This window comes from Natrinema limicola JCM 13563 (assembly GCF_000337475.1).
Lineage (GTDB): Archaea > Halobacteriota > Halobacteria > Halobacteriales > Natrialbaceae > Natrinema > Natrinema limicola.
In genome coordinates, this window is record NZ_AOIT01000086.1 from 1 (window position 1) to 57671 (window position 57671).

Here is a 57671-nt window from a genome sequence, read left to right on the forward strand (position 1 = left end):
TCTTCACTCAGGTGTCGCACAATTTTCTTCTCTCGGCCAGTCACTACACTAAAGAGATACTTCTGCTCAATAACTTTCCCGAATCACTAGGCCGCTCGAGGCACACGCGCTTTCGATTCGGCGCGAGGGAACGGTCGTCCCGAGCGCCTCTGCCATGAGCGGTCCCTGGTGGCCCTGCCCTTCTGAGAGGGTGCCGACGAAATTGCCGTAAAAGAGTTCGTCAACGTCCGCAGCAGGGACACCCGCGTCCTCGAGGGCGGCGAGGCCGGCCTCTGCGAACATGTCTCTTCCCGTCCGGTCGGGATGCGATCCAAACGACGTCATACCTGTCCCCGTAAGAGCTACATCAGACATTAGCTACCATTGTTAAGGCCCTACCCTCTACATATAACAGTGTCGGATAATGGGCCGCTGATCAAAGACACTGGACACACTGGGCTGGGGAGTATGTGTTATTCTCAGCGTGTGCCTTTGACTGGGAATCGGGAAGAGATTGATAATGAGGACATCGGATATATCACCTGTCGCGTGATCCGCTGCGCGCGACATTGTCCGATCACTCCCACCCCTCAGTCTATCCGGTGCTGATCTTTGTCCTCGATTCACCGGACGTACCGCTTTTCGGTACTCGAGACACACCGTATGCAGAATGAATCGGTCGAGGTCACGCCACGAAGCACCCGATTCGTCTATCTATCGGCTTGGAATGTTCGATATCATCGTTCGAGTATCTTAACGGCAGGATTTGTACTGTCTGGTCCAGCGACTGCTTTCGCACGCTCGAGTTCACAGAACTCTCGCTGAGCCTGTCGTTCGAGCAGTTCGGCTCGCCGACAACGGTCACGAGCCACGTCGTCGACGACGTCCTCGCCACCGATCGTGAAACGCTTACCACGGTGATCGATCTGCTCGAGCATTAGTACCGATCTTCGGCTTCATCCACTGCGGCATCTCGAGCGTCCGCTTGAAGGTGCTCGTAGCGGACCTCACAGCTGTCCGAACAGAACCGACCAGAATACCCTGTCCGATCGCGAGCAGGTTCCGAACACGTCGGCATCCGACACTCGTCGCGGTCAGTCATCTGGTGATCCCTCGCTTCAGGAACTGAGTTGTTTCAGTGGCTATCGACGCGATTGCTGTCTCTCTTTGTCTCATGGGTTACTGCGGTGGGCTCCCTTCGAGCCCCCGTACCCCTTCTGGGGGATACAAACCGTCTCGAGTAACGAGGTCGATCGACGGTTAGTGGCTGAACGTGCCATCTGGCGCAGGGACAAGTCCCGTCCGGATCTCGAGGTCGACACGGCGAAGATGCTTGCAGCCATTGTCTGGCTGGCGCTGCTCGAAATTGACCTCGTAGAGCGGACCCAGTTTTGCAAAGCCGACGTCCAGCCTTTCGTTCAGTGCACGGCGTGTTCGTGGGTCGTTGATCGAGTAGTCTCCTGCCTCGAGTGCAGTCTCCAGCTGAAAATCATCACAGTGGCCGGTGAACCCGTCGCGGCGGTTGCGTTCTTGGGCGCACTTCCTGCAACAACTTCTCCAAGAGAAAATATAGTTCGCCAATCCTGGCTGGGCTGTAGGTTTAGCCGTTTAATTCTGTGCCTGTGCTGTGAGTAAGTCCTCTACCGAAAAAGCAGGTCGAGTGCCTCGGGGCTTGCCCCCGAGGCGGTTCACTACTTAGGACGTTCGTTGAATCCGCCACAGTCTGACCGCTTTCCCACGGTGTCGGCCTGACTGATGACTGCTTCGGTGGCGTCGTCGAGACCTGCCTTCGTGAGCTGACGGTCTCTCTGTTATCATCCCTCGACGGGATAATACTCGTCGTCGTTCAGCGCATCGGGGATCGCCTCGTGGTCGACAGTGATGGACATACCCTTACAGCGGGCGAGTGCGAGCATCGCCGTCGCGTCGAGAGCGACGGCTTTCTGTACTGGATCGGCGTCACGGGCGCTGGCGACATGGTCACGGTGGAACTCGAGCAGCCCCTCGATGCCGGCCAAGACATCTGATTTGGAATCAGTGAGAAGTCCTCGAACGAATCGGGTATAGGCGTCATAGCGTGCCCTGTCCCAGTCGCTCCCATGCTCGGCTACATTCTGTTCGAGCGTCTCGAGATGCTGTTCGGCGGTGTCGTTATCGAGAACGACCGAGCTTAGCGACCGCGCGAGGTCAATTCGGTGGGCGAACTCACGCTTGTCGAGTTCGTCTACGAACGGCTCTGTAGTCCGGGCGTATACCGTTTCGGTGGTGTCTTCGACGTTCTGGCGGGCTAGCAGGGCGGCGAACAGCCCATCGACGTAGTCGCTCCACGGCCCTGGTGATGCTGGGCTTCGTGGTTCCTCTTCGTACTTCGAGTCCCATTTGCTGTTTGCATAGATCGGCCACTCTTCGGTTAGCGCCCGAAACCAGTCGCTGGCACCATCGACATCGCCCAGCGCAAGCAGGCCGACGGCGACCGCCTGTGCCCGATTGGGTCGGGTGACGACGGCAGCTTCTATGCCGTCTTTGCCGTCGAGTAACTGCTCGCGCTCGTCTGTGACGAGCGTCCGAACGTTTTGTCTTGTCATGGTCTAACTCACTCCCTCGAAGATGTCCCCGATCTTGACGACTTCGACGCTATCGAGCGTCGGCTCGGCATCGTCGCTGACCCGCAGCTCGCTCGACGCCAATTCACCAGTCTGTGGTCCGTCCTGATACGCGATAAGTTCTTTCCGAATCTTCTCGGTGGTCTTGGTCTCGATGACGACGAGGTTACCGTCGTTGTCGATGGCGAAGCCGTCGAAGCCTTGCTTTCCGGCGTCGAGATCGTACGTGATGTCATCTTCAGGGATACGGCCCTCTTCGAGCGAGCCGGAGTTGTCGTCAAACTCGAAGCCACCGCGGCCGTACTTGCTAGTCGGGAGTTCTGGTTGCAGGAGGCTGAGGACCTGGTAACGTCTTCGGAGCCAGCAGACGGGGCGGTGACGCGGCGAAGGCCCGCGTCACTGGCCCCCTGGATTTCCGACACGTGGATTTACTGTTGGGGAGAGCTATACTGACCCTCGTTCGCGTTTATCCCCCAATGGGGTAGTGCTCGTCGTCGTTCAGCGCGTCGGGGATGAGTTCGTCCTTGACAGTGATGGCCATGCCCTCGCGGCGCGCGAGTGCGAGCATCGCTGTCGTGTCGAGGGCGACGGCTTTCTGAACAGGGTCGGCGTCGCGGGCGCTAGCAACATGGTCACGATGGAACTTGAGAAGTCCTTCAATGCCGGCTTCGACCTTGGAGACATCGGTACCGTTGAGTCCTCGGAGGACCCTGACGTAGGGTAGATACCGCGCGACAGCCCACGGTTTGTCCTGCTCTTTCACGGCATTTTCGAGCGCCGTCGCGTGTTCCTCGACCGTTCCGGTGTCGAGGAGATAACTGCTCAGAGCGCGGGCCAGATCGATGCGGTGGGCCAGAGACCTGTTTTCGAGGTCGTCGATGAATGCTGCCGTAGCACGCTCGTTGACTTCTTCTGCAACTTCTTCTACGGTTGATTGCCCCAAAACCGCACTATAAATCCCATCGATACACTCGTTCCAGGGGCCCATCTGGGCGGATTGTCTTGGTTCTTTTTTATACGATCCGTTCCAACGGACATCGACAGTGTGAATCCACTCATCGGTGAGTGCATCGAACCATTCTTTCGATTGACCGACATCATCCATCGCCAATAGGCCGATAGCGACAGTCTGCCCTTTGGTTGGACGAGTGATTATAGCTTCTTTAATACCGTCTTTTCCGTCGAGCAATTTTCCTCGCTCTTCATTGACGAAAGTTTGCATATCTATCATTATCTCAGCTTATCCCGCGGAATACGTTTCCTATTTTCACTGCTCTATTGAAAATGGCCGACAGCGTCGAGTTTGGTCGGTACTGGTTTGAGAGAACGAGGTCAAGAAGCCGATTATGGCAGTCGCACTCCTTGACCTCGTTGAGAAGGCACTACGCGTAGCAAAACAAGCGTTGGGGAATCATGCGGGGAAGCCCGAGTCAGGCGGGCTTCCCCGCGAAGCACACATCGTCGCTCATTGTATTCGGAAGGAAGAAGACCACACGTTCACTGAACTTGTTGATCGGCTTGGACTTATGCCGGAGGTGTGCGACCGCCTCGGCATTCATCCCAAGGCGTTGCCTGATCCAACGACGTTCTACCACTCTCTAGACCGATACGCGATGTACGTGTGGCNGACAGCACGTTCTTCGAACGTGACCAAGCCTCGCAGTACTACCTCCAACGGCAGAGTCGGACGGTCACGACAGTCAAAGCGACGACACTAACCGATACAGAGTCATTGGCGGTGCTGGACGTGCACTGTTGTATCGAGCGTGAACACGATACGAAGGCTGGCCCGCGGGTCGTCCGCCGGAACGCGGACGACCTGCGGGCCGTCGTCGCCGACAACGGCTTCCAAGACTGGCACACCGAATACGAGCTGCCCGCGTACGATCTCGATTATCGTGTTCATCATCGTGGATCGAAACCGATGGCTGTAGCACACAACGCGCTCAACCAGACGAACAGCTACACGCAACGGTGGATGGCAGAGACATCCTACTCAACGACGAAGCGAACGCAAGGCGGAGGCTTGCGTTCGCGGTTCTGGTACCGCCAGTTCCGTGAAATCGTCCTCATGTTTGCTCTCCACAACATCAAAAAGACCGCTACAAAGCTATGATCGTACCGCCGTACCGCATTTTCAATAGAGCAGTTATTTGAACTCTCAGGAAATGAGGTGTGGTGTGTTGTCTGAGGAAGGGTATGTAGTTCTCGTGTGGTGTGTTTTCTCAATAACTCAGGAAATGAGGTGTCCCCGTCTGTTTTATCGTCTTGCGAATGTTCGAGATCATCGTTCGAGTACCTCAACATCTGGATTTGTACCCATTGATCCAGCGACTACTTTCGCACGCTCGAGTTCACGGTTCTCTCGCTGACCCTGTCGTTCGAGCAGTTCAGCTCGCCGACAACGTTCATCAGCGACATCGTCGACAACGTCCTCGCCACCGATCGTGAAACGCTTGCCACGGTGATCGATTTGCTCGAGCATCAGTACCGATCCTCTGACTCGTCCATTGCGGCATCTCGAGCGTCCGCTTGGAGGTGCTCGTAGCGGACCTCACAGCTGTCCGAACAGAACCGACCAGCATATCCTGTCCGATCGCGAGCAGGTTCCGAACACGTCGGCATTCGGCACTCGTCGCGGTCAGTCATCCGGCGATCCCTCGATGTAGGGACCGAGTCGTTTCAGTGGCTGTCGACGTGATTGCTGTCTCTCTCTTTGTCTCATGGGTTACTGCGGTGGGCTCCCTTTGAGCCCCCGCACCCCTTTCGGGGGATACAAATCGTCTCGAGTGATCTCGTCACTCGACAGTCAGCGGCTGAACGAACCATCTGGCGCAGGGACAAGTCCCGTCCGGATCTCGAGGTCGACACGGCGAAGATGCTTACAGCCGTTATCCGGCTGGCGCTGCTCGAAATCAGGACAGGTACACGTCGTTGCCTCGATATCGACCTCGTAAGTAGCACCGCTCTCACTCTCGACTTCGTAGATCGGACCCACTGTCCCAAAGCGGACGTCCAACTGTTCGTTCAGTGCACGGCGTGTTCGTGGGTCGTCGATCGAGTAGCCTCCTGCCTCGAGTGCAGTCGCCGGCTGGGGGTTGTCGCAGGGGACGGTGAACTCGTCGCGATGGTTGCGTTCTTGGCCGCATTTCCTGCAGCGCCAGTAGCGTGTCCGATACTCGTAGCCATCAGTGAGATTGAGTTCGTACGGTGTTGGCTCTGTGCCTGGCAGCCACTCGTCGATCGCGACGAGTTCGTGTCCGTTCAGTCGGGCAACGTCTCCTGGATAGCTTCGGTCACGGTCGCTCGTGTACTCGTTTGTCGGTCGATCTCGATGCGAGTCGCTCTGGAGTGGTCGATTTGTACTCATTCGTGGCCTCGAGGCACACGAGTATGCGCCTCAAGCCGCTCGGGCGCAGAAAAACCGAATGCGATCTGCTATTGGGTTCCGTCGGCAGCCTCGAGCAATCGCTCTACTTCTTCTTGGCTGACCAGACCGTCATGTCGTCACAGTTCTCGTGCTGTTTGAGATTGATGGTATCTGTGATGCCTGCATGTCGGACAAAGACCGACAGCAATCGAGTTTGTAGTGGTGCTCGAGGGAGAGTCGGGCCGATTCTGTCCGAGACTACCGTCATTCTCGGACACGCTATTGGTAACGGACTTATTGTTCATCTCTATGAAAACCAATAAATTCTCCCATCATCAATTTTGAACTATGGCCTCCAAAAGTGCCTCAATTCTCATCCCCGGAGTTATGTGTATGATTATTGGGTTTTTTGTTTTAAATGTGGTTGGGGCCGGACTGGGGCTGATACTGGGCTTTGCGATGGGGGAATGCTATTATCAGCGTCATGAGTTGGAAAAGCAAATAGATGAACTGAAAGGAAGTGAACAAGATTGAGCATGACTTACTGCTGCTCGAGATCGTCCGTCCGACCCTACCGCAATTCTCGGACACAACGTTCGCGGTAACTACAGATGCGAACTGAACAGTCGGTTCCCTGAAAGCACTTATAGAGCGTGTTAGTAAGGGAGAATATGAAGCGACGAGTACTCCTTGGTGCTGTCACGACAGGAATAGCTGCAGTGGCTGGTTGTCTTTCCGATAGCGGCAGCGATAATCCTAATGACCACACAGAGAATGAGCCAACGAACGATGATGTGGAACAAGATGAGGAACAAGATGATAACTCAAACCCGTATAATCAGCCAGCAGAGTATGATGAAGTGAAGAATCTCACAGTAGAAAACAACCTGAATGAGGCGCTGAATGGGTCAGTAACGGTCATAGATAACGATGAGGACGCTACTCTATCTGAGACGAATATAACTATTCAAGCAGGAGAGAAGGTCCGTGATAGAATACCTACTGCTGATGAGAGCGGGAACTATACGGTGGAGGTAACGGTTGAAGGTCGAGGAACTGTAGCAGATGATTTCAATCTCAGAACACCAGTTGGTGAGCCTCACTTGTACATTAGCGAAAGCCGAGATGATGATGAACCATTCTCGGTGTGGGTATCTGGAGCTCCTAATGTCTGACCTACACCAACCGTGAGCAATATCGAGTCTTTTCATTCTATACCTGTTACTGGCTAGCTGTGAATGCTCTCGAGAAAACTAACGCACTCTATCGTCATACCACTGATTCACGATCTCCTGTCCGACTCTACTCTACTTATCGGACACGATATCTACAATAAGTATGGATTCAAACTAACTCACAGTTTCTCGTCAAGTAACGCTTTGGTATCCTCATGAGTCGTGTTCCAGTCCGCAACGGCGTAGTCGGTCAGACCAGCCGTGAACTCTGCTTTCTCAATCTTATCTTTTGCTCTCGCATGGTGACTCCGCACCGTCCCGATAGCGAGATCCAGCGCTTCTGCGACGCCTCGTTCACCGAGTTGACGCCCCGTTCCGTGCTCACTCGGTTCTTCCCACAGCAAGACGAACACGACGAATTGTTGTTTCGATAACGTAGAATTCTCCAGTAACCGGGCTAACTCGCGTTCGAAGTACTTCGACACGTCACGAGCGAGTTTATCACCGACTCGCTTCAATTGCATTCCCGGACCATCGAACGGTGATTCCTCAGTTACTTTGAACATAGCCTCGTTGACGTCCAGCCCGGGCTGTAGCGGCGCGGTCTTTTCCATCGCGAGAGATGTGTCGAGAACAATGTAACTCATATCGAACACCTCGTTAAAGGCGCGAAGTTCCTCGTGTCTTTGGTCGTCTGATTTCCATTCCTCGATCGCTTCTTTTTGCGCGGCGCGTTCTGCATTGTAGATGAATCCGCGAGTCCCGTGCCGGTATAGGACACCGAGCTCCTCATCGGTGAACGGTGAGTCTTCCATACTATTACGAATAGTGTAATAGCAGGGTTATAAAATTAACCCAACTGTCACGGTCAGTGCTGACTTACCGTGCAAGATACAAACTCTATGAGACAGAGGCTCTGACTAATTCTCTCGCATCCTCAAACGATCCTCTATGGTGTGCCACAAGCAAGTTCGTAACCAGGCTGTTCAACTGTCAGTCGTCCATGTCTCGGACTTCCCATCAAAAGTGACTCGTAACTCGGGAGTCGCATCGGCATCAATAACACCAACCACCCAACCCGAGATAGTCGAATCGGCGTCGATACTCGGCCGGGTCATGCCAGCAGGATACGTTTCTAACTGCTCCCCATCGACGCTGAGCTCATACCCTGTATCAACTTGCATCTCCCCTTGCCAATCTAAATCCGGGAAATATCCACCTTCACCAGAGCCATAGACCCTGATATCGTTGATATCGCCAGTATAGATAACATTCTCCTCTTTCTCGAGGGTCTCATAATGGCTTGGACTCACATGCGGCACTTCCCTTTCGGTCACATCGGTATTGTGAACCTCAACCTCGAATAACGCATAAATCCCGTTGGAGGGAGAGGTTTTCTTGTTACCGCTGATCGTGATTTGTTCAGTCGTCATTGAGTCTGTGACAGTGACGTCGATCTCGCCGAAACTAACGGTATCGCCGAGCGTAGTTTTTTGACCACTCACATTCTTTGCTACCTCTTCCACTTGAGAGCAACCTGCAATCAACGCTGAAATGGGCATCGCTGTCGCGAGATACGTGCGTCTGTTCATGCTCAAGACAGTGAACTGACGAGTCATAAATCAGCAGGCCAAGTCCGTCGGTAAATAGATCGGGATCCGACTCTGTATAAGTTCTCGGACAGAATAACAAGCATAGATCTATTTGTACAGGATCACACTTGCCCCGTTGATCTACAAGAATATTTGGAAAAAGAAAGCGGTTGCTACTAAGAAGAGACCTACCGTTCTGTCTACAATTCTGTTGATGTCACGGATAATCGGCTTCGGCATTCGATCTTTTTTAACTCCCTCGGGAGACATAGATCGGAAGTGAATCTTGTGGATGTCACTCCGGAGTGGGGACCAAGCAAGCAAACCTGCTCCAAACGAACCTGGCCAACTAGTTAAAATAGTAATGGGACGGATATTATCGCCTATTGGGAAATAATAAACAACTCCACCGATAATGAGAAAGGAGGTTATCAACCAAAATGTATGTTTGAAGATGCGTTTAAAGAATTCATTTCTAATATCTCCGTTATCGAAGTACCCACTGTTTTCTTCTAAGTGGTAGATAGCGTCTTTCCAGTCGTAAACAATGTCTGGTATCATTATATGTATATGAGCTATAGGAGTTTGTTATCTTCCCGATCTACTTTGGGCGGTTCAGCCCCACAACACTTACTGGTTTCAATCATATTATTTCCAGTATGAATCCTATTCAAGTGACCAAGGGGATCATTATTGGAATCGGAGCTTTAGGTTTCGTTGGCCTTATGATATGGTTCGTTTTGGGGGTATTGGCTCCCGCCCTAGGTTCGTAATTCTATATTCGATCGGTCAGTCCTGCCTCTGTAGGGAATGATGCTCCACAATCTTCTTGCCCAGTTCTGCACGAATTCTCGGACAGTCCTCATTGGCGTATCATGAGAAGTTCATAACCAGAACTACGGGATTTGTCGAGAACAGAGACTGCAATAGTTTTCTTGGTTGCTTCTCAGGTTATCGAATATAGGCCGACTCAATCGCTATTCGTCGTTTTCAGCGAGCCGCTGTAGTGCGTCGGCGAGGACTCTACTGTAATCAGAGACGAACGGAGTTACTTACGCGTGACGTGCTCCTTTGAGTGCCCTATGATAAATATGGGTGAAAAGACCCACTGAGAATACCATCGAGAATGCAACGAGATAGAAGGATGCTGTAGTCACACTGAATGTGGAGTCGAAGACATTGGCGGACACGATCGAGAGGCCTGCCACCATCGGAATTGTGACCAGTTGGAAAGCGGTCGTGATAATGATGGTGAACCCACCGGCAACAACTCCGTAGATAGTAATGTTCATTCGGGTTAATGAACCCGGTACAGCGACTTTCCGAAAGAATGGTTCTGTGATTTTGTCCAAGCACTTCTCTCCAATTTCTCTAATTATCGCGGGGTCCTGGGGTTCTATCCCACAGTATCCACAGATTTTATTCATTGCTTGGCAGGTAACTTGCAGAACTGCAGAGAATCTAATTCCTAATAGTAGTAGACCCCAAAAAATGGCTAGTACTTGTTTGTACATCTCAATTTGATCCATAGGCGAATGTCAACTTCCACAACTATAAAATGAAGTGGCGAAGAGCGGTGATTGGTTGGCGTACCTGTATCGAACGCTACTCCGTAGTAGTTGTATTTAACAAATTCTGGTGTCTTCGAAGTCCAACTTTAACTCTACAGAACGTGAAAGACTGAGTCGTTCGTTTAGATATTAGCCCCAATCTCGCTTGAAATGTCCTCGAGGACGGGATTCACGGACATCACCAACGGAGAATGCAAGGTTCTAATATGTCAAAAGAGAGTAGAAACAACTCTTCTATAGGAGTAGATTTGGTTACCAGTGGTCCTAGCTTGAGGAAGAATTAAGACCGGGTGAGTGTTAGATGTATCCAGGATATTCTCATGGATATTGACCTAAATCATCTTGACCCAGACACATTTGAAGACCTCTGCAACGATCTTTTGATGCAAGAGGCAGCTAATATCACTACAATTGACGGATCTGGCGGTGACGATGGTATAGACTGTTTTAGGGGGGAAATTGATGGTGAAATCACGATATTCCAGCACAAATATCATACAGGAAGGCTTGAGTATACACAAAAAAGGCAAATTTCAGATTCCCTTGACCGCGCTCAGGAAGAACATTCAGGTTTAGAAAAATGGATTCTTCTGATAGCAACAGAGTTCACACCTACTGAACATGAATGGTTTCAAGAGGAGATAGTTTCCCCTAATTCAGGAATCGATATAGAGTACTGGAACAAGCCAAAGATTGAAAATAGATTGATTCAATACGACTTTTTAATTGAGAGATATTTCAATGAATCCTTATTTGCTACTGGTAAGAAAATTGACGATGCCTTCGACTTTATGTCAGGTGACCCGGTCGATAAGGTAGTGGGAGCGGGAGATATGTTGCGTGACCTCAAAGAGAAGTATTCCCATCTTGGTGTAGAGTTTAATTACAATTCGGAAGAAGGAAAATATGAAGCGTTTTTCAACCCAGAGTTTGATATCGAAATTTCTGCTGAGATGGATATAAACGAGGAGAAGGCAGAAAAACTACAAGATGGTGAAGAAGTTGAACTCTCTAAGGATGAAGTAGAAGAATTGGATATCTCTCCAGGCATATTTGATGTAGAAAGTGACGAGATCGACAGTATTCTCATCCAGCCCTCGTACAAATCAATCGAGAAAGACCTCAGGATCGAGATTCCGTCATCTGGATTTCAGAAAGGACTGACATTTACCGTTGAGGATCTTTCAGATGATGGGATCAAAATCAGATCTAAAAACGATTTATTTGATTTGTATATAATGACACATGATGAAAGTAGCGAAGGCGAAATTGGGTATGAAACTGATCTTATTAATGAACCAATTCACCGAATCGCTGAATTCATTGAATTCTTGAACCAATTAGAGGAATCAGATAATTTCCTCATTAGGGACTCTGAGACTGATGAAATTATTTTCCGTGCTGGGGGAGAAATGATAGCCATCCCAGAAGAATTAGAACTGGTTGAGATATTCACAAACAATCTTTATGATATTGAAGCATACACTGGAAAATCATTTATCATGACTGAAGATTGGGACGAAGAGGATATTAGTAATGCAAGGATTGTCCGCGATCTTCTTGTAGATGGTGAAGCTGATGTTTCTTGGTCATCTTTTGAATTTACTGTACCTTCATCAAATGCACACCAGCTACTAGATATTTATGACAAAGAGGGAACTCTGACTGATGCACAAATAAAGATGGAGGAGTATCGCCTTCCCATTCTCGAAGAGGAGGTTGAATTTGAAATGGTCACTGTCGAACTGCCGTCATCAGATTTGAAAAACCGGGATACAATTGAAGATCAACTAGAAAAAGGAGAACCTGTCAAACTAGAATTTACTCCAGAGGATAGTGCAGTGATGAAGAACGGAAGTCAGTAGTATCTCTTGTTTACACATTAGTTATTTATATCATGTTCCGAGAGGGGCCTGATTAAATACCTTCCGGATAGGTATCTGGATCAATCAACGAAATTTCCCATGTACCAGTGTCCGTTTGCGTAATCCGGACGGGATGATCTTTCACATTCCCCTCCTCATCGACCAATCCAAGCGCCCGAAGCTCACCCTTCGGGAGTACAACACCGCCCGACGTACGACCAACTTGTGTCAACTGGTGGATCGGCATGGCTACGTTCCTAACTAGTCCTGAAACTGTTTAAACATTGGTCTCACCAGTACGAGACTATGATATTCCCGACCGCTATCACTCGCTCGAGAGTCCTAGCGAAGCATGGGGACGGACAACCCGCCACCGACTGACGAGAAGCCTATCGACGAGGTGTACCACGATCGGAATCTCCTCGCGATCGCCTTCGCGAGGGCGATGCGACTTACCTGGGGACCGGATACCGCGGGCTGGTACCGCCACGACGACTGGCCGGTCGTCTGGGTCGACACGCCAGCCGGCCAGAAATCGTGGCACGTCACGCCCGATCTCGAGGATGTCCGCGAGCGCTCACCACTCGACAACAGTGAGCCGATCGGCGGCTACGACGGCCACTCGCGGACGCTGAAGAACTGCCGACTTGCCCGCTATATTACTCGATCCTACTGATGACCGAGTGGATCGAATTCGGATCGAAAGCGGCGGCCGACCAGTTCCGCGACGAGTACACCGATCACCTCTGCAGTGACGACGACCGCCGGCTCAAGACCGTCGCGTCAGCGAGCCCGCGACTCTCGCAGGTGTTGACGTGTACCTCGTCGTCGGCGTATTTACCGTCACCGTAGACGACGTATTCACGGTCGAATGCCTCGTCTTCTTCGAGCGGTTCATACGCGCGAAAGCCATCAGTATAGACGGTCAGCGACTCCTGCTGACGGTCGGCCAGCAAGAGTCGAATCGAGCGCTCTGGCAAAGCGCTCGATGCGCCGGTGCATCGTTTTGTGTGTCACCTCGATTTCGCACTGGAGTTGCCGGAGACTCGTGTTAAACCGGAGAAACGCGTAGATCGAGAACAGCCACTGGCGGAGTGCAACCTTCTAGTGAGCGAAAATCGTGTCCGTCTTGTCGTCAAACGTGCGGTCGCAATTCTTACAGAGATACTGTTGAAACTCTCTGTCTGCCGTTTCTGACCGTTCGGTCAGAACGGCAGCGGGGACAGGTAATACCGTCACGCCAGCGAACCATTCCGACCCAAACACATCGAGTGGAATCATTCGTGTCGGGCACCGCTGACTCGGTGTCCTTGTCCTCTTTGACTCCACAGCGCCTGCTCAGCAGTATCAACAATCTCCTACGGATGAGCGTAGTTAAATTGTGTACATTCAACTATACTGTGTGTTTCGACTTGTATATTTGTAGAGACGAGAAACAGCAGCTGTCTCAAAGGTCTACCCGAGACAGTTAGTCCTGGTCGCCAGATGCTTGTTGCTGTCGATAAAGATCGTTAATGAACGCCCTCACCTGACGGTCCTTGAATTGGATGCGTCGAACATCGAAAAGGACAGCGAGCACGAAGAGGATGAGGCTGATGCTACCAAAGAGCATTGTGTCTAATCCCCTTGATTGGGGCATCTGGTTGAACAACAGGCCGATAGGAAAAACGAATACGGTCAGGCAGACAAGCAGCCCGAGTAGGAGATACCAAGGGGGAAGCGACGTGATACTCGGTGTGTTGTGGTTCTCGGACCAGCACGTAGAGTATCCAACAATACCAAGAAGGAGCAGTATAACGAGCCAAACTGCCGTCTCAACGACTGAGAACGGAGTCCAGTCGGGCAAGGTTAAAAACACGCTCATACTGTTGAGAACAAGAATCAGCCCCCATGTGAATGCGGCACTGACGCCCCAAAGGAGTGGTTGGAAAACTATGGCTCCAAAAACTGTCAATATGCCAGTAGCTATAATCGATAGTCGAATCCAGAGAGGTGCCGGCGCTAGAATATCTACGAGTCCGACTGTGAAGAACAGTATACTGAAGTACGCGGAAACTAGCCAGAGATTCCGATAAAACGTGTTGAGGATATTGTAGCGGTGGTAGAGCGTAGACGCATCGAAGAGTTCGCTGAAGCCGAACCGCTGCAGTTGCCCATACGACATCTCCGCCCACTGGATATCTGCCGTGGAGATCGCCGCTACCGACTGGGGGATGCCGTCAGTGGACTCGTTATCATCGGATTCAGTGAATGCTTCCATGACTTGCTCGTCGATCCAGTCATTGAGGCATCTTTTGTTAGATATTTCACAATCACAATCACTTTCCGGGTTGAGCCGCTTCCTAACTGAAGGTTTTTTCACGATAGCCATATCCGGTTCGAGGAGATCAGCGCTGCTACGCGTACTCTCAAGTGTAAAAACAAACTTATCGAAAGTTCGCTCACGCAACTTTTTAATTTCAATTTGACCGGTAGCTGCGTGAATACTCCGGCCGACAGGGTAACTCGTGACGACGAGCACAATGCCTGTACTGGTGATGATCGGTGGTTCAAAGAATCCGGCTAGCCAGAGAAGACTACCGAACAAACCCAACGCGACAGCACCCGGAAGGAAGTCTGCAAGGAAGTCATAGAGGGTGAGTTGTGGGATTCGCATTTATCCAGTACTCATAATACCGCCCAGATAACATTTTCCAATAGATTCTCTCAGACAACTCACCAATGAGGTTGCGACCGTTCTAACTATTCCCTTCTGGGTCAAGACCAGCAGCTTCTCGGGCCATTTCTCGGGCTGAAGGATCTTTTTCCCAATTATTCTCATCTAGAACTATTCGTGAGATCATGGCTGCGACATTTCGGGCAGTTCTCTCCTGTTCGAAAAAGAATACGTTGCCGAGAGTGTCACCTATACTATAACTGAGTTCTTCAGTAGACAGATCTTCATCCAACAAAATAGCCTCGACTTCTGCTGAGACTCGTTCCTCTAATTCCTCACGTGACTCCTCAGTAAGATGATGGCCTGCCGGAAGAAGATCATATGTCACGGAATAACCTGAGTCCTTTTCATCAATAACAAAGAAAGGTTTTCTTTCTTGTTCTGCTTCTCGATACATATCTCCGCGCCCGTTTCGTTCGTGAAAAATCGTTATTTCATCTGGTGAAAGTTCTTCAGCCATACTATAGGAAAAACAGTTTCACAAATGAATATTTTTTGTTTTTGTCTTTTCAATACGTATCACCATAGCGTGGTTGGAGACAGCACCGTGGGAAGGTTTGTACGACTCTCTCAGCTACTGTTCTAAGATTCTCTGGTTTTCGAGGTGCCGCTGGTAGAATGGTGCAATTGACATACGATTCTCTTGGAGATCTTTCAATCAACCCTCGAAACGCCTACGCCATCGGAAGAATCGGTTCAGAACCGACAATCGACCTTCCGGAAGATGAATCCGTATTGCAGATCCCGTGTCACCCCGTCAGACATAGCTCGATGCATTCCAATCTGTGATCGACGCTGAACGGGAAACACCGCATCTTGACGGCCCCGGTGCAGACCTCGTCAAAGATGCTCTCAACGACATCTGGGAAGAGATGATGCCTGGCGATGAGACGTGGGAAAAGAGCATTGAAGAAACACGGCTCCGGGCAGAACGTCTCATCGCGGCGTGGCAGAAGGCATACTCTGGAGACCACGACGTGATCTTTCTGCCAATCGGCGTTACTTACCGTCTCAAAGGCTTCCTCGTAACCTGTGAAACCAGAGCAGACAACGACGAAGACCCATTCACACTGCCAGACGAGTTTGTTGACGCGGTCACACTGCTTCAGACACTCCAAACGGCAGAAGAGGAGAAAGAACCGATCTTCGTCCATCAGAAACAACTCCCGAACTAAATCAACAGATGCGGTGAGGGCCTGGACGGGAAACACTGCTGGCACGACACCGCGCTGGAAGCAGTTTGCGGAGTTTTCGGTGATGTCTCCCTCTATTAGAAATCAAAGAAAGTCGTCTGATCCTTGAAATCGTACGGCTCAGTCAAAACTTCTCGGAATGGATCATAATTCCTGCGTGCATCATGATTCTCTTCAATCGCACGATCCACAAACCACGCACGGAACCGCTCGTACTCTTCCCATGGCTGTAGATAGTCATCAATATCAATCGTCTGCAGTTCGCCGAACCGGGCGAAATAGACACCGACAGTCGTGATATCTGGGTACGGCGTATCTGCACCGGAATTGTCCACCTCTTCCACGACGAGCTCTCGATGGATGTCGTTGAGAATGTAGTACGCAAGAAGCTGCCGCCAGTACCCGAGTTTGAACGATGGGTCTTCCGTAGCCTTCACATCAACTAAGGTCTGGTCGACGATGAAATCACCGTGTCCCTCAAGGATGAACGACCGTTCCCCGAAATCCGGACTAAGAATCACTGAGTCCCCGAGAAGAGCGTCTTGTTCCCGGAATAGATGAAACAGTTCCTGTAACTCCGTCACTACATCATCTTCGAAAGAGTTCGCCGTGATCGTCCCGTCCTCGAATCCGACATTGAGATCAAGCCCAGAATACACGAGGGCGGCATCAATTGCGTCGTTCGCGTTCATTCCGGTTTTCCGAAACTGTTCACGTTTCTTCTCTGCCCGTTCGAGCGCAGCGTTTCGTGTCTCTTGTTCTTCAGAAGCGGATTCAGATGGTTGTTCCCAGTCAGGTGTGAAGCGGGATCGCGTGTATCCGAGAGCGTGTGTCCAGTCGCGGTCCAACCGGTCCGTGTGCGGGTCGTGAACCTCGTCGTGCTGGCTCTCTAGCCAGAACCGGATCAAATAGTCGAATGCCTGCCCGACAAGCGAGTGTTCATATGAGACGTGTTCAACCTGCAGCTCGGCGTCTACATCACTACCTGGATTCGGATACTTTGTAGAGATCTTGTCCCGTACCGCAGACTTGGAGATGAACTTTGTAACCCCGATACCCATAATGGGCGGCTTCTCACGCACATCAGAAATAAATTTCCTGAAGATAATATTGGTGGCATGGAGGTGGTGATCACCGCGGGACCGAACAAGCGAAAATACCGATCGATACTATCTTCTGAATAAGTAATTCTGTTTCGCGTTAATCACTGGTTTCCTATAATGATAGACTTCTTCATGAAAACTGTTCATACCCGGTTGTCTGACGCATGTCATTAGAGGAACGTCTGGTTTTATATGTTGGTTCCTGGCAACGGTGATTGTGCAGACTACTCAATCACTTAGTCTGAAGATTGTAGAGAAAATCGCCAAACGTGAAGGAGTTCAACCGGAAGAACTCAAACCACCAATTCACTACGCGATTGACACGGACGCACTTGACTCGCTCTATCAATCGAGTGACTCTGAGAAGGGTCCGTCCAAAGTTGAATTCCGATACAAAGGCTATACAGTAACAGTCGATAGGGTAGGTGATGTGGATGTCGAGAAACACGCAGCGGCCTTGGAACCTAATAAAACCGTAGCGTGAGTCGCTCTGCGTCTTAGGACTGAATTTTGATCTATTACTAGTCGATATCAACGACTGCCTCAGTGGTAATCTTGAGAGTCATTACTCGCGTCGATAGCGTCTCGACGATCTCCCGACACTGTTCAAGCATTGAGGTCGTCGCGCTCGAGAATCTAGCGAGACGACGGTTCTGGTACAACGCGTATCTGAGGGCGACTAAACAGCTTACAGAACGAATCGACGAAGTATCGGGGATCAGGGAAGCGCGAGCGCGGCTGCCGTCGAGAAAAACTACCCAGCGAAGACCGCCGCCGTGACGCCATACGAGAGATCGACTAGCGTCCAGCCTGGGAGTGTCGCCAAGGCGACAGCGCCAAAAAATTACAGCGCCCCACCCCCACCTCCACACGCAGAACTCCAGTTGAAGCACATGAAACAGAGGTTGGTCTCGTTCGTTTCCCTTTCTTGTATCTACGCTACATCATAATCCGATCTCGTAGAAGTGGCTCCGGTGTTCCTTTAGAAACCATCTCCTCCAGATCATCGTCCCAAATATCAACTATCTGTGGGTTACGAAGATTTCTAAGATTTGCTAATGCCCCCGTTTGCTTCCTTTGGCCCCGAGAAAACCCACTCATACTAACGAAATAAGAAATTTCACATTGTGGCAATTCTGACGCTTTGTCATGGAAGTTCGATATTTCTCCCTTTTGAATGGGGTCTTTTTCCCACTTGTTTTCCACTAGCGTATGTGATCCGACAAGACGATACAGCCAATCATCGGAATCAAGGCAAATTAGATGCAAGTCAACTTCACCGGTATTCCCGTGTTCTTTCACTCGTACCTCTACCTCGTTCAATTGCTGAAAGAGGATACCAATGAAATAATCAAACTCTCTTCCCCTACTCTGAGGATTGTCCATGTTTTTGAGTCTCTCTAAACCATCTATAAAGAATCCAGGAGGAAGGTCACGATCGTCTTCAAACACCCGCTTCACATCTAAACTATAATTTTGAAAAAAATCGCCGGGATCTTCGGCAATTTCATAGATCACCTCCCAGTTTGACTCAGAATTCATTTGAAAGTCGTTTTCACAGCTAAAGCACCGCTTAGTTCGATCTGGAACAGCACCTTGTCTGCTATAGACTCCATGTTGGGTATTACAATAGGGACAGCGAACCTGTAGCTTTGCTACTAGAACCCCTTCACTCGTTAGATCAGATAATATCACTTGCACAGTGGCCTCATCGAGGCCACTCTTTCTGGCAGCTTGCCGTCTTCTTATATGGATTTTATTACCCGAGTGGACTTCACTGAGGTACGTCTGAAACGCCTGAGATTTGTCCTTGGGTATATCTTCCAGTTTTTCTGAGTACATTGTGAACTATGTCTGTAACCGAATTTAGGTTCTCCTCTTTCTCTGACTTCATGAAGGAGATTTTGCTATTCTCGCGGTTCATCCGGAATCGGAACCCGTCTTCCACTTCCACATAACCCATTGTAATCTCACCACCTCTTTCACTAAGTTCCTTCTCCACACGTTCATCTTCTCGAGCATCCTGTCTATTCCCCTGTTCATCTTCTTTTGAAGTGAACGAAATTGTATCTAGCGAGGAATCTTCCTGATCATCTACCCGGACCTTGAGATTGAAGTAGGTGTCGACAAGGTTATTGAATTTCTCTTGAAATCTCGCTCCGAAGCTCGGTCGGTCTTTAACACTTGTTTTGTATTTCCCAAGTGATTTGCAAAACTCATCTCTTATATTCTCAACCATATCTACGTCGGACCCCCGTATTTCCACTAGGTCCCTATCTTCATGGATTACAACTACTGTTCGCTTCGTAATGGGAATCCCTTGTTTAGTCCCAGTTACCGGATGTTCACTGCCTGCATATACATAGTATGAGATTGGCAAATAGAGACGAGAATTGATTACGTCACTTGCAGCGAGAAATGGCTCCTTCGTAACTGGTGGATTACTTATATCATCCTGCTCAGGGAATCTATTAGCTACATTTTCCTTTATCTCATCAAAATTATAATCGCTTATTCCTGTGATAATGAAATAATTTATTGTCTGCCTACCAGCATATTTATACTGGTTGATAAGGTCAATGAAGGTTCCTTCTGAGATTTTCTCAACGACCTTCATTTCGAAGTTTTCATCTTTATCTGGAACTCGTTTATTCCTGCTTTTCAGAAAGCGCTCAATCGCTGCCATGGGCAAGTCAAGCCTTTGAATAGCCTGTAACCGTTCGTCTGTTGTATCGTATGACTCTAAATTCTGTGTTGACATCTTTTATACGCTGTTAGTATACACATATGATAAGTACTCTGGTCTGAACTGATCCCTATCGAAGGAAAATACTAACCAAACTTCTTACCTATTTTTGCTCCTGTGTAGATCCACCTGACCTTCTCTCCCTGGGGTTGCACGTCGTCAGAACCCGATTCCCGAATATGCACACGAGTCGCGACTTGTCATGTGCACGTCGTCCATTTGGGGATTCCGAAGTAAACGACCTGTCTGTGTCTATTTAGACGATCTGCCTATGTATCGATGTCGACCTCACTTGAAAAAGCTGGGTTCGTGTGTACGAATTGTCTCAGAGCTACTGCTGAGGGTGAGCAATCTCAGTACCGAACATATCAATGTCCGATCGGCGACTAGGGGAGCGCGACGAGTCACCGGTTTCAGATAAACCCGTTGTGGGGTTGAAGCGCACGCCCGAACGCAACGGCACGCTGGCGGCGCGACTTTCGGAGTGATGTCGATATTTCTGGTGTGGTTCGAGACACCTCTTTCGTCGAGTGCTGATGTTTCGCCGCATACGAACGCAAACAGAATCTCTGCCCTTCACCTTGCGGCCGCGGCCTGTTGAACGACTCCCCGCACCACTCACACTCGGGTCCTCACGTAACCAGTACTACTCATCGCTCACCTTGCGAGGGTCCTCGACGAGTTCGTAGATGCCTGTTTCGTACAGGTCGCGAATGTGATCATGTTCGGCCAGTCGAGTAAATCGGCTCGAGACCCACTGCCTCGAGGTGTCGATATCTTCCGCGCGCATGAACAGCGTCGGCGAGGCACGCCCCTCTGTAGCGAGGTACTCGACGATTTGCTTGTCGAGGTCGTTCAGGTCGTCGGGTGTGAGTGGCATACCACTCTGGTTTCTCACCGCCATTTACAAGTGCAACGTTCCACGCCCCGGCGGGAAAGCATTTCGATAGTCTATCTACATCCGCTATTGACAATAGCAACCTTTACAAGCGCAAGTGTATTATTATAGAGTAGAGACGCAGGATGGCTGGGAAAACCGATTCTCGGCCGGGTGCTGGCACACCCGACCTGTGTCCCAGAGATTAGGACAATGAGTGTTCAACCGCGAACCCACGAAACGGTTTCGGAAGCACAGACTACCGACCCACGTGCCGACTACATCTCCGTCGGTATCGACAACGAGGGCGCACACCATGTCTACCGGACGACCGACGAGTCCGTTCACGTTATCGAGAACGGCGAGCGCACCGTCCGCTACGACCTCGAGACTGTCGGCAAAACGATCGACGACTGGATCGACTACATCGCCGACCGTCGCGGCGGCTTCGAAGTGCAGTACCTGTTCAAGACGATGGCTGACGCGATCGTCGGCGCTGTCGAGGTGGGCGACAGATGACGATCGTCAACGATCACGAGGCTGTCGCAAAGCGTGCCGAGCAACTCGAACGCGAAGGGGCTCGCGAGATGCGCCTGCGAGCGGAGGCCCGCGCCGTCGCCGGCTACGAACCGGGCGACATTGAAGCGACCGACGGCTCGGAGATCATTATCGCTGACGACGATGTCCGAGTCCAGACTCTCGAGACCGAGGACGGAATTCTACTCGTCGATGCCGATGACGACCCACGTATCGCAACCGACGGCGGCTGTGACCAGTCCACCGAACCGACCGTCGAATTCGTGTTCGAGTACACGTCGATCAACGGCCGTCGCCGCCGGGTGATGGTTGTCCCCGATACCGGTGGCGAAGCCTGGCGGATCGAACACGAACGTCGCAACAGCGATTGGAGAGAAACTGGTCGCGAACCGATTACCGAGGTTGACCTTCACGTACAGGGACGTCCCAGCGAGCGCGATTCCAGTGAACTCGAGCACCATAGACAGTCTGCCGTGCCCGATGGCGGCCACATGAACCGTGAGACGTTCCTCACGGACCAGAGACATTACTGCGATATCTGCGAGTGTCCATTCGACTCGCTTGCCGAGCTGGCAAGCCATGACTGCGGACTCCAACCCGAGGGTGGCTAGCTGATCCAGTACACCACCTCGGGATTGCGTTGATTTATCCAGCGCAGTAGACCGCCGCACCCCGCTACTCGAGACGGAGCCACTTCGATTCCTCGAGACGGCTCTCGAGTCAGTAGTCTACTGCTCCACCAGCGTTCCCGATATCGACCAGCAACGCGAGTCGAATCGTCCACCAATGCCACCGAATCCAGAACCCAATGAGCGCGAACACAGACTGTCCCGAACCTGACGCACAGACACTCCAAACACTCGTCGACGAACTCGAGCGCCTTCACGAACGCGTCACAACTCTCGAGGATGAACTCACCCGAAAGGACGACCGCATCGGTCATCTCGAGGCCGAACTCGAGGAGGCCCACACCGAAACCAAGGATCTCGAAGCACGGCTCGAGGACCTGGAACAATCACAGTCACCGATCGAAGCCCGATTAGACGCCCACGAGAAGAAACTCAATGCCAACAAGGATCGCGTCGGTGAGCTCCAAGCACGAGAACTCGAGAAAGGCGCACACCTCCTTGAGGAACACATTGATAATGGGGAGATCGACGTTGTGGATGGCCGCCTCGAGCGCATCCACAAAGACGACGGTGAGAGCTACTTCCGATTGCCTGAGAGTGACGACCCACTCGAACGTGGTGGCGATGTCTCCCTCTCGTATGGGGATCTGCTTCCACTCCAGCAGCTCGCGAAGATGGACGAGGATATGCTCCGTGCAACGACATCATCGCTTCCGTCACGGCTCGCTGCAAAACTCTGGAAGGCACGTACCGATCCCGCAGTTGGAGACAACCCTTGGAAGAAGGGGAGTACAAGCGTTCGAGAGTACGTCACTGCCGGCGATATGAAACACTGGATCCGACGGCAGGAGAAGGGCATCAGTAACGACTACGCGAAGAAATTGGTCTCGCGAACGATCGATGCGTTGCTCGATCTCTCGAAGAGCAGGCTGGCAGTCAAAAAGCGGACACAGCGCAAGAACGGCCTCGAGTACACGGAACGACGTGTCTTGTTGATGGTCGACGTTGACATCCCCGGTGAGATGGTCGGTTCCGGAGACACCTGACGTCGACAGTTGCGGGTGTCTCCCGACTACCCACAACCCTTGAGAAGGGTATCACTCTATCCGCCCACCTAATATCCAGCACAAGAGCGGTTGTATGCAGTGTACTATTAGTCTGTAATACGTCATTTGATCGGTCGTTGTCGGTCTTACCCGAACGACTCTCCTGTGGGTGTCCCTGAAGACGCCAGCTGTCACCGGAATCCTCTCGAGAGCACTGTGGAGATTCTCGGATCGACGTTAATACTGTGCGCTGACTTGACTGGGCCAGTCGGCTGTTGCAAGATAGCGAAGCCACTTATATATCAATCAGCTATTATGCAACAGTATGCTCACTGATGGCGAGCTCCACACCCTCACTGCTCTTCACGGTGAGCAGACGCTCTCCGAGTTCGATGTCAAGTGAGGCCATCACACCACGGTGATACCTATGAACGATACCACGCCGCCGCTGCACCCGATGGAGCGCGAACAGCTTCGGGCCGAATCAACCCTCGTCGTGACTGTCAAGTCGTCCAGTGAGTTCCACGATGATGTCACCGACGGCATTGAGGAACTCGAGCGGGGCGACGCGGTGGATTCCCCGCCGACGCTCTCGTTCACCAGCCACGACGACCTCATGGAGACGCTGACGCCGCGCGTCCTCGATTTCATCGAAGCCATCCGCCAGGAAGAGCCATCCAGCATTAACGAGATTGCACAGGTTGTTGACCGGGATGTGAAGAACGTCCACGAAGAACTCAGTCGACTCGCCCAGTTGGGAATCATCTTCTTCGAGGAAGACGACCAGAGCAAGCGCCCGGTCGTCTGGTTCAACGAACTCGTCATCAGTCTCTCGTTCGATCCAGCGACTGATGACACGGTAGCCGCCGCACCGTGAAGGCGACGTCTCAGGCTACACACTCCTCGTCGATCTTACACATATGCTCCGTCCACACCTGTTGTTTTTCCTACCCGCATACGTACTCTCGAGTAATGGTCGAGTGTCGCTACTGCGAGCAAACCTTTGAGGAGGAATCTGCGATCCGTGAGCATCTCTACGAGGACCACGAACGTGACGAACTCAGTCGGATTGATCAGAAGCGTGTCGAGCAATACGTCGACGAACACGGATTAGGTGAGAGTGGCAACGAAGAGGCCCAAGAAGCAAGTCAACCCGCTCACCGTGAGCAACGAACAGCCGACACATCAAATGGGACCCACCCTGCTGATGCGTGGGAACTCAGCGACGTCGAAGCCCTCTCGACGGACGAAATTGTCGAAAAACTCGCCGATCACGGCATCGAAACGAGCGAGACGATGTTTCGGAGTCGGATTGAAAATTTCAATTCGGCGACGACACTCTCCGAGCAGTGGGAAGCTGAATACGAGGTTGATGTCACGGGCTATGATCAGGACTTTATCTGGATGGCGGCAGAAGTACTCTGGGAGCGCTGGGCACCCGACACCCCGAACAAAGAACGGATCTACGACTTCGTTCAGGAGGGACGCGATCTCCGCGAGAAAGGAAACCGCGCTGAGGCTTGCGATCGGTGGCTAACTGCCTGGGAGTACATCGTCGCCGTAACACCCGACGAAATCACGTCTATCGATGAGGCAGACCGAGAATTACCGTCGTTTCTCTCACTCGAGGCTTTCATTCGATCAGCGGATAGCGACCTTGCCACCGTAGCGGAAGATGATCCAGCGTATCACGAGTACCGACTCGAGTTCTGTCAGGAGGTCTGCGAGCAGTTCCCGGATGCATCTGACGAGTTCCTACTCGACTTTCGTCACTTCATCGCCGACACACTCACAGAACTGGACAGAACCGCCGACAGCAGGGCGGAATTCGAGTCACTCATCGAGGAGTATCCTGAGGATCCCTGGGCATACAAGAAACTCGCAGATAGCTACTGGCTCGAGGACCCAGACGAACTAACGAGAGAGGAGATGGAACGCACTGCAGAACTGTACCGAGCGGCACTGGACACCGATGGTCCTCTCGAGGGAGCGTCGATAGTAGCCGAGCGCTGTGAGGAAGTAGAAAGCCGACTAGCTGATACAGAAACGTCCAACCCAGAGTGAGCGCTTGAGCACGAGAACTTACTTATTCGATGACGCACTATCTGCTTGTAGAGGAGCACACTCCCGTACACCATGGAATTCGAAGAACAACTTCGGTCGCTGGAAGAACGGTATGACATCTCCGAGAGCGAGCGTGCTCGGGAACTCGGACGGACCGTTGCCCAGCTGCGGGACTAACGCGTACGTCTTACTCGCTAGCTTCCAGATACTCGAGGAACTCCTGTTTGTCGACCCCATTCTCAAAACGCAGATGCGACGCTCCGGCTCGCGTCACTGACTCAATCATGAACTCGGTACAGAGTTCGGTATGATGAGTCGCATACGTCGACAGGGCTTCTGACTGTGGCAGCTCGAGGTCGTACTCCGAGAGCTCGATTTCAATCCCACCTTTTCGCAACACGATCTCACAGCCCCACTCATCGAGCAACCTGAACGGGGTTGTGTTTCGCCGTACGGTGAGAAGTCGCTTCGAGTCGGCGATATACGTGTCGACCCATTCTTGCCAGTCGTAGCTCTCGGTCGCCAACTTCGGGAGCGAAAACGACGGCTCGGCACTCTCGAGGTACCACTCGGCGAATGCGATAGAGGTTCGATGGTTGGCGTTTGGAAGCGGGTGAGCCAAAATGAGTGACGACATCAACTGCCCTGCGACCTCGACTACCGATTTTGACCAATCGACGTGCTCGAGTGCAGCTGGAATTCGACCAACGTCGATCTGCTTGTAAATCTCGAGTTTTTCTCCCTCCTCGAGTTCTGTGGCTTCAAGGACACCTTCGAACGTCTGGAGAATTCGCACTGTCACGAGCCGGTCTGATTCGTCCATTTCGTCCAGTATCGCTTCAAAATCCTCGGTGATGTCGTCGACCGTTCCACTCGCACCGGAGTTGGTGTAGAGGACGTGTACTGTTTCCTCGAGTTGGTAGGTTTCGACTTTCCCATCGTCGGGTTCGATCTCGTCGTGATCGAGCGTAACGTACGCGAGTGAATATTGCTCGTCGTCGGGGTGGTGGTAGTGGACGAGACCGGTCATTAAACTCGGGAACGTACCGGAGGAACATAGTAACTATCGCCGATAATGTGCGTGTGGAAGTATCGCCGCTCACACTCGAGGAGTTATACGAAATAACGACGCCCGTGGTCGGTGAACATACCCACTCCGAAAAAATACAAAATATATAAAACGGCTAACATTATCTCGGGCCTTTATCTTAATCTTCCAATCTCAAGTGCTGCAACTGCGGCTTCAGGATCAACGCCGTATTCGACGGGTACTGTTAAGCGGATGACTGTCGAAACAACCAGACAGAACTGCAATGGCTCGCGTCACAGATCCACGGCCACCACTTCCGGAGTGGATTCTCGAGTGCTACGACCGGCTGTGTACGCAGGCATGTCAGCCAGACCAGCGAGAAGACAGTGTTCCACTGATCGACTACGACGATGCCACCGACATCCTGATCGCCGATGCAGAGTTAGCACTCGAGCAACGGGACGTCGAGCACGCACTTACTCGCCTCCTCGAACGAGGCTACTTCTACGAAGTCGAGGATGAACTTCGGATCACATCCCCAGAAGAGCAGTGTTAGCTATTCGTCAAGGAGCTGTCTTGCACGTCGGTAGATCGGCGCACCAAGCCAGTCTCGGGTCTTGGAAATCTGCTCGAGTCGATTCTGAGCGTTCTTTGGTTCAAGTACGCCCCGCTTGACGAGCGCCCGGAGTACAATTGGCGAGAGTGCGACCTTGGCAGTTGTGAGGTTCTGAATCTCTGGGAGTGCTCGGAGGTCGTCGGTCAGAAGAAATGCAGGTTCTAGCTGCTCTTCCAACCGAATACAACTTGCCTCCCCCTGATCGATCGTTGATGACTCAAATTGTTCTCCGTCAACGGTGTGAACAGAGAATTGCGCCTGCTGCTCGAGCACATTCTGAGCTGCCTGTCCATGTGGATCGTCGTACTCAGCTGTCTCTTCGAGTTCTTGCATAATCACACTCGTCGTGTGAACCTCGAACTCAGCGAAGACAAGGTCAACTACCTCGGCTGTGGCTAACGAAATAAGTGCACTCGTATCGGCAACAATCATTGCCAGCTACAGCCCCGCAAGCTCGTCGGCGAGATCCTCACCTTGGTCAAGAACGGCTTTTGAGGTGCGAACCGCTTCGGCGTCTTGGCGACCAATAAACGTTTTGAGGACATCAAACCCGATCTCGTCTTCAAGATATAGCTCGACGATCTCTTCGTTGAACGCGTCCTCGTCTTCGATTTCGTCTAGATAGGATCGAAGTGCCTCCGTCACAATCTCCGTCCTATTCTTGTGAGTAATCTTCGCTGCGACATCGGCCTTCTCGACTAATTCATCTGGAATACGGAAGTTTACTCGAGTCGTTCCCATAGTTGTTCTCTGTACATACAGTGTACCCACAGCTAAATAAAATTGCCCCTCAAGACGACCTCGGTTGTTGTTGATCACTCGAATCTCAGTGTGGCCTCATATTTCTTGAACATGGACTGAAACCCCTCGTCGACGACCTGCTGGACAAGTTTCGCGAACGAACTCCGATTATCTGGCTCCTCAACGAGCGACCGATACGTACTCTCGAAGTGATGTCCGTGCGAGGGACGATCACGACTCGAGGTTTCGTGAGCCGCTTCGTGTAACACCACGAGATACAGGTCGTGCATCCAGACGGCACGCTGGCGGCTCGTCACGGCCGAGTCGGTGATCACGATGTACGTCCTGCCGTCGGTCCAGGCATCAGTACTCGCCTCGCCGTAGTACACGTCTCGCTCAATCCCAAGCTCTCGTGGGAGTACTTGCGCAAAGCGAAGGTACCGCTGCTGATCAGGTTTCAGTTGTGATTCGTCCTCAACCTGCTGATAGCCCGTCCAGATACCTTCTGACTCTGCTTGCTCGCCAACATCGAACGTCTCTGGTACCGCTATCGATGTGTCCTCGTCAGTGGAGTGGTCGCGAAGCCGCTGGGTTGCCGAATCAAACGGCCTAGATTGTGAGGCTGCGACGATCTGGGCGAAACAGAAGGGAGTGGAGCGAAGAAACGCCGCCGCGTACGCTTCCGCTGCCTTATAGGTAAGTGTCCATGAAGGCGTTCCAGTGGCCTCGAGCGGTCGCGGTTGCTCCCTGTAGCGTCGGAATTACGCCCCACGTGACACCCTGTCGGAGGGTGCTTGCGGTTCGGAAGCTAGAGCCGAAATCGGACTGAAGCTCTCGAAGGTGGTCTGCAGAGCTGGTCGCTTCGACGACGAGGAGATCAGAACCCCTGTCGACGGTCAGTTTGATCCCGTCGAGCTGGGTCGCGAACCGATCTTCGATCTGGTCGACGGTCTCCGCGGCGGCCTCGACGGGGGCGTCACCGTCGTAGGCGATGATGAGGCGGGCACTGGGATCGTCCGGGTAAACGCCGATGGCAGCTGCGCCGATGTCGTTCGTGAGTTCTGCAAGGTCGACGTCATCGGGGAGGACGGACGCGGTCGTGAGCGCCCCCTCAACGTGTTCTGGGACGAGAGACCCGGACTCTGCGGCGAAGTCCCACTCGACGCCCGCAATCCCAGCCGCGCCAGAGAGTTCTGTGAGAACGTCGGCGGCGTACTCGCTCTGGGGACCGAACCGATCGGCCTCGCCCGCGTAGGCATCGATGAGAAGGTCGACGGCCTCATCGGGATCGGTGTCGAGCTCGCGGATGCCACCGGCAAGCGCTCGCCCGTCGGACACGGCGACGACGACATCACTGTCCAGACGGTCGTCGCTGACTGCGTAGCGATCGTACTCGTCGCCCCCGTCGGCGGCGAGGTCCGTGACCGTTTCGAGGCCGTCGGTGACGGCCGCGGTGTCGAAGGAACCCTCGAGGACGATACCGCCGACGGCGTCCGCGTCGTCAAACTGTCCGGCCCCGATGGCGACGACACGATCGATGTCGTCAACTTCGATGCCGCTTACGTCAATAGCTGTCCAGGCGTCTTCGACCGGCAGGTCGATTTCCGCGTCGACATCGTCGATGACGCGATCCAGAGACGTGCTTCCGTCGCTAGTCCAGGACTCTCGCACGTCGTCAGCGTCGAGTTCGAGAAGGTCGTCGTGCTCGCGGAGGGCAGCAACGTCGACGTCAACGAACCCAGTCGCGTCCTCAACATCGACCTGCGCGGGGTCGAACAGCCATGACCCGGACGCGTTGCCGGCAGCGGCGACCGACGAGAGTGTCACAGCGCCGAGTCCGGCGCCGACGGCCGTGCTTGCGAGGGAATTATTCGCCGAATCATCTCTGTCATCTTTGGATGGCATATGACCACGGTTCACTGAATAGATATTAATATCTTTGGGAGAAAGATAATAATTAGGACAAAACAACTCGCATAAAATGGATGGCTGTATAATATCTAATCTATTTCTCATCCCAGTGTACAGCTCCTATTTGTTGGCTCATTATCAAATACGGTAAAGACCATCGATTATTATCTATGATTGAAATTTCTTCTACGCTAACTTTTATGTCGACACATGAGTTTTCTGAGGGTACATGTCAGATGAAAAACGACGCGAGGTCGATAGGCGCGGGTTCCTCACGATCAGCGGTGCAGTGATCGGCGGCATCGCCGCAGGGACGTCGGTCACTGTCGCGGAGTCGACGGAGCGATTCCTCGTCGATACCGGTAATATCGACCGATCCGAACTCGAGTCCGCGGTCGACGAGATCATCCACGACATCGAGGCTATCGACATTGCGGTCGTACGCGGAGCCGAAAGCGACCTTGAGGGCGTCACCGAAGAGTTCGAACCGGACACAGTATACGAACTCGACCTCCCCGCCCAGCGGACCGAGGCCCCCGAGGTCGGCGACGCTGACGTGTCGTCGACCAGTATTGACGCCCTGTTCGGACCGGCACAATGGGATAAGCAGGTCCAGGACATCCCGGAAGCGCACGAAATAACGAAGGGCGAAGGCGCTCGTGTGACGATTCTCGATACGGGTATCGGGACGTTCTTCGGTGATGATGTCTTCCACCCGGATCTGAGCGTCAACACCGATCTCTCGAAGAACTTCACCGAGGACGGCGGCGACGCCGGCGATGCCGGTTTCCACGGGACGGCCGTCGCGGGGACCGTCGCGGCCCAAGGCGTCGGCGTCCTCGGCACCGCACCAGAGGCCGAACTCGTCTCGTGTCGCGTGTTCAGCGGGATGGGCGGCGCCGCCTTCGGCGACATAGTTGCCGCAATGAACTACAGCGTCGACATCGACGCCGACGTCGCGAACATGAGTCTTGGTGCCTATCCCGTCCCGCGGGAGGGGATCGGAAAGTTCTACGGCGGTGTTCTCAACCGCACGACTGCCCGGGCAAACAGCAACGGGACGCTGCTCGTCGTCTCGGCGGGCAATGACAGCGCGGACCTCCAGGACGACGGGAGTATTGTCAGCCTCCCGAACCAAGCCGCCAATACAGTAAGCGTCAGCGCGACGTCGCCGGCAGGATTCGATCCGCTGTTTGGTACCCCACCGGAGGAGCCCGCAGAGACGCCGGCGAGTTACACGAACTACGGCACCAACGTTATTAATGTCAGCGCGCCCGGCGGAGATGTCCGTGAGGACGGTAGTCTCTTCGATCTGGTGCTGACCACCGCGCCGCCGCTGAATATCCTACTGCCGTACATCTACATTTCGGGTACCAGTTTCTCGGCGCCGCAGGTCGCTGGCGCCGCGGCGCTGGTCAGGAGCGTCGATCCCGACGCCTCGACGAAACAGGTCCGAGCGATCTTGGAGCGCAACGCCGTCAACGCCAACGAGCTCTCCGGCGACAATTCGTTCCACGGCCGCGGGTTCCTCGACCCCGTCCCGTCGGTCAAAGACGCGAGCAACGCCAACTGAACATTGTGCCAGTTTCATCAGGCCGGCCCGGGACGTCATGATTTCGGTCGCCGATCGGCGTCCCAAACGGAGAGAACACGGTGACCGAGTGAGACACGAGTGACCCACCCGAATGGCTACACGGATGCAAACGCGGTCGTGAACGGAAACAGAGATACAGATACAGGCACGAACAGGAACGCGTTTGCGGAGGATCAGTCCTCGAGTCCTGCTGTCCGGCGACCGCCCGGGGCGCTTCCGCGGGTCATCGCCCATCGCGGGTTCGCTGATGACTACCCTGAGAACACGACGGCGGCGTTTCGCCGGGCCGCGCGGTATGCCGACGCCGTCGAGATAGACGTCCGCCGGTGTGGATCGGGAGAACTCGTAGCATTCCATGACGCCACCCTCGATCGAGTCACGGACGCTTCTGGGAGGGTCGACGAGACACCGCTGTCTACGCTCCGGAATGTGGACGTACTTGGCACCGGGCAAGGCATCCCGACCCTTCGCGAGGCGATCGCGGCTATCCCCTCGGAAACGGACGTGACCGTCGAACTGAAAGAGCCTGTCGTCGAAGATGCCCTCGAGGTCCTCGACGTTGACAATGAGGTCGTTGTCTCCTCACTGGACCAGTCGATCCTCGAGCGGGTGCGGGCCCGGGGCGGGCCGCCGACCGCCCTGGTGCCGCTGCCCGGAACCGGCGGCATCCAGATGGCAGCCGAGGCCGGCTGTTCGGCGGTCCACCCTCGGCGAGCGACAGTGTTTCTCCGGCCTGGCTACGTTGAGCGCGCTAACCGGGCCGGACTGGCTGTCAACGTCTGGCCCGTGCGGGATGCCGTCGACGCCGCCCGACTCGCGGCGATCGGCGTCGACGGAATCGCAGCCGACAGCGCCGGTCTCGTCCACCGAGACGGCGCCTTTCTTTCCCGGATGGACGGAAAACGGTAGTCCATTTTTTGGACAACCTCCTCGAGTACGATGTCGAACCACGCGAAGCCATCGACGCACTCGAGAGTGAATCGTAGGAAACTGTCACAGAACGAGTCAGACAGGGTATCGCCCCCAGTATTAGAACAGTTCGTCGAGCGGGCGATCTGCGTCGTCCTCGGTGGTGGCGTCCGGGTCTGGTTTCACCGGGGGAGCGTCGAAGAGTCGGCCGCCACCACGCTCCCGGGCAGCCAGCACATCGTCAAGTTCGGCTTGCATTTCATCGTCGAGAGTGGGCGCGGTGAAAGCGTTGGCAACGTCATCAGGCAGGGCGGGACGAGGTGCGTTTCGGTGCCGCTCGATTTTCTCAGTTAGATAGAGGTTGTCCTGAAGGGCGCGCAGCACAGGCACGTACCGGAGGTAGTCGTATTCATCGAGTAGAGTGATGCCGTAGCTAGTGAACCGCCAGAACTCGCGTGGATCATTCTGCTCAGCGTCATCACCGTCATAGACCTGTTTTGTCGCGAGTTCTTTCTCCGCGAGGCGATCGAGATGCTCAAGGATGGTCGACCGATTCTTGGGTACCAGATATTCCAATTCGTCCAGTGTGACGAGATGGTCTGGATGCCCGAGGATTGCCTGGATAATGTAGTAGCGAGTTTCCTGCGTAATAAACCGGTGTGCGCGTCGCTGTTTCTCGAACGGCAGAACGTCTTCCCCACCGAAAGGATCGGTTGGCCTTTCGGGCGGGCCGCGGTGGGCGTCCGCGCTGTTGCTCATATGCGTCTTTTCCAGCCGAAGTTATGTAACTGTTCGGATTGACCAGGTTGGGATTAGAGCAGTTAGCCAACTTGCGTATGAACATTTAAGCCAAACACTTCTGTAGGGAGGAACATGAGTGGCCCACGGGTTCCCCAGAACGCAAACGCCATCTACCAAGCTGTCAACCGAATATTCGAGGGAATAGAAGCGCCACAGAGAGACTGGCAGGAAGTCATTCGATACATGAACGAGGAACTGCCACGATTCGAGCAAGCAGACACCAGTTACCTCGTTCTCGGTAGCTACCGGGGCCAGTACGGGCACCGGCTGCGCGAGTTCGCTAACTGCTTGAACATGCCAACCAACTCCGAGTCGATCGTGCTTGGAGACACGCTCGATCTTGATACGGCGGTTATCCCTGAATTCGATATCAAAATCAATCTCCTCGGCGAATTCGCTGACTCTATTGCGGGTGTCTATGAAAAAGAAGACGGCGGAGAGAGTCCTGAATTAGGCGTGTATAGATCATTGTTCGCGAGGAAGACGTTTGTGTTCCCTCGAGATTACACAGGTCTTACCCGTGACAACCTCGAGACGCGAGAGGACGCTATCCAAGCAGCACTCAGCATTTACTACACGGATTTCGACAACATCGATGATAAGGACCGAGAGCAAGAAAAGAAGAAACGAGAGTTAGCGTCGCTCATCACAGCCGCACAGCGCGAGGGAATCAACATCACTGAGCGCGAGTTAACCGACATTATCAAAGAGAGAACTGCCAGTGTCGACGAGGAACCGGCAGTGTACAGCTGGGTGCATCTGAGTTTCTTCAAGCGCTGGGAAGCGATGGGGCAGTGCTACCCGTGGACAACGCTTGAAGAACTGCGTGATCTTGCTGACGAGATGCCAGGACCGGTGCGCCCACGCTGGGAAACTGAATTTGACGTCGACACTTTCCTTGACGACTAGAACTTTTCATCAGTTTGGGTGTGTTATGTAACGATCTCTAATTTCTCTGAGCGTGAGTTCTAGCTCGCTACCAATACACTCGAAGTCAGCCTGTCGTGATGTCGCGCTACGTCCGCGACCCTCCACAAGTTCGGATAGGACCAACAGTTTGGTCAGCCGCGTAATGCTTCAACGGGCCGATCATTGGCTGCCTTCCACGCAGGGTAGAGCCCACTCACCACGCTCGCCCCGATCGCAAACAGAAAGCCGTACACCAGATACCTAGCGCTCTCCCACTCAAAGACAATCACCGCGTCACCAGCAAGCACTTGGAATAGTGCGAGTCCAATGACGATCGAAATGAGCACTCCGGCGAGACCGCCGATCGCGCCGAGAAACGCTGCTTCAATAAGGATCATCCGAAGCACCTCGCCGCGACGGATACCAACCGCCCGGAGGACGCCAATCTCACCGCGACGCTCGATTGTACTCATCAGCATAACGTTAAGGATGGCCACGCTCGCAACAACCAGCGAGATCGATCCGATCCCGAGTAACGCGAGGCGAAGCGTGTTCATGAATGAATTAATGTTCTCTTGAACATCACTGTAATCGGTGATACTCAGCTCTTCGTCGACTTCTCCGTTGTGAGTCTCCTCATTAAAGTGGTCCCGGAGGATCGCCGCAATCTCGGTGGCTGCATCACCATCTTCGGTTACAATGGTCACCGAATCGTAGTTGTCCCGATCAGAAAGTGCTGACTCTGGCACAACGAGTTGTCCTCGGCCTCCTCCTCCAAATCCTTGATCGGATTCAATGAGTCCACGAACACGGTACATTTGCCCGTTATACTCGATGGGATCACCAATCTCAATTCCGAGTTGATTGGCTGTGCTATCGGTAAGTAATACACCGGACTGGAGTCGTTCGGGAGACTCACCGGCCGACACGTCATACAACACGTTCGCCTGTGTCAAGGCGATCACACTGACGTTCTCTTCTTGTCCATTCCGCGAGCTAATAGTAGTTGCGTCGGAATACTGTGGGACGACGTCGACATTGCCGGCGACGTTTCGGACTTCGTCGACCTGGTCAGCGGTCACGCCAGCAGTTGTGCTGTCCTCACCGGACGTGATTGTCACCTCGTTCGTGAGACTACCGAGGTCGGATGTCGCTTGCTGTTGGATCGCCACGCCTGTAATACCGAGCGATGCGATGGAGATCACACCAATCACGATCCCGAGCGACGCCAACGCTGTTCGGATTCGATTCCGACCGAGGTTCCGCCAAGCCATCTGAGCGCTAGGGAACCGCCACAGTAGTTCCGTGATTCCCATTACTGAATCTCCCCGTCGATAAGCTGAACAACGCGATCCGCGTACCCGACCATCTGCTCGTCGTGGGTTACCGAAACGATGGCGATATTTTCGTCCTCCTTGAGTCGAGTGAGTTCCTCGAGGATTGTCCGGCCGGTGTCTTGATCCAAGTTCCCCGTCGGTTCGTCCGCGAGCAGGATATCTGGCTCGTTGATCAACGCACGTGCGATGGCGACGCGCTGACGTTGGCCCCCCGAAAGTTGGTCTGGCCTATGATCGAGACGATCGCCAAGTCCAACGCGGTGAAGGAGGTCCACTGCGCGGTCGTGACGGTCAACCGATGTATCCCACATCGTTGGAAGTTCAACGTTCTCCGTCGCCGTGAGCATCGGTAGGAGGTGGAAGTCCTGAAATACGAAGCCAATCTCCGACCGGCGTTCCTCCGTGAGTTCGTCCTCCGTGAAGTCGGTCACGTCGCGGCCGTCAAGCCGAATATGGCCCTCCGTTGGCGTGTCGAGTAACCCAATCATATTGAGCAACGTACTCTTCCCAGACCCCGAGGGACCGGTTATCGTGACCATCTCTCCACGCTCGGCACGGAAATCAACATCTTTCAGTGCTTCGACCGTCTCGTGACCGGTCTGATACCGTTTCACCACGTCGTTAAGCGCGATGACGCTCATGGGTTACGCCACCGGTAGATGCCGAACCCAACGATGCTGACAACAAGTACTGCTAGGACTGTACTAATCGATGTCAAAGGGAGGCCCGACTCGCCAGATGACTCCTGTCCGGTTGCGGTGTCGGTCGTCTGACTGCTGCGGACTGCAGATGAACTTCCCGGAGAGACATCGACCAGTTGTGTTGTCGTCACTCGATCGTTATCGACGATGTACCTGATCTCAACGGGAACTGACGACGTCGCTCCCTCAACCTCCGCCGTCAATTCGAAGGTGGAGAACTCGCCAGCCTCAACCGTTCCAATGTAGTAGTCACCCAACGGAGACGTGGGACTCACGTTGTCGGTGTCCTCAACGCTAACGAGGACTGACTCAGCGTCGGTGTTCCCAATGTTCGCCGAATCACCTTGGATCGTCACTCCGGAGCCACTCTGTGTCGTTTCGATACTCGTGAGTCGCATTTCGCCCGCCAACGGATAGTCAACGACGTGAGTGGTGGTAGTCGTATAGGTCTCTTCCTGAGCTGTGTAGGTGGCAGTGACCGTCACTTCCTCCCCGTTCAGTCCCCCCGTATCGAAGGCCACAGAGCGGCTGGTGTCAGGCTCGGTCTCAAACAGGTACTTCTGAGCGATCGTCTCCTCGTCAGCGGTTGCAGTCAGTTCAATGTCGCTCACGTTCACGTTCCCGTAGTTGGTGAACTCGACTGCAGTCGATTTGTTGTCATCAGTGGTCACCGACAGATCAGCGTTGACGTTTAATTCAGACACCTCTATCGAGACGGGATATTCGTAAGCTTCGGTGTCCCCGTTCTCTCCTTGGACAAGCACGTAGACGGTCAGCGACTTCATACCGGGATTGTCGAAGCTGACTGTCATCGGAACGCTTACCGAACCCCCCGGAGCGAGCGAACCAATGTCTTCAACGCGTCTGTATGTCTTCGCGCTGTTTGACTTCCGCACTTGCACTCTCTTAATGTCGATAGTCTCGTTACTGGTCTCGAGGTTCGACACTTCGGCAGTGACCGTGACGGTTTCGCCGGTTACCGGTTCATCGTTTGAAATCGAGACACCTGAGATATGTACTTTTGGTTGGTCCGCCGATACGCTCATTGCCGTTGCTCCCACGCTACTGACAACTACGATAGCGGTGACTGCCAAGATTACCCACCGCAGTCGGCTCATTTACCAATCCTCCTCGTCATCTCCCCGACTGTGACCACGCTCTGCAGATGGGTGCAAAAAGAACAGTTAACGGACAAGATCAAACGTGATCGACTTCTCATATACTGTAAATAGCAGCAAGTAAGTAAAATACTTGGCCGAACTAAGTGGGCTTACTTGCCCTCTTCGAGGGCGACGACGATCGATGGCTGGCTCTTGTTGTCGAGGTCCCCTTCGACTGTACCAGTCTCGAGTCGATTTATCCCTCGTCAATACTGCCGGACCAGATACACGACCGTCGCGAGCCAGAAGGTGCCTGCAAAGGCGTAGATCGCGTCACCGAAAGGATTCTCCGAACCGAACTGTAGCGCTGTCAGAATGTATGTCAGTGCGGCACAAGCGAGTGGACTGCCGACATACGGTAACCAGCTCATCGTTGAATTCGTATCTGACTCGGCATTCGCTCGTGCGTCGCGAATGAGGACAACTGGCGTGATTATCGACGTGATGAGCAGAAACATAACCAGTACGAACCCGATGGCAAAGACGAGGCCGCTTTCCGGCTCTCCTGCTATACCAGTCCAGAAAAGATACGCGAACGTGATTGGAACCGTCGCAGCGTATCCGATGAGGACCATCCACCAAGCAACGGAGCCGTCTGTTTTTGCCTCGAGCCACCCAATGAAATCCGGTGTGAGTGGATACGACCAGGCGCTGCCGAATATTGCCTTGCCCATGGCGATCAGACCGAATGCGACGTTAAGCAGCACCCCAAACGTGAACACGAAGAAGCTTGCTGCAAACACGACGATAGACCCCTGTCCAATCTGTTGGAAGATCGTGTTGCCTGGGGCCCACGAGTTGATCGCCAGTCCAATAGCGAATATCCCGAGCAGGGCGGCGAACGTTCCGGTGAACCGCCTCGGGGTCACGCTCCGAAGCACTCGCCTTGCTCATCTGTAGAATACGTCAGCGACGAGCAGCGGAAATACTGGCGTGAGCTTTGGACGAACTGGATACTAGTCGTGTCAGCTTACGCTACCTCTCGTTTCCGGCGGATGATTGCCATACCAAGAAGTACGATACTCAGCGCGACGAAGACGAACGGCACACCCATCTCAATACTCTGGGTCGTTGATCCAACGAAGTCAACTACTACTCCGCCATTCAACGGACCGATGTACCACAGGACGAGATAGAGAATTTCGAACAATGTGGAAGATCGAGTCCAGATTCCTGCTGCGATAGCGAGCGACGGTGCGAAGAGTACCCCACTTGCGAAGCCAATGAGCGTTCCGATTTGCCCGGTTGCGAGGAACAGGATGAGGACGCCACTACTAAGCGAAATGGCTACGAGGACACCGGCGATCCATTCAGCGATGAGTTGTCGAATTGGATACTTCGACGCTAGAACCAACGCAGTCAGCCGGTGCGTCACCGTTCGAGCGCCCATGGCCGACCAGACGAATATTGGCCAGACAAACGTGAGTGGAAGCACGACCCGTCGGAACGGTGTGAGCGAATTCTCAGCAGGGCCAGTAGTGACAAGCGTGACGACCGGCGCACCGGCGAGCATGACTGCAATGACGTACCACCACCAAGGTTGGCCGCGTAGTGCGAGGCGCACTTCTGCAGCTACGAGTCGGCCGAAACCACCCGCCTTGCGGTCAGTGACCGGAGTCAGCGACATGGATTCAAGCGCGGTCTGTTCGGTTGTGGGTTTCGAGTCCTCCGACTTGCCACGTATCGTCGGCAGCACGGATGTCAGTCGCGAAACCCACCCGGATTTCTCCGACGATTCGGTCGACGTGAATCGGTCGAAGGGGACGGTTGCAAGTGCATCCGTCTTTAGTTAGGCGCAAAACCGCACGACAGCGGCGGCTTATCGGAGTTACTTTTCGGAAGGAATGAGGAGGCGGAAGATGTGCNTGCATCCGTCTTTAGTTAGGCGCAAAACCGCACGACAGCGGCGGCTTATCGGAGTTACTTTTCGGAAGGAATGAGGAGGCGGAAGATGTGCACTCTAACCCCTCCTCACAGGAAGTGGAACGCCATCTCACTAACTTCCTTCCATCTGAAGCGCTCGAAGACCACGCCGATGCCGTCGGCGTGGTCGAGCGCGATCGGAAGCTGCAGATTCCACCACTCGTCTGGTCATTTACGTTCGGCTTCGCCGGCGGCGCAAGCCGAACGCTCGCCAGCTTCAGACGGAGCTACAACTCGACTGCAGACAGGACATTGTCCTCAGGAGGCTTCTATCAGCGGTTGACGCCGACTCTCGCAGAGTACCTCCGCGACCTCGTCGAGTACGGGCTCGACGAGGGCGCTGTCCCTCACACCGTCTCAGAGGAGTTCAACCGATTCAGAGACGTGATGATCGCAGATGGAACGGTTCTCCGGCTCCATGAGTTGCTTTCTGAGGAGTACGAAGGTCGCCGTGAGGAGCAGGCTGGAGCACGGCTCCACCTGCTCCACAACGTCACTGAGCAGACGATCGACCGGTTCAGCGTCACAGATGAGAAAAGACACGACAGCACGCAGTTCGAGACAGGATCGTGGCTCGAAGGTCGGCTAGCGATCTTCGATCTGGCCTATTTCAAGTACCGGCGGTTCGCGTTGATCGACGAGAACGACGGCTACTTCGTGAGTCGACTGAAACGCAGCTCTAACCCGGTTGTAACCGACGAATTACGGGAATGGCGCGGCCGCGCCATTCCCTTGGAAGGGAAGAAAATCTTCGATATCGTGGACAATCTCTGTCGCAAGTACATCGACGTCGAAGTTGAGATCGAGTTTGACCGGAGAGAGTACGCGGGCACGCAGTCACGTGATACGAAACGGTTCCGCGTTGTCGGCGTCCGCAACGAGGACGCCGACGACTACCACTTGTACATCACGAATCTCTCGCGCGAAGAGTTCCTGCCGAAGGATCTAGCGACGATCTACCGGTGCCGGTGGGAAGTAGAACTTCTGTTTCGGGAGCTGAAGACGCAGTACAGACTGGATGAGTTCGATACGACGAAGAAGCACGTCGTAGAGATTCTGCTGTACGCGGCGCTGTTGTCCTTGGTCGTGAGTCGTGAGTTGCTCAGTCTGGTCGTTGAGCATGCAGATGATGGCCTCGTGTTTCCGCCGGAACGCTGGGCGGCGACCTTCCGGTCGCACGCCCAGCTCATTCTCTACCGGTTGCGTGGCTACCTCGGGTATTCTCCACCGCCACTGCTCGATCGGCTGATCGCTGACGCGCAGAAGATCCACAAGCAACGGCCGATTCTCCAGGAACAACTCGCTACCGCCATCAAACCGGCAACTGAGGCCTAACTAAAGACCAATGGNCAGAAGATCCACAAGCAACGGCCGATTCTCCAGGAACAACTCGCTACCGCCATCAAACCGGCAACTGAGGCCTAACTAAAGACCAATGGGCACGCGGCATTCTGAGCAATTCCGGCGCAGTCAACGCCGCCTCGTCGGCCACATGGTCAATAGCGTGGTATGATCATTGATTGTCTACTAACGGATTAACTACCTGAATGGGCGGTTATACCAAATAAAGCTAGACATTCTGTATGAATTACGGTATATATTTTAAAATACATTATGTACTTGACCATCCTCAGTTTAACTGTGATGAAACGCCAGGTGCACTTGTTAGGTCGGCAGCGATCCAGAAGTATATCTATGACTTCACTACCAGCACTTCAGACGAGTATAGACGGTACGACGGCCTATGATCGTTCCCGAACGAGTGCGCCGCTGGGGGGATTGCATGTCTAGTGAACAAACACCTCACGTCGCTGACCGCGAAGCCCACGTTGTTGGCGGTGGCATCGCCGGCCTGGCAGCCGCGGCATTTCTGATTCGCGATGGAAACATGCCTGGCGAGAACGTTCATTTCTACGAGAAACTTGACGTCGTTGGCGGGGCAATGGACGGTGCAGGCAACCCCGACGAAGGGTACGTTATCCGCGGTGGGCGCATGTTCAACTTCCCCGCCTACGAATGTACCTGGGACCTCTTCCGGACGATCCCTTCGCTCGAGGACCCCAGTATCTCGGTCAAAGAAGAGATGAACGAGTTCAACGAGATCCACGAGTCATATGCGGAGACGCGGCTGGTCGAGGATGGCACCCGTCTCGATGCCTCGCAGTTCGAACTGAAGATGCACCACCGGCTCTCGCTGGTTCGACTTCTGCTTACACCAGAGGAACGACTTGGAGACACCCGGGTCGAAGAGTGGTTCGACGACGACTTCTTCGAGACGAACTTCTGGTACTTGTGGGCGACGATTTTCGCCTTCCAGCCGTGGCACAGCGTCGCTGAGGTCCGCCGGTATATGTACCGTTTCTTGCACGTCTTCCCCGGTCTACACACGTTAGAAGACATCGACCGGACCAAGTACGACCAGTATCATTCGATGATCCTGCCGCTTCGGCGCTGGCTCGAAACTCGTGGCGTCGACTTCCAGCAGGACTGTCGCGTGATCGATATGGACATCGTGACTTCTCGAGTAGGGCGGACTGTCGAGCGGCTCCACTACGAAACCGGAGACGGCACTGAGAGCGTCGAGGTCGATTCCACGGACCTAGTCTTTTTCACCAACGGTTCGATGACCGATGGCTCGGACCTCGGGGCATGGGACGAAGCACCCGAAACGAACGAGACCGGCGCGTCCTGGGAGCTGTGGCGGTCGATCGCCGAGGACAACACCGGATTCGGCGACCCCGAGGTCTTTGCGGGCAATGTCCAGGAGACCAAGTGGGAGTCCTTTACCGTCACGTTACACAACACCGATCTGTTCGATCACATCGTCGAATTCACCGACGAGGAGCCGGGCAACGGGCTGGTAACATACGTCGACTCGTCCTGGCTTCTGTCCACTGTCGTCGCAGCCCAGCCGCACTTCCCGAACCAGCCTGACGACGTGAAAGTCTTCTGGGGATACGCCCTGTTCACAGATCAAGAGGGCGACTACGTCGAAAAGAAGATGTCCGAATGTACAGGACGAGAGATCCTCGAAGAGCTCTGTTATCACCTGCAGTGTGAGGATCGCCTGCCGGAAATCCTGGAGGACGTAGACTGCGTGCCGTGTATGATGCCGTTCATCACGGCTCACTTCCAGCCCCGGACGCCCGGCGACCGGCCGCTGGTCGTCCCCGATAGCTCGAACAATCTCGCATTCCTCGGGCAGTACGCCGAACTCCAACGTGACGTCGTGTTCACCGTCGAGTACTCGGTGCGGACGGCGATGACCGCCGTCTATGACCTGCTTGATCTCGATGAGGAGATTCCACCCGTGAGCAAGCACTACCGCGAACCGGGCGTGCTCGCAGATGCAGTGAGCGCCTCGTTCGATTGACTGGCAACGGCTGTGCTGTTTCCCGTCATGCTATCTTGCCGTTTGATAGGGGCTTTGTGGTCTTACGTCCTCTTCACCAGAGCTGGTGAGAACGAGATTGCATCTTAAATAGGTCGCCGCCGATGTTTTCACTGATGCCGGAATTGACCTTCCACGGAGTAAACAGCCTCGGGCACGGTGGCCCGAGGCTTTTGTAATTTCCTCAGCCGTGCGCTAGCACTCCCTGCTCGGCAAGCGAGCGGGATGANGTAAACAGCCTCGGGCACGGTGGCCCGAGGCTTTTGTAATTTCCTCAGCCGTGCGCTAGCACTCCCTGCTCGGCAAGCGAGCGGGATGAGGTTGGGCGGCTTACGCGCCCCGACCCGGACAGACGCACCAACTGAACTTGCGGCTGGGGTTTGTGAGTCCGGTAATTCGTGTTGTTGCCGTTAAGTTTCACCTTCTCGCGCCACGCGATGTTCACCGACGCATTCCGGTCGGCGTGGTCTTGCACCACATCACACTCATCGTTCGTACAGCAGAACCGTCGTCCCTGCCGATACCCACGCTCACCACAGCACGAACACGTCTTCGAGTTGTAGTAGGTGTCCACCGTATCAGTGGGAATCTCCCGCCACGTCGCCTTGTACGAGACAAACTTCTCGAACTTGTGGAACGGGAGTTTGTGCAACCGGCGGTTCATATACGTCCCGTATTGAATTTCGTCGCGGATACCGCTCATATCCTCGAACACGATGACCGGGTTTGAGAACTGCTCTGCGAACTCCACGACAGCACGGGAGAGCCGATGGAGTACCCATTCGGTGAATCGTTCTTCCTTGTCACCGAGTTTCCGATGGATACTCGTCTTGCCGTGTTCCTGACACCGAGTGGTGATGGTGTGGTAGCGTTGGCGTTCCTGCTTGACTTGTCCGTAGTCGAGGACGAGCGTGCCTTTCGTCCGCATCGTCTCGNGGGTTCGGGCACGTCGAACTCGCGTGTGACCGTGACGTGTAGGTAGTACACGCCATCGCGGTACAGGAGTTCGGCCTGCCCCACATCCACCTTATTCGACGCGAGAGCGTCTCGAAGTTCGTCCATTGCGTCCGGCTCGCCGCGCAGGTGGCCTTTCACCTTCTTGTAGGGTTTCGGGCTGATGCGGAATTGGATGCGGCTCGTGTCGTTGTCCACGGTGAGGCGATAGCCTTCCGTGTGCGCCATCACGAGCGGGTACGCGCCTGATTTGTCCGTACTCGGCGGCGTCGGCTTGCCGCCATCGGGGTCGTCTTGGTTTTCCCACCACTCTTTGAGCGAGTGGTAGGAGTCCCACGTTTGGAGGGCTTTGCCGACGACCGCGCACTTGTTGTTCCGCAAGAAGTCGTCGCGGTCAACCTCCTTCTGTATCTCGGTGCGAGTGTACCCGTGTTGTTTGAGGCGGATGGTTTGGTTGAATATCTCGCGTGAGGCGAGGCGGGCGTCGTGAAGCCACGACCGCTCACCAGACGCTATGTGAAGGCGCGTCTGAATGGTTTTCGTGGCTTCTTCACCCATACTTTGACAATCGTTCTATACTATCATAAATGTAGGGATTAGGGATGGAAGAGTACCGCAGTCATGCACATTCGGTTAGTTCCTGCAAGTATCACTNCGTTCTATACTATCATAAATGTAGGGATTAGGGATGGAAGAGTACCGCAGTCATGCACATTCGGTTAGTTCCTGCAAGTATCACTTCGTTTGGTTCCTCAAGTACCGCCACCCGGTTCTCAACGTGGTTGAAGAAGATGTGCGGGTGTTGTTTAGTGAGACTGCTGACCACTTCGGGCACGAGATTCTGGCGTTGGAGATTGCAGACGACCACGTACACCTGTTCGTGCAAACAGNGTTGTTTAGTGAGACTGCTGACCACTTCGGGCACGAGATTCTGGCGTTGGAGATTGCAGACGACCACGTACACCTGTTCGTGCAAACAGACCCGAAACACAGTCCGGCGAACATCGCTGGGCAATTCAAGTCGTACTCTGGTAAGCACTTGCTGGAACAGTATCCCGAGATTCGGGAGTCGTATTTCTGGGGCGGCGGATTCTGGAAAGTCGGGTACTACGTGGGGACGACAGGGGCAGTATCGGAGGAAGTGGTTGAACGATATATCGAGGAGACGGAACACTAGGCCGAGTGTCGGGCTTCNCCCCCGACCCCGGTGGGTCGGGGAACTCGCCCTCGTAGGTTGTTTAGAATTAAGCGGATTTTCATGGAGTCACGCTCTTTGTGGGTAAGAGACCCTTGTAGGCGAGTGGATGTCACTATCAGTCGGAGAGCGCTGAAATCCCTACGCAGTATCGTACTCAATGAACCGAACGTCGACCCGTACGTCGTCTCCCGTTTCGTCGGTAATTCGTTCGTCCAGTTCCGAGACAAGTTCCGGATGGTCGTCATCGCCCGGCTGCTCGACCGTGATTACAATACGTTCGGGTCCCTCGAATAGGGACCCTTCTTCGATTCGTACTACGGGCTCGAACGGGATTTCTTCCTCAAGAAATAGTTCGACTTCGACGAGGTAGGTGTCCTGATACGCTGACGAGTCGAGGACGGCCTCCGCTTCCGTCGTGACGTCGTTCTCAAGCGATGCGCGTTCGTACGACGCCCACGTGACACCGATCAGGAATATCGACAGTACTAGGATGACGAACGTCAACACGATGAGGCGACGACGGACTAACTGCCGTGCGATCCCTTCCTCACTCTGAATTTGGGGGCGGTATCCCATCGCCCAGAGGGTGAGGAGGCCCGTGATATTGACGCCCAGCAGATTGACGAAGACGAGGACGAGCGAGCCGACTGCGGCGTTCGGTATCCACCATGCGATAGCGATGCCGGCCGCTGCGGCGGGCGGGATCAGTGCAGCAGTAATCATCACGCCAACCAGTGTGACAGAGGTACCCGTCGAAAGGCACAACACGCCGGCAATTCCCGCGCCGAAGGCGACGACCAGCGAGAGGAGGTGAGGTAGGACCCGTTCGCTGACTTCGTTGATTTCGAGGACCTCAATCCCAGGCGGTACGAGAAACAGCGACTTCGAGAGCCAGGCGAACGCCGCGGAACCGGCAATCGCTACGCTGACGCCCAGCACTTGATACATAACCCCGGTCCAGAGCAAGTCGCGTTCGTTGAGAACGGTCCCGGCGCTGGCTGCGAGCGTCGGTCCGATCAAGGGTGCGATCACCATCGACCCGACCACGACGGCGGCCGAATCGAGTAACAGCCCGGCCGTCGCAACGATCGCACTGACCAGCGTCAGCGTCACGTATATCGGAATCGTCAATATGAGTCCTTCCGATTCGGCGTACAGTTCGTAGCGAGCGAGGCGCTGATCGTCCAGCACCTCTCCCGTGAACCGATCTTTGAGAACTCCGAACTTTTGGGAGATGACCATGTCTGCCGTAACGATCACCGTGTGATCGTCCTCGCCGAGTCCGACCCTCTCTAACTCGTCTAAGATGACTTCGACGGCACTTTTCGGGAGGGTGAATGATACGAGGGATTCGTACTCGCTGCTGTCGTCGGTCGGAACGACTGTGTAGTCAATCCGTTCCGAGTCAAGTACCTCTAAGACTGGTTCGCGCGTCTCCGGTCGGAGCGAAATCTCGACGTGGCGCATGGGATACTGATCACTGGAGACGGACAGACATCAACCATTGCGCGCGTCTCGGCAACTCGGACCCGAAGACGGTCATGGGCAACCGAGGTCTTTCGCTTCAACTCTATCGGTTGAGCGAACTATCTTTCTACAAGGAAAGTCCCCTGCCGTTTACGATCTGTTGAGATGTCTCGAGCCAAAGTGCAACCACCGAGCGAAAGTAGGCGAGGTTGACACCATCTCCGCGCTTTAGAGGGTCGAAGATATCAATCGGATATCTTGACAACCTGTTTTCCGATATTGTCTCCGGAGAACAATCCGAGGAATGCGTCGGGTGCGTTTTCGAGTCCGGAGACGACGGTCTCGCGATGATCGATGTCGCCGGTCGCAACCCACTCGCCAAGTTGTTCGCTAGCTTCCTCGAATCGAGTGGCATAGTCAGCGACGAGTAGTCCCTGCACTTTTGCTCGCGTTGCGATGAGCTGTGTAAGCTTCCGTGGCCCCGTCGCCACTTCCTCGTCGTTATAGTGGGCAATTTGCCCGCAGACGGCGATGCGGGCGTCAAGGTTCAGTTTTGTAAACACCGCATCCGTGATCGGACCTCCGACGTTGTCGAAGTAGACATCAATGCCACCTGGTGCAGCATCATCCAGTGCTGCCTCGTAATCATCAACTTCTTTGTAGTTGATCGCAGTATCGAAGCCGAGTTCCTCGGTAAGCCACTCGACTTTCGCCTCGGAGCCAGCAAACCCAACAACGCGACAGCCACTCATCTTCGCAATCTGCCCGACAACGGAGCCGACTGCGCCGGCCGCTCCAGAGACCACAACTGTATCTCCTGGATTAGGGTCACCAACTTCAAGCAGTCCAAAGTACGCTGTTCGGCCCGGCATTCCGAGCACGCCGAGGTACGCAGGTAGGTCAGCCACATTGGGGTCAACGGGCATGACGCTATCGGCATCAAGGAGACTGTAGTCCGCCCAGGTTCCGTTTCCTGTCACAAGATCGCCAGCGTCGTAGGCGTCGCTCTTACTTTCGACGACCTCACCAACAACGGCGCCGTGCATTATGTCGCCAACCTCCCACGGCTCCGCGTACGATTCGGTGTCCCGCATCCGTCCTCGCATATACGGATCAACTGAGAGGTAGCGAACGCGGACAAGAAGTTGCCCGAATTTCGGGTCCGGAATGTCGCGCTCGCGGAGTTCGAAACTGTCCATGTCCGGTTCGCCCTCGGGACGTTCAGCGAATATCCACTCGCGGTTTGAATTTCGCACACCTGCCATTCGGTACACAGATAGAGTCAATTTCGATCCCAGCAACACCTACCGGAACGGCAGATTCACCCAGGTAAAGTATGTGAATATAGTCACGCAGTCGACACTCATCAGTTGAAAGCTAGAAGTTACTACGAACCGGTAGTAGTTGTCGAATCAACTTCTGGCGGCACTTGAGGTGTATTCGACGGTACTCACGGCGATAGAGCAGCGTCTCAAGGCACTCGAGTCCCAGCCACTAACTTACGACTGGCGATAACCAGGGTAGCCGGATAATATTGCTATGTGTTGTATTTTCTCGAAATGAGTGTGTGTCAGTAGCTCCGTGATAATTAATCGTATAACTCGGGTAAGGGTGCTTGTGAGTGGATTTCAGGAACTGTGTTGGCTACGAGAGTAATGTAGCGGCAATACACAATAGTACCCGGTGGCTTTTCCGTTCCAGACCTCTACACGACATCGATGCCATCTGCTCTGTTTGTTATCAGTGAAGAAGGCTATTGGGGCGAAGAATGCGCGAATCCACTTGACGAACTCAGAAACAAGGACTTTGATATTGACATCGCGACTCCATCGGGATCGAAACCAGTCATCGATGAGACCTCACTGAATCCCGACAATGCTTTCGTCACCGAGGAGGCAGCAGAACTCGCTCAAGACCTCCACGAGAGTTACGAAGGAATTCAGAATCCCGAGCCAATCGCCAGCGTCGACTCAACGAACTACGATGTAGTGGTGTTCCCGGGTGGACACGGGACAATGTGGGATATCAACACCGACAGTCACGCTCGCGCGCTCCTGCGCGATGCAGTCGAGGGTGACGACGGCAAGGCATTAGTTGTCTGTCACGCTGCTGGACTAATGGCGTTCACGCGAACCAGTGACGGTGACTATCTAGTCGCAGACCGAGATGTGACCGGATTCCCTAATGCCTGGGAGGAAGACCTCGTTGACGAGAATGACCGCTTGCCAGATGGGCGTAAGCTCCCCTACTGGGTTGAAGATGAAGTGCGGGCTGCTGGTGCCAATTGGGATGCTGATCCTGACGCCGAGGAGAACGTTATCGTTGACGGCGACTTGATTACTGCCCGCGGTCCCCTGTCTTCCAGTGCTGCAGCTGACACGCTTTTGTCGGAACTCGGAGACGGAACATCTATCGATAATTAACATCCTCTCCGCCCTGCGTGCACCCATTCGGGTTCGCTGAGGATGGGGATTCCCGACCGCAGGTGGGTGATTACGGTTCGCGGTTCGTGACCTGTTCTCGTGGGGATAAATTGCCCTCGCTACGGTTGAACAGGCGAACCGCTGGCTGTGTCGTTCGAAAGGCACAATAGTGATTCAGTAAACTCTGGGTAAACTCAATTGAAGATACACAGCAAGAATACCAGTCTCGAGTAAATACGCTACACCATGTACCCAATTCTTCTGTGAACTACTAAGCGCCTTTCGTGATGACGAGAGATCTTCGGTCTCTCGAACCACCAACCAGCCGTTATCTCTATCCTGTGAAAGATTCGGGAGTATGTCGTACACTCTATACCTATTGCAATATGTATGATTACTTAGGATTTCAACAGAGTCCGATGCAACCAAACTATTATCCACAGAGGGCAGTAAGGTAACTCCGTAATGAGAGCAGCAGTTTATTATGGACAGGAAGACGTTCGTGTCGAAGATATTGAAGAGCCAGAAGGACCTGCTGCAAATGAAGTCCGTGTTGCCGTGGAAGCATGTGGGATCTGCGGTTCGGATCTTCACGAGTATACGGCAGGTCCGATTTTCATCCCTGATGAAGGAGAGCCAAACCCGGTAACGGGTGAAGAGCTTCCGATTCCGATGGGTCACGAGTTTGCGGGCGAAGTGACGGAAGTGGGCGAAGAAGTGAGCAATATCTCTGTTGGCGATCACGTAGCAGTGAACCCGATCATTTACTGTGATGAGTGCCAGCACTGTGAAGCAGGGAATTATCACCTCTGCGAGTCGGGTGGATTCATTGGTCTTTCTGGTGGTGGCGGTGGGCTCTCTGAGGAAGTTGTTGTTCCTGAAGAGAAAGCAATCACGCTTCCAGACTCAGTCCCTACAGAATACGGCGCTCTTGTTGAGCCGTTCAGTGTTGGATTTCATGCAGTCCAGACCAGTGATTTCTCTGCTGGTGATTCAGTTGCTGTCTATGGAACAGGTCCAATTGGCCTGACGGTGATTCAGGTACTGCAGGCAGCTGGCGCGGGGACGATCTACGGTGTTGAACCGCAGGATTCACGGCGTCACCTCGCATCTGAAGTTGGAGCAGATAAGACAATTAACCCGATTGAGACTGACGCAGCTGAATACATTACTGAGCAGACTGATGGTGGCGTTGATGTGGCGTTTGAAGCCGCAGGGATTGAGCAGACAGTTCAGGATGCAATCGCGTCGACCGCTCCTAGTGGGAACATCACGATCGTCAGCATCTTCGAAGAGACCGTAGAACTAAATCCGAATGAATTCGTTATGGGTGAGCGGACACTCAGTGGGACGCTCGCTTATGAAGGAGGTCCACAGTCAGACGAGGAATTCGGTGCGGTCATCGGTATGTTCGAATCGGAGGACCTTGATCCAGAAGCACTGATCAGCAGTCGAATTAAACTAGAGAATGTTGTTGAAGATGGGTTTGAGGCGCTTCTTAGTCCGGAGCGAGAAGCAGTGAAGATTCTCGTCGAACTGTAATCGGTCAGTGTTGTAGCTTCACCGGCCTTGTTGAAACCCTCATTCGGTGATAGGTTTTGGCGACCTTGCCGGATACAGAGCGCAAAGCGCGAATGCGGCACAGGCTGAGAGCCGATCTGGGAAGGGGAGTGATCGGTAAGTATAGGTCAAGAAGATAGCAGAGAGACAATCAAAATATACGATAATTACCATAAACTACGTGCTAAATAACGAACCTATATTCCCATACTTACCTAATGCAATTTAAACACAGGACACAGCCGATACTTTTTCCTTGTATTCGAAGATACAGAGGGTTAAAATAGAAGCTGAATGAATATTTCGTCACGTAGTGGTCCCATAGAGATCAGCACCTATTTCGCATTTAAATGCTTATTCTCCATATAAGCATGATCACTTCGGAACACTCTCCCACGATAGAGAATGTTGTCGCTTCAACTGGAGTGGATCGGGAACTCAACCTCGAGGCGGTCGCCGAAGACCTCGACGGAACGGACTACGACCAAGAGAGGTTCCCCGGGGCAGTTTACCGGACCCAGAACCCGAAATCCGCCGCACTGATTTTCCGGTCGGGCAAGATCGTTTGCACGGGTGCGAAAAGCACCGACGACGTCTACGAAAGTCTCAACATTGTATTCGATGAACTCCGTGGCCTAGGTATCGACGTTCCATCTAATCCAGAAATCACTATCCAAAATATCGTTTCGAGTGGCGACCTCGGATCTGCAGTCAATCTAAACGCCATCGCCATCGGCTTCGGTCTCGAAAACATCGAATACGAACCCGAGCAATTCCCGGGTCTGGTCTATCGCATGGACGACCCCAACGTGGTCACCCTTATCTTCGGTAGCGGCAAAGTCGTCGTCACAGGAGCAAAAGAACCGGCGGATGCTGGCCGCGCACTCGACGTTATCTCGTCACGTCTCGATGAACTTGGCCTGTTAGACTGACTGATCTCGATCCACGTCCGTTCGTCAGTTGCCGCAGTTGTTTAGATAACGACACTTGGATTTGTACGTTGAGGAAGCCATAATTTGAGTGATCAAAAATGGAAAAGAAGTACCGTTAGACAGGTATTCCAGAGCTAGTTAAATATCACTTCACTTCACTGGAGTACCACCGACAGGAAAACGCAGTTGCTGACCATGATAACTAAGTCTACGGACTGTACTGAGTAATTCATCATAGATCTACCAATATAACCGGAATCTGATAGAAGTATCAGCGTTAGATTCGCACCTGTAGTGAGTGGATAGTTCGCTGGTTCCGGTGTGAAACAAACGAGATCGTACTGCTGCACTCATCCTCTGTATTCAACGCGCTCTTCTTATTACCTGTTGAGGGTTTCAACAGAGCTGTTTCACCACCTTTTCATCTTTTCTAGCAGAGATACAGAATTATATCTCCCATGGCTGGATGTATCGCAGGTCCTTGACTTCCACCCCACGTGAAACGTGGATGAAGACGTCAATGACTCCAGGCCCGCTTGCGATATGATCGAAAGCGTTTTGGTCAAATAATTTTAATAATAGCGCATGCTCGTACGGGTGCCTGCGCCGGATTCTCTGTTCGCTCAGGCGCAAACAGATGGTCGGGAAGGAACCAGGGAAAGGTCCGACCGGTTCCCGCCGCTATAATGCCGGCGACATCGCCGAGTGTTCGCTCTGCCGTCGCCGAACAGTATCTGACCGATGTCGCAGGGTTATTTCCGCATACAGGAGGTCCAACGGCGTTGGAAGCCGTGACCACTTGTCCGGTTTGCCGTGTCGAATCAACATGTCTAGTTGGTTCGGGAAGGTGGAGCCGCCGTATAGGTGTCGACCAGGCCTCCGTTGCAATCAAGACCACTTATACTCCTGAGAATGGCTATCCTGTCGACGGAGTAAAATCATCAATTGTCCATGACTAGCATCGGAAACCGGATTGACGAGACGATTTCACTGCTTACCGAACTCATCGTCTCCCGACCTCGAGCAGTCGTTATCGTGTTTCTCCTCGGGACTGCGCTTTTCGCCGCCGGCATACCGTTGGTTGAGACGGAAACAGACCTGGGCGACAGGTATTCAGAGGGACTCGAAGTCAAAGAAGCACAAGATGCTGTCGACGAGGAGTTCGGAGGACCGTTCACAACCGATAGCGAGACAACACAGTTGATACACGACGGGAGCGATGTCCTCACTCAGGAAGCACTTCTCCACGTGCTCCACCTGCTCGAGCGGATCAACGATCGGCCGGATCTCAGGATGGAGTCCGCACACGGGCCTGCGACGATGGTCGCACAGGCGCTTGATCCTGCCGCCGAAACGCCGGCCGAACAGCGCCGAGCAGTCGACCGAGCAACAGATACGGAGATTCGACAGGCGGTCAAAGAGGTAAGCGCGAGTCGTGAGTTCTCGATGCTGGTGTCAGAGGATTTCAACCGCAACCAGGCATCGGCATCGGCGTCCATAACGGTTATCAAACACGATGTCCCGTCCGGGTTCGATGACGAGGATATGGATGGCATTCTGACGACGATCAACACGCTGGCAGAGGATGAACCGGCAGACCTCCGGGCGTTCGGGAGCGGACTTGTCGACTCCGAACTCGAGGACGTCATCAGCGATTCGTTCGTGATGGTTATGCCCGTCGTCGTGGCGCTGCTTTTAGGATTCCTCGCCATTGCCTACCGAGATCCGTTTGATTTGGCGCTTGGCTTGATCGCGCTATTAATGACGATCGTCTGGACGTTCGGATTCCTCGGCTATGCCGGGATCCCGTTCGGGCAGGAGATGATTATCGTTCCAGTCCTGTTGTTGGCTGTCGGAGTCGACTTCGGGATACACATCATCAACCGCTATCGGGAGGAAAAGGTTTCAGGCTGCGATCCGGTCCCCGCAATGCGTACTTCGATAAACCAACTCTCGATCGCTTTTTCCATCGTCACCGCTACCGCAATGTTTGGCTTTGGCGCGAACCTCTTTTCTGACCTCGAGCCGATGCGGGAGATGGGACTCACAGCAGCTGTCGGGATTGTCTTCGCGTTCGTTATTTTTGCTGGGTTTTTACCTGCGGTGAAGCTTCGGGCCGATCGCCTCCGGACTCGATATGGCGTTCCGGAGTTCAACTCGACACCGATCGCCTCCGAGGAGTCCTCGCTTGGTCGTCTCTTGGCTGTGTCAGCGACTGTCGGAAAGCGTGCTCCGGTGATCTTGGTCATTATTCTCTTGATATTCGGGGCTGGAATGGGTGCATACGGCACCGGCGTCGAAACGACGTTTGAACAGGAGGACTTCCTGCCACCTGAAGACGAGGCGTGGTACGGTGAACACGTGCCGGAACCGTTTGCCCCTGGTGAGTACACCGCTACTGAGACGCTCAACTTACTCGAAGACCGGTTTGTGACTGATCAGGATCAGTCTGTCACAATATATGTCGAAGGGCCGTTCGAAGAGGATCACGCGCTCGAGGCGCTGGCCAGACCAGACAATGATCCGCCGAGTACGTTCGCTGTCGGGTCGGACGAACAGGTGGAATCGCAGAGTATCGTCACGGTCATTCGATCTCATGCCGCACAGGACCCTGAGTTCGCTGCTCTCATCGACCGCAACGACCGGAATGACAATGGAATTCCAGACCGCAATCTCGACTTGATCTACGACGAACTGTTCGCTTCGTCAGCAGGTCCAGAGGCACGACAGTACTTGGCTGACGATCGCCGAGCAGCACAGATCGAGTACACTATCGAAGCAGGGACCACGGTGGACGAAATCGCGGCGGACGGAGCCGATCACGCTGATTCCTTCCGCTATGCTGCAACTGCTACAGGAACGCCCCTGATTTATAATGCGATCACTGACATTCTCTTCGTGTCGTCGATTCAGGGCATGGTACTTGCTCTTATTCTCTCAACAGTATTCCTCGTGATCATTTATGCCGTCCTCGAGCAGAGACCGGGGATTGGGCTGATCAACGTGTTTCCGATAGGGATCGCTATTGCATCCCTGCTTGGCACGATGCGGCTACTCGATATGCCGTTGAATGCCGTAACGGGGCTACTTCTCTCGTTCGCTATCGGACTTGGGATCGATTATTCAGTTCACTTTACCCATCGGTTTGTAGATGAATACAATGATCAACCGGAGACGCTATCGGCGGTTACAACGACGTTGTCGAGGACTGGTGGTGCGCTCACCGGGAGTATGCTCACGACGTCGATTGGAACCGGGGCGCTTACGCTCGCGATTACGCCCGTACTTGGTGACTTCGGAATCTTGATCGCGTTGAGCGTGTTTTATTCATTTGCGGCATCTGTCGTTGCGCTTCCGCCTGCGTTATTCCTGTGGGACCGAGTCGTGGCGTCTGACGCAACCGGAATCGAACGAGTGACAGCACTACTTCATCGATAAACCAATAAATATTCTAACCCGGCGGAACCATGGAACCCCACCGTTTACCATAGCTGGTAGTTACGGATGTTGCACCCAGTCGGGGGGTTCCAGAGTCGTGGACACGTTGTAAATCGTGTAGACAACGAATCCGACGATGTATCCGGCAACAAGAACCGTCGTCATGCTATTCCTTCCGACAAGGACGACGAAAAGAATCAGAAGCGGCCCAAGCATGAGATAGAGATTGTAGACTGGATCATCCGGACCCGAGTTTAGTACCCAGGTAAGGAGTCGACTTCGGTAGTGACGCCGACTCATTCGTAGATGCCACCTCGCCAGAAGAGTGCTCGAAGTGTGACAAGGATCGGGATAATCTCGAGTCGGCCGATCCACATATTCAGGATGAATGCAAGCTTGCCGGCCGTCGGTAACGACTCGGGGCCAGTGATCCCGGCCGAAAGGCCGATGTTCCCTTGTGCACTTGCGATTTCGAAGAGGATCATTTCCAGGGGATAGGTCTCGCTCGGGAGAGTCATCAGGAGAACGAACAGGCTCGTTGCAAGGAACACAAACCAGAGGAGAGCAATGATCGCTGCTTCTCCGAATTCCCGGGGACCTTCTTCTTGGTCGAGGACCCGGCCGTCAATCCAAAGTCGGTGGACAGTACTGTCGGGATAGAAAACATAGGAGACGCGAAATCGGATCCCTTTCACCAGCATTATCAGCCGAATGAGTTTGATTCCGCCGGCGGTGGAACCGGCTGCTGCGCCAACGACCATCGCGAACACCAGCGTGAGCAGGGCACTTGTGGGCCAGACAGCCAGCGAGAGGGGTGCCGGTTCAGTCGCCGTCTGGAATCCTGTGGCAGTCAGTGCTGAAACGAACTGGAAGACGCCGTATCGGAACGCTTCCATGACCGAATCGTACGCCGGCGAAACCAACAGCCAGAGAAACACCGACCCAACCACGAGAACTGCGGCCAACCATCGCGTCTGAAGATCCGTATAGAGTCCTCGTAAGTCCCCCTGAAGTACGAGATAGTGGACCGGAAATGCAATGCCGCCCGCAATCATAATCGGGAGCAAGACGGCCTCGATGACAACGCTATCGTATGCACCGATCGACCCGTCGATAACCGAGAATCCGCCGGTTGAAATAGCGGTCATACCGTGATTGATTGCCTGCCACGGTGGCAGCCCGGCCAGCCAGAGCAACAGAATCGAGAGTGACGTAAACAGAAGAAAGATCCACCAGATCGTTTGTACAGTCGAGACGATACTGGGATGAATCTTCCGCGACCGCGCCTCGCTTTTATACAGTGTCAACGACCCGCTTCCGGGACGAGCAAGGATTGCCGTCGTAAGCACGATCACACCAACACCGCCGACCCACTGGATCAGACTCCGCCACCACTGTAGCGTCCGTGGGAGCGTACTCTCGTCTTCGGCCATCGTTAATCCTGTTCCAGTGAATCCACTCATACTCTCGAAGAGCGCGTTCAGTGGGTTCGTGAAGACGGTGAGACTCTCCGTCGGGGATGGTGTCGCAAGTCCGAGTCCACCTGGTGTAAGTGTCGCAATCCAGGCAATCGTGAGAAACGGCAGCGAACCGAACACTGCGATAGCGAACCAACCCGTAGCGGCGATCATCATTCCATGGAGTTTGTCTGGACTGTCGGCATCAGCGAACGCTGTTGAGAGCCCCCATCCAATCGCTACCGGTACCAGCCCTGAGATCACAAGTCCTGGGACGGCGTAGTATTCCCCCCAGACGAGCGGGACGACGACCGATACCAAAATCAGTCCACCAAGAACCCGAAGCATCCAGCCAAGATCCCGTCCGAGAGGCGCGACCGTGTCACTTCTCATCGATAATCATCAAAGAATCCGAAGATATCCGTCACTGCTGGATCAGTTCCACGTTCGGAGTAGACGGTTAGCCGGTCACCGGGTTCGATCGCTGTTGTCGGGCGAGCGATCTGTGGCGCGTTGCCGTCCTCGCGGACGACAGCGACGACAAGCACATCATCAGGAATCACCTCGTCTGATCGAGCCTTCTTGAGAGTCTGCCCCGCGATCGGTGCCTGTTCTGTGACGTCGATTTCGAACACTTCTGCATCGCCTTCAACCGGCATGTAGTCGATAATCGCAGGCTGTCGTGCCGTCCGATACAGTGATTCAGCGGCGAGTTGGTGAGGACTTTTGACCGCATTGACACCCATCTTGCGGAACAGCTCTCGGTGTTCAGGCTGATGTAGCACAGAAACAACAGTTGGAATCCCGAGTTCGGTCGCGAGCAGACAGACAAATAGGTTCGTCGCGTCCAACTCGAGTGTCGAGATGAGGGCGTCAGCTCGGTCAGCGCCTGCTTCCTCGAGTATTTCTTCTTTCGTAGCGTCGTCGTTGAGTACCAGACAATCGTATTTGTTGGCAATCTCGTTCGCTCTCGTCGTGTCGTTCTCGATGACTACCACGTCGTTTCGAGTTCGTGATGCGATATCTACCAATAGAGTGCCGACGCTCCCTGCTCCGACGACAATGAAGTGCATCACTGTAACGTTTCAATCTAAATCTCATAAGTCGCCCTATCCGGCTAGCAATCCGTTTCCGAAGAACGCTCTGTATTTATAGCTGCAACTGACTACACCAATCCTGAACGCGGAACCGCTTTCCCACGAACTCGGTGCATCACCACGGAAATTCCCTCCGTTGTGACACTCAAGTTGTTTTTTGGCACTGGGTGACGAGGACGGCCGCCTGATTCGAACATGTCTCACGGACCATCGGAAGATACAATCGCGTCGAACGACAGTCGCACAGCGAACGAACAGACAGCGAGAGACGGCCCGTCTCCAACCGTCCCCGCTGGGAAAAGCGTCACAGAACTCACGATCAAGGCAGTCCTGATCGGTCTTGCGCTCAACGTGGTGCTGTTGACCGCGAACATGTATCTCGGGATGCGGTCGGGAATGACTATCAGCGCCTCGATCCCAGCTGCGGTCATCAGCATGGGCGTGTTTTACGCACTTCGCAACGCCGGTATCGGCGGGACGATCCTCGAGAACAATATCGTCCAGACGATGACGTCCGCGGGCGAGGCGCTGGCAGCCGGCGTGATCTTTACGATCGCTGGCGTCACGTTCCTTGATCAACCCATCGACATTGCCGGAACCGCAGCGGTCGCAGTTCTGGGCGGACTGCTTGGGATTCTCTTTATGATCCCGATGCGTCGATATCTCATTGTCGACAAACACGAGGAACTCCCCTATCCGGAGGGGACTGCGTGTGCAGACGTTCTCGAAGCTGGCTCACAGGGCGAGGGGGGCGTAAAGCTCATCTCGCTTGGCTTTTTCGTGAGTTTCGTCTATATGTGGCTGGCTAGCGGGATGGCTGCGTTCAAGACGACCATTCAGACGGCCTTTTCGGCGGGTCAGACTCGTGGATTCGCCATCGGTGGCGATTTCACTCCCGCACTGATCGGCGTGGGATACATCATCGGTCCAAAGATTGCTGGCTACGTGTTCGGCGGCGGGTTGATCGCCTGGATGATGTTAATCCCGCTGCTCATTACGGGCGGCTTCGTTCCGGAGGCGGCCGCCGACGCGACGCTTATGACGCAGGCGAACGCA

At 53.8% G+C, this 57671-nt stretch carries 56 protein-coding genes and 5 pseudogenes (1 of these 61 running past the window's edge); 25 read left to right on the top strand and 36 right to left on the bottom strand.

What is annotated here, in order from left to right:
- Positions 1-72: 72 nt before the first annotated feature.
- The 5 genes and pseudogenes from C476_RS16835 to C476_RS16850 all read right to left on the bottom strand — a co-directional run.
- Positions 73-354 (bottom strand): annotated as a pseudogene (locus tag C476_RS16835) (thiolase family protein); the annotation flags it as partial.
- A 362-nt stretch (positions 355-716) separates the two neighbouring features.
- On the bottom strand, positions 717-917 hold the full coding sequence (locus tag C476_RS19585) for a hypothetical protein (protein ID WP_008015202.1): 201 nt from the start codon (positions 915-917) through the stop codon (positions 717-719).
- On the bottom strand, positions 917-1081 hold the full coding sequence (locus tag C476_RS19075; protein ID WP_008015145.1) for a hypothetical protein: 165 nt from the start codon (positions 1079-1081) through the stop codon (positions 917-919). Before C476_RS19075 ends, C476_RS19585 begins: the two co-directional genes overlap by 1 nt.
- Positions 1082-1239: 158 nt before the next feature.
- Positions 1240-1539: pseudogene (locus tag C476_RS19590) on the bottom strand (hypothetical protein); the annotation flags it as partial.
- A gap of 254 nt (positions 1540-1793) precedes the next feature.
- Positions 1794-2564, bottom strand: a complete 771-nt coding sequence (locus tag C476_RS16850; RefSeq protein WP_008015205.1) for an Imm49 family immunity protein — start codon at positions 2562-2564, stop codon at positions 1794-1796.
- Here C476_RS16850 and C476_RS18570 point away from each other — a divergent pair.
- The gene (locus C476_RS18570; protein ID WP_152418250.1) at positions 2553-3035 is read left to right on the top strand and encodes a hypothetical protein; all 483 of its coding nucleotides are present in this window, start codon (positions 2553-2555) and stop codon (positions 3033-3035) included. The genes C476_RS16850 and C476_RS18570 overlap by 12 nt on opposite strands.
- A gap of 13 nt (positions 3036-3048) precedes the next feature.
- Here C476_RS18570 and C476_RS16860 read toward each other — a convergent pair whose 3' ends face one another.
- Positions 3049-3804 (bottom strand): Imm49 family immunity protein, encoded by a 756-nt coding sequence (locus C476_RS16860; protein WP_160162913.1) that lies wholly within the window; start codon positions 3802-3804, stop codon positions 3049-3051.
- A 124-nt stretch (positions 3805-3928) separates the two neighbouring features.
- Between C476_RS16860 and C476_RS16865 the strand changes: the two are divergent.
- Positions 3929-4698: pseudogene (locus C476_RS16865) on the top strand (transposase).
- A gap of 168 nt (positions 4699-4866) precedes the next feature.
- Here the strand turns inward: C476_RS16865 and C476_RS19595 are convergent.
- The 3 genes from C476_RS19595 to C476_RS16875 form a co-directional block, all read right to left on the bottom strand.
- Positions 4867-5067: a hypothetical protein gene (locus C476_RS19595; RefSeq protein WP_008015210.1), complete on the bottom strand. Its 201-nt coding sequence runs from the start codon at positions 5065-5067 to the stop codon at positions 4867-4869.
- Positions 5067-5231, bottom strand: coding sequence for a hypothetical protein (locus C476_RS19080; RefSeq protein WP_008015212.1), 165 nt, complete (start codon positions 5229-5231; stop codon positions 5067-5069). Before C476_RS19080 ends, C476_RS19595 begins: the two co-directional genes overlap by 1 nt.
- Positions 5232-5391: 160 nt before the next feature.
- On the bottom strand, positions 5392-5952 hold the full coding sequence (locus C476_RS16875; protein WP_008015214.1) for a hypothetical protein: 561 nt from the start codon (positions 5950-5952) through the stop codon (positions 5392-5394).
- Between the two features lie 348 nt (positions 5953-6300).
- Here C476_RS16875 and C476_RS18115 point away from each other — a divergent pair, with 348 nt between their 5' ends.
- Positions 6301-6486 (top strand): hypothetical protein, encoded by a 186-nt coding sequence (locus C476_RS18115; protein ID WP_008015217.1) that lies wholly within the window; start codon positions 6301-6303, stop codon positions 6484-6486.
- A gap of 137 nt (positions 6487-6623) precedes the next feature.
- Complete coding sequence (locus C476_RS18575; RefSeq protein ID WP_152418251.1) at positions 6624-7127, top strand: hypothetical protein; 504 nt, start codon at positions 6624-6626, stop codon at positions 7125-7127.
- A 179-nt stretch (positions 7128-7306) separates the two neighbouring features.
- Here C476_RS18575 and C476_RS16880 read toward each other — a convergent pair whose 3' ends face one another.
- The 3 genes from C476_RS16880 to C476_RS18580 form a co-directional block, all read right to left on the bottom strand.
- Entirely contained in the window at positions 7307-7942 is a 636-nt protein-coding gene (locus tag C476_RS16880; protein ID WP_008015219.1) for a hypothetical protein, read from the bottom strand.
- Between the two features lie 171 nt (positions 7943-8113).
- Positions 8114-8719 carry a hypothetical protein gene (locus tag C476_RS16885; protein ID WP_049912068.1) on the bottom strand — a complete coding sequence of 202 codons (606 nt, stop codon included), beginning with the start codon at positions 8717-8719 and terminating at the stop codon, positions 8114-8116.
- A 1052-nt stretch (positions 8720-9771) separates the two neighbouring features.
- Positions 9772-10248: a hypothetical protein gene (locus C476_RS18580; protein WP_152418252.1), complete on the bottom strand. Its 477-nt coding sequence runs from the start codon at positions 10246-10248 to the stop codon at positions 9772-9774.
- Positions 10249-10673: 425 nt separating this feature from the next.
- Here C476_RS18580 and C476_RS16900 point away from each other — a divergent pair, with 425 nt between their 5' ends.
- The gene (locus C476_RS16900; protein ID WP_160162914.1) at positions 10674-12155 is read left to right on the top strand and encodes a hypothetical protein; all 1482 of its coding nucleotides are present in this window, start codon (positions 10674-10676) and stop codon (positions 12153-12155) included.
- Between the two features lie 352 nt (positions 12156-12507).
- Positions 12508-12831 (top strand): hypothetical protein, encoded by a 324-nt coding sequence (locus C476_RS16905; RefSeq protein ID WP_008015224.1) that lies wholly within the window; start codon positions 12508-12510, stop codon positions 12829-12831.
- Positions 12832-12952: 121 nt separating this feature from the next.
- Here C476_RS16905 and C476_RS18125 read toward each other — a convergent pair.
- From C476_RS18125 to C476_RS18130, 3 genes and pseudogenes are all read right to left on the bottom strand, one after another.
- A pseudogene (locus C476_RS18125) lies at positions 12953-13436 on the bottom strand (transposase-like zinc-binding domain-containing protein); the annotation flags it as partial.
- 187 nt (positions 13437-13623) lie between these two features.
- Positions 13624-14811 carry a hypothetical protein gene (locus C476_RS16915; RefSeq protein WP_008015226.1) on the bottom strand — a complete coding sequence of 396 codons (1188 nt, stop codon included), beginning with the start codon at positions 14809-14811 and terminating at the stop codon, positions 13624-13626.
- A gap of 82 nt (positions 14812-14893) precedes the next feature.
- Entirely contained in the window at positions 14894-15331 is a 438-nt protein-coding gene (locus C476_RS18130; RefSeq protein ID WP_193788173.1) for a hypothetical protein, read from the bottom strand.
- Between the two features lie 325 nt (positions 15332-15656).
- On the opposite strand from C476_RS18130, the gene C476_RS16920 reads away from it, so the two are divergent.
- Entirely contained in the window at positions 15657-16046 is a 390-nt protein-coding gene (locus C476_RS16920; RefSeq protein ID WP_008015227.1) for a hypothetical protein, read from the top strand.
- A gap of 95 nt (positions 16047-16141) precedes the next feature.
- Here C476_RS16920 and C476_RS16925 read toward each other — a convergent pair whose 3' ends face one another.
- Complete coding sequence (locus tag C476_RS16925) at positions 16142-17146, bottom strand: hypothetical protein (RefSeq protein ID WP_049912056.1); 1005 nt, start codon at positions 17144-17146, stop codon at positions 16142-16144.
- Positions 17147-17384: 238 nt separating this feature from the next.
- Between C476_RS16925 and C476_RS19880 the strand changes: the two genes are divergently transcribed.
- Positions 17385-17651, top strand: a complete 267-nt coding sequence (locus C476_RS19880; protein ID WP_160162915.1) for a HalOD1 output domain-containing protein — start codon at positions 17385-17387, stop codon at positions 17649-17651.
- Positions 17652-18106: 455 nt separating this feature from the next.
- Here the strand turns inward: C476_RS19880 and C476_RS16935 are convergent, their stop codons facing one another.
- From C476_RS16935 to C476_RS16945, 3 genes are all read right to left on the bottom strand, one after another.
- The gene (locus tag C476_RS16935) at positions 18107-18709 is read right to left on the bottom strand and encodes a restriction endonuclease (RefSeq protein WP_008015229.1); all 603 of its coding nucleotides are present in this window, start codon (positions 18707-18709) and stop codon (positions 18107-18109) included.
- Between the two features lie 232 nt (positions 18710-18941).
- Positions 18942-19853, bottom strand: coding sequence for a hypothetical protein (locus C476_RS16940; protein WP_152418253.1), 912 nt, complete (start codon positions 19851-19853; stop codon positions 18942-18944).
- 706 nt (positions 19854-20559) lie between these two features.
- Positions 20560-20793: a hypothetical protein gene (locus C476_RS16945; protein WP_149782432.1), complete on the bottom strand. Its 234-nt coding sequence runs from the start codon at positions 20791-20793 to the stop codon at positions 20560-20562.
- Between the two features lie 210 nt (positions 20794-21003).
- Between C476_RS16945 and C476_RS16950 the strand changes: the two genes are divergently transcribed.
- From C476_RS16950 to C476_RS16970, 5 genes are all read left to right on the top strand, one after another.
- A complete protein-coding gene (locus C476_RS16950) occupies positions 21004-21309 on the top strand; it encodes a hypothetical protein (protein WP_008015232.1) in 306 nt (101 codons plus the stop codon).
- Positions 21306-21938: a hypothetical protein gene (locus C476_RS16955; protein ID WP_008015233.1), complete on the top strand. Its 633-nt coding sequence runs from the start codon at positions 21306-21308 to the stop codon at positions 21936-21938. The genes C476_RS16950 and C476_RS16955 overlap by 4 nt, the downstream gene beginning before the upstream one ends.
- A 197-nt stretch (positions 21939-22135) precedes the next feature.
- Positions 22136-23002, top strand: coding sequence for a hypothetical protein (locus C476_RS16960; RefSeq protein WP_008015234.1), 867 nt, complete (start codon positions 22136-22138; stop codon positions 23000-23002).
- 427 nt (positions 23003-23429) lie between these two features.
- The gene (locus C476_RS16965) at positions 23430-23879 is read left to right on the top strand and encodes an HVO_A0114 family putative DNA-binding protein (protein ID WP_193788174.1); all 450 of its coding nucleotides are present in this window, start codon (positions 23430-23432) and stop codon (positions 23877-23879) included.
- A 95-nt stretch (positions 23880-23974) separates the two neighbouring features.
- A complete protein-coding gene (locus C476_RS16970) occupies positions 23975-25066 on the top strand; it encodes a hypothetical protein (RefSeq protein WP_008015237.1) in 1092 nt (363 codons plus the stop codon).
- 187 nt (positions 25067-25253) lie between these two features.
- Here the strand turns inward: C476_RS16970 and C476_RS16975 are convergent, their stop codons facing one another.
- Entirely contained in the window at positions 25254-26096 is an 843-nt protein-coding gene (locus tag C476_RS16975; protein ID WP_008015248.1) for a hypothetical protein, read from the bottom strand.
- Positions 26097-26379: 283 nt separating this feature from the next.
- On the opposite strand from C476_RS16975, the gene C476_RS16980 reads away from it, so the two are divergent.
- Entirely contained in the window at positions 26380-26652 is a 273-nt protein-coding gene (locus C476_RS16980; protein WP_008015251.1) for a hypothetical protein, read from the top strand.
- Here the strand turns inward: C476_RS16980 and C476_RS16985 are convergent, their stop codons facing one another.
- From C476_RS16985 to C476_RS17000, 4 genes are all read right to left on the bottom strand, one after another.
- Positions 26653-27144, bottom strand: coding sequence for a hypothetical protein (locus tag C476_RS16985; protein ID WP_008015252.1), 492 nt, complete (start codon positions 27142-27144; stop codon positions 26653-26655).
- 6 nt (positions 27145-27150) lie between these two features.
- A complete protein-coding gene (locus C476_RS16990; protein WP_008015253.1) occupies positions 27151-27453 on the bottom strand; it encodes a ribbon-helix-helix protein, CopG family in 303 nt (100 codons plus the stop codon).
- Between the two features lie 74 nt (positions 27454-27527).
- Positions 27528-27842 carry a hypothetical protein gene (locus C476_RS16995; RefSeq protein WP_008015254.1) on the bottom strand — a complete coding sequence of 105 codons (315 nt, stop codon included), beginning with the start codon at positions 27840-27842 and terminating at the stop codon, positions 27528-27530.
- 301 nt (positions 27843-28143) lie between these two features.
- A complete protein-coding gene (locus C476_RS17000; RefSeq protein ID WP_008015255.1) occupies positions 28144-29358 on the bottom strand; it encodes a hypothetical protein in 1215 nt (404 codons plus the stop codon).
- A gap of 235 nt (positions 29359-29593) precedes the next feature.
- On the opposite strand from C476_RS17000, the gene C476_RS17005 reads away from it, so the two are divergent.
- Together C476_RS17005 and C476_RS17010 are read left to right on the top strand one after the other, a co-directional pair.
- Positions 29594-30937 carry a S8 family peptidase gene (locus tag C476_RS17005; protein ID WP_008015256.1) on the top strand — a complete coding sequence of 448 codons (1344 nt, stop codon included), beginning with the start codon at positions 29594-29596 and terminating at the stop codon, positions 30935-30937.
- Between the two features lie 99 nt (positions 30938-31036).
- Positions 31037-31867 (top strand): glycerophosphodiester phosphodiesterase, encoded by an 831-nt coding sequence (locus tag C476_RS17010; RefSeq protein ID WP_008015257.1) that lies wholly within the window; start codon positions 31037-31039, stop codon positions 31865-31867.
- A gap of 120 nt (positions 31868-31987) precedes the next feature.
- On the opposite strand, the gene C476_RS17015 is transcribed toward C476_RS17010, so the two are convergent.
- Positions 31988-32626 carry a hypothetical protein gene (locus tag C476_RS17015; RefSeq protein WP_008015258.1) on the bottom strand — a complete coding sequence of 213 codons (639 nt, stop codon included), beginning with the start codon at positions 32624-32626 and terminating at the stop codon, positions 31988-31990.
- A gap of 114 nt (positions 32627-32740) precedes the next feature.
- On the opposite strand from C476_RS17015, the gene C476_RS17020 reads away from it, so the two are divergent.
- Positions 32741-33577, top strand: a complete 837-nt coding sequence (locus tag C476_RS17020) for a hypothetical protein (protein WP_049912060.1) — start codon at positions 32741-32743, stop codon at positions 33575-33577.
- A 152-nt stretch (positions 33578-33729) separates the two neighbouring features.
- On the opposite strand, the gene C476_RS17025 is transcribed toward C476_RS17020, so the two are convergent.
- The 5 genes from C476_RS17025 to C476_RS17045 form a co-directional block, all read right to left on the bottom strand.
- Positions 33730-34893, bottom strand: a complete 1164-nt coding sequence (locus C476_RS17025; RefSeq protein ID WP_008015260.1) for an ABC transporter permease — start codon at positions 34891-34893, stop codon at positions 33730-33732.
- A complete protein-coding gene (locus tag C476_RS17030; RefSeq protein ID WP_008015261.1) occupies positions 34893-35555 on the bottom strand; it encodes an ABC transporter ATP-binding protein in 663 nt (220 codons plus the stop codon). The genes C476_RS17025 and C476_RS17030 overlap by 1 nt, the downstream gene beginning before the upstream one ends.
- Positions 35552-36733, bottom strand: coding sequence for a hypothetical protein (locus tag C476_RS17035; RefSeq protein ID WP_152418254.1), 1182 nt, complete (start codon positions 36731-36733; stop codon positions 35552-35554). Before C476_RS17035 ends, C476_RS17030 begins: the two co-directional genes overlap by 4 nt.
- A gap of 248 nt (positions 36734-36981) precedes the next feature.
- Entirely contained in the window at positions 36982-37644 is a 663-nt protein-coding gene (locus C476_RS17040) for a hypothetical protein (protein ID WP_083857104.1), read from the bottom strand.
- A gap of 101 nt (positions 37645-37745) precedes the next feature.
- Entirely contained in the window at positions 37746-38471 is a 726-nt protein-coding gene (locus C476_RS17045) for a hypothetical protein (RefSeq protein WP_152418255.1), read from the bottom strand.
- A 257-nt stretch (positions 38472-38728) separates the two neighbouring features.
- Here C476_RS17045 and C476_RS17050 point away from each other — a divergent pair, with 257 nt between their 5' ends.
- Complete coding sequence (locus C476_RS17050; protein ID WP_083857105.1) at positions 38729-40033, top strand: IS4 family transposase; 1305 nt, start codon at positions 38729-38731, stop codon at positions 40031-40033.
- A gap of 448 nt (positions 40034-40481) precedes the next feature.
- Entirely contained in the window at positions 40482-42071 is a 1590-nt protein-coding gene (locus C476_RS17055; RefSeq protein ID WP_008015267.1) for an oleate hydratase, read from the top strand.
- A 292-nt stretch (positions 42072-42363) separates the two neighbouring features.
- Here the strand turns inward: C476_RS17055 and C476_RS19885 are convergent.
- Positions 42364-43601: pseudogene (locus C476_RS19885) on the bottom strand (zinc ribbon domain-containing protein).
- A 130-nt stretch (positions 43602-43731) separates the two neighbouring features.
- Here C476_RS19885 and tnpA point away from each other — a divergent pair.
- The gene (tnpA, locus tag C476_RS17065; protein WP_008015269.1) at positions 43732-44220 is read left to right on the top strand and encodes an IS200/IS605 family transposase; all 489 of its coding nucleotides are present in this window, start codon (positions 43732-43734) and stop codon (positions 44218-44220) included.
- Between the two features lie 159 nt (positions 44221-44379).
- Here tnpA and C476_RS17070 read toward each other — a convergent pair whose 3' ends face one another.
- Both C476_RS17070 and C476_RS17075 read right to left on the bottom strand, forming a co-directional pair.
- Entirely contained in the window at positions 44380-45708 is a 1329-nt protein-coding gene (locus C476_RS17070) for a TIGR00341 family protein (RefSeq protein ID WP_008015270.1), read from the bottom strand.
- 245 nt (positions 45709-45953) lie between these two features.
- Positions 45954-46964 (bottom strand): zinc-binding dehydrogenase, encoded by a 1011-nt coding sequence (locus C476_RS17075; protein ID WP_049912070.1) that lies wholly within the window; start codon positions 46962-46964, stop codon positions 45954-45956.
- 462 nt (positions 46965-47426) lie between these two features.
- Here C476_RS17075 and C476_RS17080 point away from each other — a divergent pair, with 462 nt between their 5' ends.
- The 4 genes from C476_RS17080 (at position 47427) to C476_RS17095 (ending at position 54061) form a co-directional block, all read left to right on the top strand.
- Positions 47427-48131, top strand: a complete 705-nt coding sequence (locus C476_RS17080; protein WP_008015274.1) for a type 1 glutamine amidotransferase domain-containing protein — start codon at positions 47427-47429, stop codon at positions 48129-48131.
- A 465-nt stretch (positions 48132-48596) separates the two neighbouring features.
- Complete coding sequence (locus C476_RS17085) at positions 48597-49673, top strand: 2,3-butanediol dehydrogenase (RefSeq protein ID WP_083857106.1); 1077 nt, start codon at positions 48597-48599, stop codon at positions 49671-49673.
- 389 nt (positions 49674-50062) lie between these two features.
- The gene (locus C476_RS17090) at positions 50063-50623 is read left to right on the top strand and encodes a TATA-box-binding protein (protein WP_006183532.1); all 561 of its coding nucleotides are present in this window, start codon (positions 50063-50065) and stop codon (positions 50621-50623) included.
- A 951-nt stretch (positions 50624-51574) separates the two neighbouring features.
- A complete protein-coding gene (locus C476_RS17095) occupies positions 51575-54061 on the top strand; it encodes an efflux RND transporter permease subunit (RefSeq protein WP_008015280.1) in 2487 nt (828 codons plus the stop codon).
- A 60-nt stretch (positions 54062-54121) separates the two neighbouring features.
- On the opposite strand, the gene C476_RS17100 is transcribed toward C476_RS17095, so the two are convergent.
- Genes C476_RS17100 through C476_RS17110 form a run of 3 tightly spaced genes read right to left on the bottom strand, consistent with a single transcriptional unit; the run spans position 54122 to position 56591 of the window.
- Positions 54122-54361, bottom strand: coding sequence for a DUF2177 family protein (locus C476_RS17100; protein WP_049912062.1), 240 nt, complete (start codon positions 54359-54361; stop codon positions 54122-54124).
- Positions 54358-55911, bottom strand: a complete 1554-nt coding sequence (locus tag C476_RS17105) for a TrkH family potassium uptake protein (RefSeq protein ID WP_049912064.1) — start codon at positions 55909-55911, stop codon at positions 54358-54360. The genes C476_RS17100 and C476_RS17105 overlap by 4 nt, the downstream gene beginning before the upstream one ends.
- The gene (locus C476_RS17110) at positions 55908-56591 is read right to left on the bottom strand and encodes a potassium channel family protein (RefSeq protein WP_008015283.1); all 684 of its coding nucleotides are present in this window, start codon (positions 56589-56591) and stop codon (positions 55908-55910) included. The genes C476_RS17105 and C476_RS17110 overlap by 4 nt, the downstream gene beginning before the upstream one ends.
- A 219-nt stretch (positions 56592-56810) precedes the next feature.
- On the opposite strand from C476_RS17110, the gene C476_RS17115 reads away from it, so the two are divergent.
- Positions 56811-57671 carry the 5' end (the start) of an OPT family oligopeptide transporter gene (locus C476_RS17115; protein WP_008015284.1) on the top strand. 1113 nt of this gene lie beyond the right edge of the window, so 861 of the gene's 1974 nt are visible here — the first part of the coding sequence; the start codon lies at positions 56811-56813; the stop codon falls past the right edge of the window.

Bases quoted from the DNA above. Each gene is read 5' to 3' on its own strand.
- C476_RS16880 (WP_008015219.1), bottom strand. From the start codon at position 7,942: ATGGAAGACTCACCGTTCACCGATGAGGAGCTCGGTGTCCTATACCGG.
- C476_RS16970 (WP_008015237.1), top strand. From the start codon at position 23,975: ATGGTCGAGTGTCGCTACTGCGAGCAAACCTTTGAGGAGGAATCTGCG.
- C476_RS17080 (WP_008015274.1), top strand. From the start codon at position 47,427: ATGCCATCTGCTCTGTTTGTTATCAGTGAAGAAGGCTATTGGGGCGAA.
- C476_RS17005 (WP_008015256.1), top strand. From the start codon at position 29,594: ATGTCAGATGAAAAACGACGCGAGGTCGATAGGCGCGGGTTCCTCACG.
- C476_RS19075 (WP_008015145.1), bottom strand. From the start codon at position 1,081: ATGACTGACCGCGACGAGTGTCGGATGCCGACGTGTTCGGAACCTGCT.
- C476_RS17090 (WP_006183532.1), top strand. From the start codon at position 50,063: ATGATCACTTCGGAACACTCTCCCACGATAGAGAATGTTGTCGCTTCA.
- C476_RS17110 (WP_008015283.1), bottom strand. From the start codon at position 56,591: ATGCACTTCATTGTCGTCGGAGCAGGGAGCGTCGGCACTCTATTGGTA.
- C476_RS16940 (WP_152418253.1), bottom strand. From the start codon at position 19,853: ATGGCAGCGATTGAGCGCTTTCTGAAAAGCAGGAATAAACGAGTTCCA.
- C476_RS17095 (WP_008015280.1), top strand. From the start codon at position 51,575: ATGACTAGCATCGGAAACCGGATTGACGAGACGATTTCACTGCTTACC.
- C476_RS16850 (WP_008015205.1), bottom strand. From the start codon at position 2,564: ATGACAAGACAAAACGTTCGGACGCTCGTCACAGACGAGCGCGAGCAG.
- C476_RS16885 (WP_049912068.1), bottom strand. From the start codon at position 8,719: ATGAACAGACGCACGTATCTCGCGACAGCGATGCCCATTTCAGCGTTG.
- C476_RS17085 (WP_083857106.1), top strand. From the start codon at position 48,597: ATGAGAGCAGCAGTTTATTATGGACAGGAAGACGTTCGTGTCGAAGAT.
- C476_RS16990 (WP_008015253.1), bottom strand. From the start codon at position 27,453: ATGGGAACGACTCGAGTAAACTTCCGTATTCCAGATGAATTAGTCGAG.
- C476_RS17055 (WP_008015267.1), top strand. From the start codon at position 40,482: ATGTCTAGTGAACAAACACCTCACGTCGCTGACCGCGAAGCCCACGTT.
- C476_RS17035 (WP_152418254.1), bottom strand. From the start codon at position 36,733: ATGAGCCGACTGCGGTGGGTAATCTTGGCAGTCACCGCTATCGTAGTT.
- C476_RS16955 (WP_008015233.1), top strand. From the start codon at position 21,306: ATGACGATCGTCAACGATCACGAGGCTGTCGCAAAGCGTGCCGAGCAA.
- C476_RS18115 (WP_008015217.1), top strand. From the start codon at position 6,301: ATGGCCTCCAAAAGTGCCTCAATTCTCATCCCCGGAGTTATGTGTATG.
- C476_RS16985 (WP_008015252.1), bottom strand. From the start codon at position 27,144: ATGATTGTTGCCGATACGAGTGCACTTATTTCGTTAGCCACAGCCGAG.
- C476_RS17000 (WP_008015255.1), bottom strand. From the start codon at position 29,358: ATGCCATCCAAAGATGACAGAGATGATTCGGCGAATAATTCCCTCGCA.
- C476_RS16945 (WP_149782432.1), bottom strand. From the start codon at position 20,793: ATGCCACTCACACCCGACGACCTGAACGACCTCGACAAGCAAATCGTC.
- C476_RS16965 (WP_193788174.1), top strand. From the start codon at position 23,430: ATGAACGATACCACGCCGCCGCTGCACCCGATGGAGCGCGAACAGCTT.
- C476_RS16875 (WP_008015214.1), bottom strand. From the start codon at position 5,952: ATGAGTACAAATCGACCACTCCAGAGCGACTCGCATCGAGATCGACCG.
- C476_RS17020 (WP_049912060.1), top strand. From the start codon at position 32,741: ATGAGTGGCCCACGGGTTCCCCAGAACGCAAACGCCATCTACCAAGCT.
- C476_RS18575 (WP_152418251.1), top strand. From the start codon at position 6,624: ATGAAGCGACGAGTACTCCTTGGTGCTGTCACGACAGGAATAGCTGCA.
- C476_RS18130 (WP_193788173.1), bottom strand. From the start codon at position 15,331: ATGGCTGAAGAACTTTCACCAGATGAAATAACGATTTTTCACGAACGA.
- C476_RS16950 (WP_008015232.1), top strand. From the start codon at position 21,004: ATGAGTGTTCAACCGCGAACCCACGAAACGGTTTCGGAAGCACAGACT.
- C476_RS19080 (WP_008015212.1), bottom strand. From the start codon at position 5,231: ATGACTGACCGCGACGAGTGCCGAATGCCGACGTGTTCGGAACCTGCT.
- C476_RS19585 (WP_008015202.1), bottom strand. From the start codon at position 917: ATGCTCGAGCAGATCGATCACCGTGGTAAGCGTTTCACGATCGGTGGC.
- C476_RS16935 (WP_008015229.1), bottom strand. From the start codon at position 18,709: ATGAATTCTGAGTCAAACTGGGAGGTGATCTATGAAATTGCCGAAGAT.
- C476_RS16860 (WP_160162913.1), bottom strand. From the start codon at position 3,804: ATGCAAACTTTCGTCAATGAAGAGCGAGGAAAATTGCTCGACGGAAAA.
- C476_RS16905 (WP_008015224.1), top strand. From the start codon at position 12,508: ATGGGGACGGACAACCCGCCACCGACTGACGAGAAGCCTATCGACGAG.
- C476_RS17100 (WP_049912062.1), bottom strand. From the start codon at position 54,361: ATGAGTCGGCGTCACTACCGAAGTCGACTCCTTACCTGGGTACTAAAC.
- C476_RS16900 (WP_160162914.1), top strand. From the start codon at position 10,674: ATGCAAGAGGCAGCTAATATCACTACAATTGACGGATCTGGCGGTGAC.
- C476_RS16975 (WP_008015248.1), bottom strand. From the start codon at position 26,096: ATGACCGGTCTCGTCCACTACCACCACCCCGACGACGAGCAATATTCA.
- C476_RS17105 (WP_049912064.1), bottom strand. From the start codon at position 55,911: ATGAGAAGTGACACGGTCGCGCCTCTCGGACGGGATCTTGGCTGGATG.
- C476_RS18580 (WP_152418252.1), bottom strand. From the start codon at position 10,248: ATGGATCAAATTGAGATGTACAAACAAGTACTAGCCATTTTTTGGGGT.
- C476_RS17070 (WP_008015270.1), bottom strand. From the start codon at position 45,708: ATGCGCCACGTCGAGATTTCGCTCCGACCGGAGACGCGCGAACCAGTC.
- C476_RS19595 (WP_008015210.1), bottom strand. From the start codon at position 5,067: ATGCTCGAGCAAATCGATCACCGTGGCAAGCGTTTCACGATCGGTGGC.
- C476_RS16915 (WP_008015226.1), bottom strand. From the start codon at position 14,811: ATGCGAATCCCACAACTCACCCTCTATGACTTCCTTGCAGACTTCCTT.
- C476_RS16960 (WP_008015234.1), top strand. From the start codon at position 22,136: ATGAGCGCGAACACAGACTGTCCCGAACCTGACGCACAGACACTCCAA.
- C476_RS16980 (WP_008015251.1), top strand. From the start codon at position 26,380: ATGGCTCGCGTCACAGATCCACGGCCACCACTTCCGGAGTGGATTCTC.
- C476_RS17025 (WP_008015260.1), bottom strand. From the start codon at position 34,893: ATGGGAATCACGGAACTACTGTGGCGGTTCCCTAGCGCTCAGATGGCT.
- C476_RS17015 (WP_008015258.1), bottom strand. From the start codon at position 32,626: ATGAGCAACAGCGCGGACGCCCACCGCGGCCCGCCCGAAAGGCCAACC.
- C476_RS17030 (WP_008015261.1), bottom strand. From the start codon at position 35,555: ATGAGCGTCATCGCGCTTAACGACGTGGTGAAACGGTATCAGACCGGT.